We start from the raw sequence: 56,560 nt of genomic DNA, 5'->3' as shown, positions 1-56,560 counted from the left end.
TGCGGGCCCGCCGCGCTCCCGGCTGGTTCCTGCCGGTCGCGGGCGGGCTCCTCTTCACGCTCCTGCTCGTCGTCGTGCTGACCTCGGCGGTCTGGTACGTCGCCGCGCGCGGCTGGCCCAGCCACGGCGGCTACTGATCCCGGTCAGCGACCCCAGCGGGCCGGGACCACCAGGCGCGCCACCACTCCGGCGTGGTCGGAGGGCCACAGGCCCGAGGCCGTCATGTCGGACGGGTCGTCGCCGACGATGGTCGCCCGCGGTGCCTTCACCTCGTCGCTGTAGAGGACCAGGTCGATCCGTGAGGTGAGCGGGTTGTCCGGGTCGGTCAGCGTCGCGCCGAGGCAGCAGGTGAAGCCCGGGTCGCCCGGGTGGCTGCGCGTCCACGCGTCGTTGCCGACACCAGCCAGGAGGCGGACGTACGCCGGGGCGTCGGGGGCGTCGGAGTTGTAGTCGCCGACGTAGACCATCGGGAGCGCGCCGAGCTGCGTCGTGAGCGCGGCCTGCGCGGCGAGGAGCTCGCCGACCTGGGCCACCCGCACCTGTTCGCCGTCGATGCCGGGGACCCCGAAGGCCTCGAGGTGGGAGTTGACGAAGCGGAACGTCGACTTGCCCACGGACAGGTCCGCGGAGCCCCAGCCCCGCGCCACGGGCAGCTGGGCGCCGCCGATCGGGAAGCTGATGATGTTGGTGTAGGTGCCGGTGCGGGCGTTGGTCGTCGCGACGTCGTCGCGGACGATGATCACGTCACGGTCGGCGAGGCGCACCGCCCGCGTCGGGAACGTCGCAGTCGGGCTGGCGAGGTAGGGGATCGGCGGCGAGGAGAAGTTGTTCGACGTCGCGCCGATGACCTCGTGGTAGCCGGCGCCCCGCTCGGCGAGCGCGTCGAGGAGGAGGTCGAGGAAGTCGTACTCGACGGTCGGGTTGCTCGTCGTGCCGTTCAGCGGGTTGTACGCGAAGGTCGTCCAGGTCGTGACCTCCTGCAGGCCGACGGCGTCCGGGTCGGCCGCCACGATCTCGTCAGCGATGGCCCCCATCCGCTCCGCGGGCCGGGTCGCCTGGACGGCTGCCCACGTCTGCGTCGCCGCACCGACGATGGCGGTGTTGTTGCCGCTGGCCAGGGCCAGCAGCATCGGGGTGAGGTCCGCGCCCAGGTAGAGGTTGCGGGTCATCACGGTGGCCGTACGTGCCGGGGTGCCGTGCCCGCCGCCGTGTCCGTCGCCGTTGCCGCCGCCGTGGCCACCGCCGTGTCCACTCCCATGGCCGCTGCCGTGCCCGCCGCCCGGTGGACCGGCGTAGACGCTCGCGCTGGGCACCATGGCGGTGCCCAGCGCGAGTGCCGTGGCGAGGAGGCCGAGAAGGACGCGGTGGCGGGGGGCTCTGGTCATCTTCGGACCGTGGCACTCCCGGTCGCGGCGGGCAAGCCCCCATTTGGGGGCATTGCTGTCAGCCCTCGCGCGACCCCGAGAGAGCCGGCTGGGGATCCGCCGCGCCCGCGGGTGCCGGCTCCGCCGCATCCCTGTCGGAGAGGCTGGTCCGGTAGGTCTCCGGAGCGAGCAGCGCCGACACGAAGGTGATGGCGGCCAGCACGATGACGTAGATGCCGACCGGCCAGGAGGCGCCGTTGGCCGAGGCGGCGAGGCTGACGGCGATCAGAGGGGCGAAGCCACCGAAGATGATCGCGGCGAACTCTCGGCTCACGGCCGCACCGCTGTAACGGCTGGCCGTGCTGAACAGCTCGGACAGGATCACGCCCTGGACGCCGAACATGATGCCGACGCTGCCGCCCTGGGCGAGCGCGAGGGCGAGCATGGCGAGCACCGGCCGGCCGCTGTCGACCAGCATGAAGAACGGGAAGGCGAACGCGATCGCGTAGACAGCACCCACCATCAGCACGGGGCGGCGGCCGAACCGGTCGGAGGCGATGCCGGCCAGCGGCGCGGTGATCATCACGACCAGCCCGGCAACGAGGAGGCCGGTCGTTCCGGTCACCCGGTCGTAGCCGGCGTCGGCCATGTAGGAGAGCGCGAAGACCTGGTAGAGGTGGCTGAAGGAGAGGGGCGCCGCGACGAGGCCCATCACCAGCAGCATGCTGCGCCACTGGGTCCGCACCAGCGTGAGGAGCGGTGCCTTGGCCGGGGCGACGTCCTCGGTGGCCTCCTCGAAGGCCGGCGTCTCCTCCAGGCGCAGGCGGATCCAGAGGCCGAGCGCGATGAGCAGCAGGCTCGCCAGGAACGGCAGCCGCCAGCCCCACGCCGCGAACTGCGCGTCGGTGGTCAGCGACGTGGTGAGCAGCAGGGCGCCGGACGACAGCACCAGGCCGAGGTAGACGCCGGCCGCGCTGAACGATCCGAAGAACCCGCGACGGCCCGGCGGCGCGTACTCGACGGCGTACACCGAGGCGCCGCTGTACTCCGCGCCCGAGCCCATGCCCTGCAGCAGTCGCAGCACCACCAGCAGCAGGGGCGCGGCCATGCCGATCATCGCGTGGGAGGGGATGAACGCCATCGCCGTGGTGGAGAGGCCCATCAGCATGAGGGTCGCGATGAGGGCGGGGCGACGACCGTGCTTGTCGCCGATGTGTCCGAAGACCATCGCGCCGATCGGGCGGGCGACGAAGCCGACGCCGAAGGTCGCCAGCGACAGCAGCAGCGACGTCGACTCCGACGCGGTCGGGAAGAACACCTGGCCGAAGACCAGGGCCGCAGCCGCGCCGTAGAGGAAGTAGTCGTACCACTCCAGTGCCGAGCCGAGCAGCACGGCGGTGCAGACCCGCGTGAGCGTACGACGGTCGGTGGCCGGCTGGCCGGTGGACGACCCCGGCGGCGGCCCGGACGGGCCCGACGGGGTGGACGGGTTGAGGGTGTGGGACATCGAGGTCTCCGGTGGTGGATGGCTGCACGCGGGCGCGCAGCAGCGGCTCCCTGCACGTCGTCGTGCCGGGGGTGCGGACCGGGTCAGCGGCGGGAGGCGGTGACCCGTTCGAGGGTGCGTACGTCGGCCGCGGCGCGGGCGGGAGCCCAGCCGTAGCGACCGGGGGCCCAGTCCTCGTCACCGGGGACCCAGAAGAAGAACGTCACCTGACGCTCGGCGAAGCGCCACCGGCCGTCGTCACCGCGGACCATCTGGTCCTGGTAGCGCCCGGCGGCGACGTGGGCGCGACCGTCGACGACACACGGCTGGTCGAGCCACGTCGCGCCGGTCGCTGCGTGGGCAGGTGTGCCCACGAGGTCGATGGTCTCGTTGGAGGAGAAGTGCCACCAGGCCGACAGCGGGCCGTCCTGGAGGTCGGAGAAGAAGGTGCGCAGCTCGTCGTGGCCGCGGGCGGTGGAGAGCCCGACGAACGCGCCGTCGGGGGTGAAGAGGTCGACCAAGTCGTCCCAGCGGCCGTCGTCGAGGGCCTGGCAGTAGTGCGCGCGGAGCTGCCCGATCGCGTGCAGGTCCTCCAGGCGGCGCACGCGTGCGGCCAGGTCCTCTGCCGGGTCCTGCTCGGGCGTCGGCACGTCAGACCCCGACCGGCACCCGGACCGGGGCCCCGGTCCGCTCGGAGATCTCCTCGACGGTGACGCCCGGCGCGAGCTCGACGAGCTCGAAGCCGTCGCCGGCGACGTCGAGGACGCCGAGGTCGGTGACCACGCGGTCCACGACCCGACGACCCGTGAGCGGCAGGTCGCACTCCGCGACCAGCTTGTGGCTGCCGCTGCGCGACACGTGCTCCATCAGCACGATCACCCGGCGGGCGCCGCTGACGAGGTCCATCGCGCCGCCCATGCCCTTGACCATCGACCCGGGCACCATCCAGTTGGCGAGGTCTCCGGCCATGGAGACCTGCATCCCGCCGAGGACGGCGGTGTCGATGTGGCTGCCGCGGATCATCGCGAAGCTCAGCGACGAGTCGAAGAACGAGGCGCCCGGCAGCACGGTGACGGTCTGCTTGCCGGCGTTGATGAGGTCGGGGTCGACCTCGTCCTCGTAGGGGTAGGGGCCGACGCCGAGGATGCCGTTCTCGGCGTGCAGGGTCACCGTCGAGGTCGCCGGCAGGTGGGCCGGGATCATCGTCGGCAGGCCGATCCCGAGGTTGACGTACTCGCCCGGCTTCAGCTCCAGCGCCGCTCGGGCGGCCATCTCGTCGCGTGTCCAGCTCATGCCCGTACTCGCTTCGCTCCGTGGGGCCATGAGGCACGGGTCGCACTGTGTCGATTGATTCGCTCGCTGCGCTCGCTCATGCCGTGGCCGCCTCTCGGGGTCGGGTGGTCAGCTTCTCGATGTCCTTCTCGTGCGCCTGGGCCGGCGTCAGCTCGACCACGCGCTGGACGAAGACACCGGGCAGGTGGACGTCGTCCGGGTCGATGTCGCCGATCTCGACGACCTCCTCGGCCTCGACGATCGTCAGTCGCCCGGCCATCGCGGCCGGGATGTTGAAGTTGCGGGCCGAGGCGTGGAAGACGCAGTTGCCGGCACGGTCCACCTTGGCGGCCCGGACGAGGGCGACGTCGGTGACGATCGACTCCTCCAGCACCATGTCGATGCCGTGGAAGGTGCGTACCTCCTTGGGCTCCGAGGCCAGCGCCACGGTGCCGTCGGGGTGGTAGCGCCAGGGCAGGCCGCCCTCGGAGACCATCGTGCCGACGCCGGTCGGGGTGAAGAACGCCCCGATGCCGGCCCCGCCGGCCCGCATCCGCTCGGCGAGGGTGCCCTGCGGGGTGAGCTCGACGGTCAGCTCACCGGCGAGGTACTGCCGGCCGAACTCCTTGTTCTCGCCGACGTACGACGCGATGACCCGGGTGATCCGCCGTGCCTCGAGCAGCAGGCCGAGGCCCGCGCCGTCGACGCCGCAGTTGTTGGAGACGACCGTGAGGTCGTCGGCGCCCTGGTCGAGGAGGGCGCTGATCAGCGTCCAGGGGATGCCGACGAGGCCGAAGCCACCGACCGCCAGGCTGGAGCCGGGCGCGATGTCGGCGACGGCCTCATCGGCGCCGCGGACGACCTTGTCGATGCGGTCGATGGTGCTCATGCCGATCCGCCCTTCAGGTGCGCGATGATCGCGGGGGTGATGGTCTGCGGCTGCTCGGCGTTGGCGAGGTGGGCCGACTCCGGTACGACGAGCAGGCGCCCGTCCTGCACGCTGTCGGCGATCGCCTCGAGGTGCGGGGGAGGGGTGGCCGGGTCGTCGGCGCCCGCGATCGCGAGCGTCGGGGCACTGATGCCGGGGAGGTCGTCGCGCAGGTCCATCTCGGCGATGACCTCGCAGCACGAGGCGTAGCCCTCGGCCGGGGTCGCCGCCACGATGCCCTCGCACGCGGCCTTCACGTCGGGGTTCTTCTCCAGGAACTCCGGGGTGTACCACCGCGCGACGACGGCCTCGGCCACGGCGGTGCTCCCGTTCGCGCGCACGGTCGCGGCGCGGTCGTGCCACGCGCTCGACGGCTCGAGCCGGGCGCCGGTGCACAGCACCACGAGGCGGTCGACGCGATCGGGGTTCCGGGCGGCGAGGCGCATGCCGGTCATGCCGCCCAGCGAGAGGCCGACGACGTGCGCCTTCTCCACGCCGAGGGTGTCGAGCAGGGCGATGACGTCGTCGGCGAGGTCGTCGATGTCGTAGGGGCCGTGCGGGACGGGCGAGCCGCCGTGGCCGCGGGTGTCGTAGCGGACGACGCGGAAGTGCTCGGCCAGCTCGTCGGCCTGGGCGTCCCACATGGACGTCGTGGAGCCGAGGGAGTTGGACAGGACGACGACGGGCGCGTCCTCCGGCCCGGTCACGACGTGGTGGACCTCGACGGCGCTCATTTTCGGGGTCCCTGGTCGAAGCGGAGCGAAGCGAGCATTCGGCTGGGGTGAATCATGACGCGACCCGCTCGAAGATCGCGGCGAGGCCCTGGCCGCCGCCGATGCACATGGTCTCGAGGCCGTAGCGCGACTCGCGGCGCTGCATCTCGTGGGCCATGGTCGCGAGGATGCGGGCGCCGGTGGCACCGACGGGGTGGCCGAGGGAGATGCCCGACCCGTTGGGGTTGAGCCGCTCGTCGGTGGGGTCGACCTTCCACTCGCGCAGGCAGGCGAGCACCTGGGCGGCGAACGCCTCGTTGAGCTCGATCAGGTCGATCTCGTCGAGGGTGAGCCCCGCGCGGTCGAGGGCGGCGGCGGTCGCGGGGACCGGGCCGATGCCCATCACCTCGGGGCCGACACCGGCCACGGCCCACGACCTCAGCGCGAGCAGCGGGCGCAGGCCGCGACGCTCGGCCTCCTCGCGGGTGGTCACGACGCACATCGCGGCGCCGTCGTTCTGGCCGCTGGCGTTGCCGGCGGTGACGGTGGAGGCGTCGTCGATCTTCTGACGCACCGGCCGCAGAGCGGCCAGCTGCTCGAGGGTCGTCTCGGGGCGGGGGTGCTCGTCGCGGTCGACGACGACGTCCGGCTTCCCGCGGCGGCCCGGGACGGTGACCGGCACGAGCTCGTCGGCGAACCGGCCCGCCTCGTGGGCGGCACCGGCCCGCTGCTGGGAGCGGACCGAGAGCTCGTCCTGCTCCTCGCGCGAGATGTCGTACTCCTTGCGGAGGTTCTCGGCCGTCTCGAGCATGCCACCGGGGACGGGGTGGTCCTTGCCGCCGGCGGTCTCGCGGGCGCGGACCAGGCGGTCCATCAGCTCGACCGAACCGCCCTTGACCCCGTTGCGCAGGCCGAGGGCGTAGTGCTCGACGTTGGACATCGACTCGGCGCCGCCGGCGACGATCAGGGTGCCGCCGCCGCTGGCGATCTGCGAGGCGGCGTAGAGCACCGCCTGCAGGCCGGAGCCGCAGCGACGGTCGAGCTGGAGGCCGGGCACGCCGGTGCCGAGACCCGCGTCGAGGGCGGCGATGCGGCCGATGGCCGGGTTCTCGCCGCTGGGGTAGCAGTTGCCGAGGATCACGTCGTCGACGTCGCCCTCCTGCAGGCCCGTCCGACGCACGAGCTCGGTCAGGGTGGTCGACGCCAGGTCGACGGCGGACAGGGAGGCGAACGCGCCCCCGAAACGACCCACCGGGGTGCGCACGGGTTCACAGATGACGATGTCGGGCATGGATCGAACCTAATCGTGACGTTCGATACAGTGAAGTATCCGTTTGGCTGTCACTGAGACGTCCGACGTCCTAAAGCCTGATGGTCGGTCCCGGCGCGTCGACCCTTGCGGCCGGGGAGCGCCCGGCGCGACCATGGGAGCCGGCGAGGGGGGAATCGCGTGGACGCAACGAGATGGAGTGCTCGTGCACTGATCGCCTGCGCGGTCGGCGCGACATTGGTGGTGGCAGGGACGGCGCACGCGGGCACCGCCGCGTTCGAGGACCCGGTCGGCGACTCGACGTCCGTCGACATCAGCCAGGTACGAGTCATCCACAGGAACGCGGTGAAGGTGAGCGTCCGCTCGGCCGTCCCGTTGGCGGCGGGGCAGGTCTACTCCTTCTGGATCGACACCGGGCGCGGGCCGCGGCCGACGTTCCACGTGTCGTTCCGCGCCAACTCCGACTTCAGCGACTCGCTCGCGGTCGTGCGGTCCTTCGGTCAGCGACCGACGCGCGTGGTGCGGTGCCCGGGCATGCGCGCCCACGCCGACATGTTCGACGAGGCGCCGGTGTCGCTCCGCATCCCCCGGCGCTGCATCGGCGACCCGAAGAGGGTCCGCGTGGCGGTCAAGTTCGAGGACGAGACCACCGGCTCGGTCGACTGGGCGCCGGAGCGACGGACGTTCACGCCGTGGGTGGCGCGGTAGCGGTCAGCGCAGCTGGTAGTCCTTCAACAGCGAGCGGCCGATGATCATCTTCTGGATGTCGGAGGTGCCTTCGCCGATGAGCATGAACTTCACCTCGCGCATCAGGCGCTCGATCTCGTACTCCTTGGAGTAGCCGTAGCCGCCGTGGATCCGGAAGGAGTCCTCGACGACCTCGTTGGCATACTCACTGGCGACCATCTTCGCCATCCCGGCCTCGACGTCCATCCGCTKSCCGGTGTCCTTCAACCGSGCGGCCTTGACCATCATCGTGTGGGCGACCTCGACCTTGGTGGCCATCTCSGCGAGCCGGAACAGCACCGCCTGGTGCTCCGCGATCGCCTTGCCGAAGGTCTTGCGCTGCTGGGCGTAGGCGATCGCGAGCTCGAACCCACGCCACGCCAGMCCACACGCGCGGGCRGCGACGTTGACCCGGCCGACCTCGACGCCGTCCATCATCTGGAAGAACCCCTTGCCCGGCTCMCCACCCAGCACCTGCTCGGCGGCGATCTGGTGGCCCTCGAGGATCAGCTCGGTCGTCTCGACGCCCTTGTAGCCCATCTTGTCGATCTTGCCCGGCACCGTGATCCCCTGGGCGGTCTGACCGAACCCGGCCTCCTTCTCCACCAGGAACGTCGTCATGTTCTTGTACACCGACTCCGCACCCTCGTCGGTCTTCGTCAGCACCGCGACCAGCGTCGAGGTGGCGCCGTTGGTCAGCCACATCTTCTGACCCGTGATCGAGTACGACCCGTCCTCGGCGCGAGTGGCCTTCGTGGACACCGCGGAGACGTCACTGCCGAGGCCGGGCTCGGACATGGAGAACGCGCCACGGACCTCGCCGGTCGCCATCCGCGGCAGGTACTTCTGCTTCTGCTCCTCGGTGCCGTGCCGCAGCAGCATGTAGGCCACGATGAAGTGGGTGTTGATCACCCCCGACACGCTCATCCACCCACGGGCGATCTCCTCGACCACCAGCGCATAGGTCAACAGCGACTCGCCGAGCCCGCCGAACTCCTCCGGGATCGTCAGCCCGAACACGCCGAGCTCCTTCAACCCCTCGATGATCTCGGTCGGGTACTCGTCGGCGTGCTCGAGCTCCTGGGCCACCGGGATGATCTGCTCGTCCACGAACTGCCGGACAGCCTTCAAGATCTCGGACTGGTCCTCGGAGAGGCCATCGGTCTGGCAGAGGCGGGGCATGTGGTGGCTCCTGGGCGCTCGCGGCTGGATCGCTCGGAGTCTAGTTATCGATCATTCACCCTGGGCAGGTCCCCGCGCCGAGACAGTCGTCACACCGCAGGCGGGCATGGCCTGCGTGAGAGACTCGGTGCATGCGAGCAACCCGTGCGATCGGACCAGCCCTCGGAGCCTCCCTCGTCCTGCTCCTCGCAGCGTGCGGGGACGACGCACCCGACACCGGCGTCGACCCGTCGTCGGAGACCTCCCCCTCGGAGACGTCGTCAGAGACGTCGTCAGAGACGCCCAGCGAGACCCCCAGCGCCACACCGGTGGAGCCCGTCGACTTCGGATCCGAGCCCGCCGTGGCCCCCAAGTACAAGAACACGGCCCTGCGCGCGACGAGCGGCGGCCTCATCACCATGGTCCCCTCCACGCTGCCCGACGGGTGGACGACGGTGGGCGGCGGCTACCAGCGCGAGCCGCAGTGGTGGCGGATGGAGTTCACCGCACCGACCGGTGACGTGGTCCTCGACCAGCTGCCCGGCACCAGCGACGACGTGCTCGCCGACCAGACCGGCCTCACCGCCACCGACGACGTCGATCTCTCGGCATGGGGCACCGGCGCGTGGTCGGCGTGGGACCACGACGGTGCGATCGTGCTGGCCCACGACCTGAAGGGCAGCACGGTGGTGCTGCAGGGCCCCGACCTCGAGACCGTCCGCGGCCTCGCCGAGTCGCTCCTGCCCGCCGACCAGGCCGGCGAGCAGGAGGGCTGACCTCAGGTCAGTCGTTCTCCCAGGTCGGTCCGCCGGACTTGAGGCGGTCGGGCTCGACCGTCACCATCGGGCCGACGCCGACGCGGCGGCCGTTGACGGTCTTCCAGGACGAGTACGTCGTCGTGTAGGCGTCGCGGCTGAAGGGCTTCTGCCACATGAGGTTGAAGTTCTCCATGTAGTCGCGCACGTTGCCGCGCCCGTGCATGCTGAACAGGATCTCGTCCTGCGGGGTGCCGAGGCTGGACCAGTTGGTCGAGCCGGTCCACACCATGTTGCTGTCGACGACGCCCTTGTAGGACCCCTTCAGCACGAAGTACTTGTGGTGCGTGTAGCGCTCGATGTTCTCCGGCATGTTGTCGATCTCGGAGTCACCGGTGGGCACGTCCTCCTTGAGGTTGAACCCGGTGGACCGCAGCGGCACGCGCCCACGCGCGGTCGGGGCACCGATGTGCTGCTTGGTGTGGAAGCCCATCAGGCCGTAGTTGACCCGCAGGTTGCAGCCCGCGCCGTAGAGCTCGCGCAGCTTGTCGGCGATGTAGTTGCCGCGCTTGCCGCGCATCGAGTGCATCGACAGCGCGAGCTGGGTGCGGCGCTGCACGCCTGTCGCGTCGGTGTAGACGCACTGGATGTTGTTGAGGATGTCGAGCACGGCGTCGTTGGACGGCGTCGTGTAGCGGGGAAAGACGATGTTGTAGTACTTGTGCTGATCGCCGGCGGGGCAGTTGAGGCCCGCCTCGCAGAACGCGTAGGTCGCCCGACGCTTGTCCCAGTCGGGACGCATGTCGTTGAACAGGGCGATGTACTGGTCGTACAGCGTCGTCTTGCCGACCGTCGTCCACAGGTCGTTCCACTGCCAGCGCACGGCGTTGAGGGTCATGTTGTAGGACCCGAGCATGACGACGTCGCGGTTCTTGCCGGTGCGGCTGAACAGGTAGAACTTGCTGTGCAGGTTGTTGTACTCGTTCTCGTCGGCCCGACAGCCGGAGACGCAGCGCTTGAGGAAGTTCTTCTTCTTGGTGTTTGCGCCCAGCACCTTCTGGATGCGCACCTGCGCCCCGGGCACCAGGTGGTCGTTGAGCAGCACCTTGACCTTGACGCCGCGCTTCTTGGCGCGGATGAGCTCGTCGGCGAAGACCTGCCGGTCGAGGGAGTAGGCCGAGATGGTGATCTTCTCACCCTTGGGCGTGTTCCGGATCGCACGCAGCACGTGGCGCTCGATGACGAAGCGCTTGCTGGGGATCATCGGGTTGTTGAACTTGGCCCCGGTGGGGACCTTCCACTTCTTGTTCGGCTTGCCGGGCTTGCGCGCGGCCAGTGCAGCCGACGTCGCCGGGGCCGCGGCGGCCGGGCTCGACGTGGGAGCCGACGCAGCGGAGGCGGCACTCGAGATGGGCGCGACCAGCGAGGCCATCAGCCCGCAGGCAGCAAACAGGGCAACGAACTTCGAACGCACTAAGACTCCTACGTGGCACCAGAGGCGCCCGGATCAGAGATTCCCCCGACGTGGCGGCACATCACCTGTGCTCGCGCGGACGTCGGCCACGATATCAGCGACGAGTCGGGACGCCGATTCGAGAAGTTCGTCGGTGGTGACCGTGTCGGGCTCGCGGCCCGACGCCCCGCCGGCGTCCGCCGTGAGCGCCGCCAGGTCCCCCAGCACGTGGAAGCCCCGGTCGGCGATCAGCGCGGTGGCCGCCCGGTCGAGCTCGGCGAACCGAGCGCGGTGGTGCTCCGGCAGACCGCCACGCTCGCGCGGCTGCCGGGCGAGAAGGTCCTCGGCGAGGTAGCCGCGGATCCACACGCCGCGCTCCTGCGCGGAGTAGGGCGGGAGGTGCTTGTTGACCAGCCGGAGCGTCTCGATCTGGACGATCCCGAGGGCGGGGTTGACCGCGTCGGTGGGGGCCTCGTAGGCATCGGGGTCGATGCCGAGCACCTCGGCGAAGTGCCGCCAGTGCAGGTCGCGCGGCTGACCTGCGCCGGGCATCACCAGGACGTGCACCCGGTCGGCCGGCAGGTCGGGTGTCCAGCGCTCCAGGACACCGGCCAGGTCCCAGGTGCGCATGCTGAACTCGGGCCCGCCCGCGGCCTTGCCGGCCATGACGGCGTCGAGGCCTACGGTGCTGCCGTTCTTCACCGACTCCTGCCACCCGGCCGAGACGACGCTCGCGGCGTCGCGGGCCGTCACGACGAGGTGCACCTCGGCGTCCGGGAAGTCGGCGATCGCCCGCGACGCCTGCTCGGCGCTCGCGCCGCAGAGGAACTCGTGGGTGATCAGCACGTCACCGGTCTGCGCGGACGCCTCGTCCACGAGCCGCCGCCACGCCCCGGGGGCGTCGGCGTGGCGCCGCGCCAGCCTGGGCCGCTCCTGCAGGTCGAGGGCCGCCCAGAGGTGCTCGCGGTGGCCGAACCCGGGCAGGAACAGCCCCGCCGACCGCAGGCGGTCGCGGTTGGCCCACACGACCTGCTGGAGGTACGTCGTACCGGTCTTGGGCAGCCCCACGTGCAGGAAGACCCGGCGCTGACCGCCGCGGTCGCCTGAGCCAGGGCTCAAGAGAAGTCCCCGCGGTACTTCCCGAGCAGCTCCTCCAGCCTCTCCTCGTCGCGCGCGGCCACGGGCAGCAGCAGCTCGGTCACGACGTCGGTGAGCTCGGCCAGCCGCACGTTGAGGGCGCGGTTCTCCTGGACGGCCTCCTCGAGGGCGGCGACGCGCTTCTCGAGGTTGCCGTCGACCTCGAGGCCGGAGCCATGCCGCTTCCGATTGCCCAGTCCGAACATGTCTGCTCCCACCTCACGCGTTCCAGTCGATGATCATGCGGCACACCTGCGAGCTGCCGGGGGCGTCCGAGACGTGCTCGCGGACCTCCTCGAGGACCCGGCCTCCCGACTCCTCGACCTCGGCCGCGACGATCGCCGGGTCGAGGGGCTTGCGGGCTCCGGTGCGGCGAGCGTAGCCGTCGCGCCCCTTCTCGCTGAGGAACTGCAGGTGCAGGGTGCCGTTCGTCCCGGCCAGGACCATGCGGGCCGAGCGCAGCATGTTGAGCCGGCCACGGCGCCCGAGGCGCTCGACGACGTGGACGCAGCCGACGGCGCGCGGGCCGGGCATCCGGGCGATCCAGGCGGGGACCGCGAGGACGTGGCGCAGCTCGAGGAGGTTGAAGAGCTGGAACGTCACGCGCGGGTCGTCGGCGCGGCGCTCCGCCTCCGCGTCGTAGGCGTAGGGCTGGAAGTCGAGACCGATCGCGGTGACGCCGCGGTCGGCGAACCACGCGACGTCGGTGCCGCGCCCGCAGCCGATGTCGACGTACGTCGCGAGGTCCGGGTGGCGCTCGGCGACCGCCTCGGCGACGGCCGAGACCGACGTGGAGTGGTGCGCGGTGCGCTTGTGGTAGGCGTGCCACCCGGCGCGGCCGGTGCGCATCCCGCGGAACCAGCCGTTGAACAGCTCGATGGTGCTCGCGGGGGTGGTGAACTTGTAGGCCGGGTCGGGCACGCGCCAGCGGGGGCCGTAGGTGGCGGTGAGGAACTTGTCGGTGTCGGCCGGGACCGGGAGCTCCCGACCCTCCAGCGACGCCGTCCCGAGCGGGTAGATCCACTCGCGCCGGAAGGGGACGGCGATCTCGCCCATGAGGTAGAGGGTGCCGTCGCGCATGAACCCGCCGAAGACGTCGAGGCCGCGGTCGAGGCCGTCGCTCTCGAGCACGTGCACCTTCAGCGCGATGGCGCTGTAGCGCGTGACGCGGTAGCCCATGTCGGTGAGCGCGCGCTGGATCCGGAACGACTCCCGGATCACGTCGACCGGGTGGTCGTGGGTGCTGACGTAGCCCAGGTCGGCGTCGCTGTCGTGGCCGATGAGGCCGCCGTCGCGGATGGCGCCGAGGGCCGTGCCGTAGGCGAGGAAGGCGTCGAGCCCGACCTGCCGCAGCGCGCCGAGCACCTCCTCGATCGCGTCGAGCAGGGGCTCGACCTGCGCGGCGTCGCGTGTGTCGAAGGTCTCGACGAGCTTGAGGGACTTGTCGAGGCTCAGCGGGCGGCCGGCGGGGTTGACCACCTCGATCCGGTCCGGACGCTCCCCGAACTGCACGGTGCGCGAGAACAGCACGGCGTCGCTGCCGGGGTCGCTCAGCGTCACCTCGGTCACGCCGTCGAGGAACGGGCGCAGCGGCTTCGGCCAGGTGAGGGTGACGCCGTCGTCGCCCTGCTCACCGTCGCGCAGCAGCCAGAAGGACCAGATGCGGCGGCCGTCGAAGGCGACGTCGACGAGCTGGTCGCGGGTGCCGGCGACCAGCAGGCCCGCGGCGTCGATCCGGAGGACCTCCAGCGCGGCGGCACGCCTCAACTGGCTCAGGGACCTCACGCGGCGGACTATACCGAGCGGCAGGCGCCGGGCTTCAGCGCCTACTGGCCCTCGCCGTCGGTGTCGGCGTCGGGCTGGACCTCGGTCTCGCCGTCGTCCCCGGTGAGGGTCGCCGTGCTGTGCACCATGCTGTGGTCCGAGGCCTGGCCCGTTCCGGTGACGGAGTAGCCGGTGAAGGCGACGCCGGTGGAGCCGAAGACCCAGTCGACCTGCATGCTCGGCGGCGGGGAGCATCCGGCGGCCGAGCTGCCTCCCGCTGCTGCGGTGAAGATGCCGCCGGCGGTGAAGCGGCAGAAGATCTCGGCACGCTCGTTGTAGTCGCCGGTCGCGATCACCGGGGTGCCGTCGGCCTGGTGCAGCTCGGTGAGGTGGGCGACCTCGATGGCGGCCGCCTCGGCCCGCCAGCGAGCGTTGTTGCCGAGGTTGGGCGTGTCGGCGGGGTTGTGGAAGTTGGCGAACCACGCCCGGCGACCGGTGCTGATCGACTCCAGCAGGACGACCGGCATCGCGATGCGGCTGCCGCCGGCGTACGGGATGGAGAGCGTGTGGGCCTCCACCAGCTGGAACACGTCGGAGCGCCAGGCGATGTTGAAGCGCACGGACTTGTTGCCCAGCGACATCCCCGGGTAGAGCGAGTACTCACCCGCGCGCGAGGTGAACATGCCGTACTGGCTCTGCTCGAACTCCTGGAATCCCACGACGTCGATGCCGTTGCTGCGCAGCGCGGCGATGGACATGTCCATGCGCGGGCCGCCGTCGGGGAAGCCGGGCTTGTTGCCCCCCGGCCCCGTGTGCGAGTCGCCGAGGACGTTGTAGGACGCGACCTGGAACTCGAACGGCTGGGTGCGCCGCTCGACCACCTTGACCTGCCGGGAGACGCGGGCGGCGAGCCGGCGCTGGGCGGCACGGAAGCGGCGTACGGACTCCTCGAGCTGCTCGGGCTCCGCGTGCTCGGGCTCGGCTCCGGCCGATCCGGACCGCTCCCCCGCACCGTCGTCGTCGCCCGACCCGTCGGGGTCGCCCGATTCGCCCGTGTCGTCCGAGGCGGCCGTGGCCTGCGAGGCGTCCGACCGGTCGCTGGCGACGTCGTCGACCGCCGAGTCCGACCAGAACGACGCCCACACCACGGCCGCGACGACCGCGAGCACGAGGAAAGGAGCCCACAGCTCGACGCGCGAGCGGCGCGGGCTGCCCGCACTGCTCGTCGTCTCGGGGTCCTTGTGCTTCACGGCCACCTTCTGCGGAGGGCGAGCCGACGGCCCCGGCGGACGACTCCACGCCGGGCGTGGACGGCTCAGAGAGGCAAGCCTAACCGGGCGCCGTCACCCGGCACCAACCGTCGCGGTCAGGACCCGGGCACCAGCAACGGGTCGAAGACCTGGAACCGCTGCTCCGGGTCCATCGAGGACGCCGGTACCGGCGGGACACCCAGCGAGCGTGTCACCAGGTTGGTCAGGTCGCCGACCCGGATGGGCTGGGTGCCGGAGTAGCCCGGCTGCGCACTGCCGGGTGAGGTGAAGGACGGGTTGAGCGCGTAGAGGTCGCTGCCGGCCGGGACACCCGGACCGGTCACCCACATCGGCACCTTGTAGCTCTTCGCCCAGGTGCGCGACGACCCGCGCGACTTCTGCGCGCCGCCGGTGCCGGTGACGATGAGCAGCGTGGTGCCGTTCATCTCGGGCGACTTGGCGATGCTGCGACGGATGCCGGCCACCTTCTGGAACGCCTTGCGGACCGCCTTCTGGTACGCCTGGCCCTTGAAGCCACCGTCCAGCCCGGCCTTCATCACGCCCGAGAGCTCGATGACGCTCAGCTCGGCGGGCTTGCGCTCGATGGTGTCGCGCCACCAGCCGACGCTCTTCGAGTCGTCGCGCATGATCTTGAACCGGTCGATCTTGGCGGTGCCGTCGTCGACGCCGTAGGGGTCCTTGCCGCCGCTCTTGCGGTTCCAGCTGCGGAGGACGAGCTGGTTCTCCTTGCGGCTCGAGGCGAACATCGTCCGCCCCGAGTTGTTGTGCGCGAGGTCGAAGAGGCTCGAGACGTACTGGCCGGCCGAGTCGTGGACCGTGGACGGGAGCGTCTTCTTGGAGCCGACGCCGTGGCCGCCGGCCTTGGGGAACACCCGGCGTCCGGTGAGGAGCGACATCAGGTTGGCGTCGGCCTGGGTGTTCTCGGTGACGGTCCGGGCGTTCATCGTCGACGTGCCGTTGGTGGCCATGCGGGTGGCCTCGCCCGGGGCGCTCGAGCCGCCCGCGATGGCCGAGGTCAGGCCGGGGACGGCGACCACCACGACGTGGTCGACGCCGACCGGCGCGGAGGCCGGGACGACGACGTTGGCGGTGTAGAGCGGGTGGTCGCTCGTCTTGGAGACGTAGTCGTTCCACACGCGCGTGTAGCTGTTGAAGAACACGTCCTTGGTGCCCATGATCCAGTCGATCGCGCCGCCACCGGGCGGCGAGCACGTGCTGCCGTCGACGAAGCCGCCGCTCGCCGACCACATGTTGGCGCCGGGGGCGACCTTGCAGTAGTAGCTGCCGCGCTCGTTCTTGTCGCCCAGCGAGATGAACGGAGCGTCGGGGTAGGCCGCCCGCAGCTCGTTGGCGAGGGCGACCTCCATCGCGAAGCCGGCGTCGCGGTAGGCCTGCGCCGCACCGCGGACGTCGGCCGGGTTGTGGGTGTTGAAGAACCACACGCGGCGGCCGGTGGCGACGTTCTGCAGGAGCACGGCCGGCATCCGGCTCGGCGCGCCGTCGAAGTAGGGGATCGGGAGGGTGCGCGCCTCGAGGAGCGTCCAGACGTCGGTGCGCCACCCGATCGAGTTGACCGACGGACCGGCCGGGTTGTCGAGGCCCGGGTAGGTCTGCCACGACGTGCCCATCAGCTCCGCGAAGCGGGCCGCCTGCGGCGGCTGGAACTCCTGGAAGCCCACGACGTCGAGGGTGTTCTGCCCCAGCAGGGAGACGACGCGGTCCATGCGCACCGTTCCCGACTCCCAGCCCTTCCGGTTGCCGCCGGGAGCGGTGTGGTCGGCGCCGAGGACGTTGAAGTTGCCCACGCGGAACCCGGTGGCCGGGGTCGTCTGCGGGACCTCCATGGTCCGGGCCGCGACGGGCGTGGCGGCGGGCTCGGCCGCTGCGGCGGGCGTGAACCCGGCGTCGGGCGCGGCCGGGGCCACGAGCAGGGCCGTGGCGAGCGTCAGGCCGACGGCGCAGAGGCGTCGGAGGGAGGACGGGCGCGAGGAAGCAGTCGTGCCGGGCATGGAGGGGGCCTCACAGATGTCGGGGAAGTGGCGTCGTCGAGGTGACCCGACCGTGACCCCTCCCCACACGTCGTCGACGTGTCGGCCCGGGTCCGATCGATGTGACAGAAGTGACTCGTGCGACGTCAGGGTACACCACGCGCGCGGCGTGGAGGCGGTTCACGAAGGACGGGGCACGCTAACGTTGCGGGCGTGAGCACCACCCCGACCCGCGTCTTCGTGGCCCGGCTCGTCGGGCTGCCGATCTTCGACCCCCAGGGCGACCAGGTGGCCAAGGTGCGCGACCTGGTCGTCGCGCTCCGCACGGAGACGAGCCAGCCGCGCGTCCTCGGCATGGTCGCCGAGGTGTTCGGCCGACGCCGGATCTTCGTGCCGATGACCCGGATCACCGCGATCGACAGCGGTCAGGTCCACACGACCGGGCTGCTCAACATGCGCCGGTTCGAGCAGCGCTCGACCGAGACGCTCGTGATGGGTCAGATGCTCGACCGCACCGTGACCATCAAGGATCCGGCCAAGGACGGCGGCACCACCGGCGTGGTCTACGACGTGGCGATGGAGCAGGCCCGCAACCGTGACTGGGTGCTGTCGCGGGTCGCGGTGCAGGAGCCGAGCAAGGGCTTCCGGCGGCGCGGCCAGACCCACGTCGTGGAGTGGCGCGACGTCACGGGGCTGACGAAGCACGAGCCCACGCAGGGCGCCACCCACCTGATCGCCGCCCTCAACGAGATGCGCCCGGCCGACGCGGCCAACATGATCCACGACCTCCCGCCGGAGCGGCGTACGGCCGTGGTCGCGGCCCTCGACGACGAGCGCCTCGCCGACGTCCTGGAGGAGCTCCCCGACGAGGACCAGGTCGAGATCCTCGAGCACCTCGACTCCGAGCGCGCTGCCGACATCCTCGAGGAGATGTCGGCCGACGACGCTGCCGACCTGATCGCCGACCTCAACCCCGAGACCGCCGCCACCCTGCTCGGGCTGATGGAGCCCGAGGAGGCCGAGGACGTCCGGCGCCTGATGTCCTACGCCGACGACACGGCCGGGGCGATGATGACGCCGGAGCCGGTGATCCTCTCCCCCGACGCCACCATCGCCGACGCGCTCGCCCACGTGCGCAACCCCGAGCTCACGCCCGCCCTCGCCGCCCTGGTCTACGTCTGCCGCCAGCCCCTCGAGACCCCGACCGGCAAGCTCCTCGGCGCCGCGCACATCCAGCGGCTGCTGCGCGAGCCCCCCTCGACGCTGGTCGCCGCCGCGCTCGACGAGTCGATGGACCCGTTGCGCCCCGACGCATCCCTGGACCAGGTCGCCGCCCACCTGGCGACGTACAACCTGGTCGCGGCACCCGTGGTGGACGACGAGGGGCGCCTGATCGGCGCGGTCACCGTCGACGACCTGCTCGACCACATGCTGCCCGAGGGCTGGCGCGACCGCGCCCCGCGGCCCGGCCGGATCAACGGCGGACCGAGCGCGGGGAGGGCCGGGTGAGCGCCGACCGCCGGACCCGCCTCGACACCCCGCGCGAGACGCGCCGCCAGATCGTGCGGCGCCCGAGCGTGGACGCCGACACGTTCGGCGTGTTCGCCGAGTCGTTCGCCCGCTACATGGGCACCGCGAAGTTCCTGCTCTGGATGACGATGTTCGTCGCCGCCTGGATCTGCTGGAACGTGCTGGCCCCCGCGGACCTGCGCTTCGACGAGTTCCCTTTCATCTTCCTGACGCTCATGCTCAGCCTCCAGGCGTCCTACGCCGCCCCGCTGATCCTGCTCGCCCAGAACCGCCAGGAGCAGCGCGACAAGGTGGTCGCCGAGCAGGATCGCCAGGCCAACGCCCGCGCCCACGCCGACATGGAGTTCCTGGCCCGCGAGGTCGCCTCGCTGCGGATGTCGGTCGGCGAGGTCGCCACCCGCGACTTCCTCCGCTCGGAGCTCCGCGGCCTGCTGGGTGACATCGAGGACCTGTCGCGCCGCGAGCCGGAGGACGAGCCGGGACCGTGAGCCCACGGGGTGGCTCGTAGACTTCCCCATCATGAGCACCCCCACGCAGCAGCAGGTGATGGACGCCCTGGCGACCGTCAACGATCCCGAGATCAAGCGCCCGATCACCGAGCTGGGAATGGTCGACACCGTCGAGGTGGCCGACGACGGCTCGGTCGCGGTCCACGTGCTGCTGACCGTGGCTGGCTGCCCGCTCAAGGACACCATCAACCGCGACGTCACCGCGGCCGTCACGAAGGTCCCCGGCGTCGCGTCGGTCGACCTCACCCTCGGCGTGATGACCGCCGAGCAGCGCGCCGGCCTCAAGGAGATCCTCAGCGACGGCCGCGCCCAGCGCGAGATCCCGTTCGCCCAGCCCGGCTCGCTGACGAAGGTCTACGCCATCGCCAGCGGCAAGGGCGGCGTCGGCAAGTCGTCGGTCACGGTCAACCTCGCCCTCTCGCTCGCCGCGCAGGGGCTCAAGGTGGGTGTGGTCGACGCCGACATCTACGGCCATTCCGTGCCCGCCATGCTCGGCGTGGCCGACACCCGGCCGACCCAGGTCGACGACCTGATCATGCCCGTGCCCACCCCCAGCGGCGTCTCCGTGATCTCCATCGGCATGCTCAAGCCCCGCCGCGACCAGGTCGTCGCCTGGCGCGGCCCGATGCTCGACCGGGCGCTGGTGCAGATGCTGGCCGACGTCTACTGGGGCGACCTCGACGCCCTGCTGCTCGACCTGCCCCCGGGCACCGGCGACGTGGCGATCTCGCTCGGCCAGCACCTGCCGAGCGCTGAGGTCATCGTCGTCACGACCCCGCAGGAGGCGGCCGCCGAGGTCGCCGAGCGCGCCGGCACCATGGCCTCGATGATGCACCAGCGCGTCGTGGGCGTCGTCGAGAACATGAGCTACCTCCCCTGCCCGCACTGCCCGCCCGAGGACGACCACCGCCTGGAGATCTTCGGCTCCGGCGGTGGGGCTCGCGTCGCCGCGACGCTGTCCGGGCGGTTCGGCTACGACGTGCCGGTCCTGGCGCAGATCCCGATCGACATCTCGCTGCGCGAGGGCGGCGACGTGGGCAAGCCCATCGTCGAGGCCGACCCGACCGCCCCGGCCGCGCGCGAGCTCACCCGGGTCGCCGAGACGCTGTCCGGCCGCGGCCGTGGGCTCGCCGGCATGCAGCTCGGGCTCACCCCGTCCAGCAAGTTCTGACCACTCCGGACCACGGCTCCGGCCAGGCAGTAGGTTCTGAAGCATGTTCGACGTCGGGCTCCTCGAGCTGGCCGTGATCGCCCTCGTGGCGGTCATCGTGCTGGGTCCGGACAAGCTGCCCGACCTCGCGCGCCAGGCCGCCCAGCTGCTCCACCGCGCCCGCGGGCTCGCCACCAACGCCCGCGACGAGCTCCGCAACGAGCTCGGCCCGGACTACTCCGACCTCCAGCTGCGCGACCTCGACCCGCGCACGATCGTGCGCAAGCACATCACCGAGGCCATGGCCGAGGTCGACCGCGAGCAGGCGGAGTCCGCCAAGAAGTCCGCCCTCCCCGACGGCCAGGTCCCGCCCTACGACGTCGAGGCCACCTGACGATTGCGGACGCCGCGTCAGTCCTCGCGGCTCTGCACGGCGACGAGCCCGGCGTACGGCACGAGGAAGACCTCGCCCGAGGTCGCGCGCCCCTCGAGGAAGTCCGCGCCGACACGGTCGACGTACGCCTCGTGGCGGGTGCCGTCGGCCAGGTGCACGAGGCAGCGGGCTCGGGCGTCGGCGAGGCGGCGCAGGGCGGCGCGCAGGCCCAGGCGGTCCACCGGTGACCACGCCACCTCGGGCACCGAGCGCTCGCTCGCCCCGCGTACGCCGGTGACCGCGCGCAGCGGGACGATCCAGTCCTGTCCGGTCGCGTCGAGCAGGCACCACTCCTCCCCCACCCGGGCCAGCCTTCCCTCGAGCCGGCCGACGTGCGGGAGGTCGAGGGCCACGTCGCGGCCCCGTGAGGCCATCAGCCGACTGGCGAGCGTGACGGAGCCGTACTCGGTCCGCGCCCGGTCGGCGAGCTCGGCCTCGCGGTCGACCTCCCACGCTGCGGCCGCCTGCCCCTCGAGGTCGTCGAGCAGCGCGAACAGGTCGTGCTCCCAGGACATGGGGCGAGCCTAGCCAGCGACGTCGACGAGCTCGCAGGTCTTGGTGTCCGGCCGGCACCGGGCCAGCCCCTCGGTCTCACCGGTCGACGAGACAAGCACGGCGAGCAGCTGCCCCGGGGACTCCCAACGGAACCCCGGTACCAGGAACTGCCATCCCTCCGGCGCGGTGAGCGCCCCGGCGTCCGAGCCGTCGCGACGCTGCACCTGCAGCTCGACCGTCCCTGACGCCTCGCCGCCCACCGTCCCCGGCGGGACGTAGGCGACCCACTCCTCGTCGGCCACCAGCACGTCGTGCGTCGGCAGCGGGCCCAGCCGGGTCAGCGTGCCGTCGTCCGCGAGCACCGCGAGGTAGGGAGCCCCCTGGGTCGCGTCGGTCCGGCCGTAGGTCCCCTCGTTGACCACCAGGCCCGCGTCGGTGGCGCCGAGCACGACCTGCCCCGGCGCGGTCTCGGCGAGGTCGACGGTCGCACCGTCGACCAGTGGCCGCCAGAGCCACTGGAAGTCGGGTCCGCCGGCCACGACGAGTCCGTCTGCGGTCACCGCGATCGCGCGCGGCGGCGGACTCATCGCGCCCCGCGGCAGGTCCACGGCGCCGAGGCCCTCGCCGCCCTCCTCGGTGTCGGCACCGACGAGCATCCACCGATGGTCCGACTCGGTCCGGACGTAGGCGACGCGGCCGCCGTCGGCCGAGATCGCGGGCGGCTGGTCGATCTCGCCCTCGATCCTCTGCGGCTCGGCGTCGTAGCCCCACCACCAGGTGCCGTCGTCGCGGAGACCGACCCAGTGGGTGCCGCGGCCTGCCACGGTGTACCAGCGTCCGGCCACCTGCTCGCCACCGACGTGGAGGTCGAGCGCGACGGCCACGGGCAGGTGGGTGTCGGCACTGCTGCTGGGGTCGGGATCGCCGGCGGACGACTCGATCGGCTCCGGGGTCGGCTCCGCGGTGGGCTCGGCCGTCGCTCCGGTGACTGCGGGTGCGTCGCCGCTGTGGTTCGCCCCGCAGCCGGACGTCAGGGTCAGCAGCACGGCCGCAGCCGTAGACCGGGTCCGGGCTCGCGTCGTCATGGTCCTCACCGTCATCGTCCCCCTTCATCCGGGAGACGCCATGACCCCTGCATCGGTTGCCGCGAGCCGGCCGGCACCTTGGGGAGGAGCCGTTGACACACCTGGCGAACACTCGTTGAATGATGCAAACGCACGCAAACGAAAGGATCGCGTGGTGACTCGGGGGTCGATTTGCGCGGCGCGGCCGTACGCCGTCTGGCTCGGCGTCACGGCCGCCGCCGCAGCGGCGGCACACATCGTGCCCGGCACCTGGCGTGCAGCCGCCCACGCGAGTGCCGCCGAGACGCTCCCCCAGACGATGGTCGCCGCCTGCGCCACCGTGCTGGCCCTGTCCCTGGCGTGGCTCTGGGTCGTCACCTCGGTGACGGTCGTCGAGGTCGTGACGGGCGCGGTGCCGCGCAGCGGAGGAGCCACGCGTCGACTGGTGCTGCTCGCGTGCGGCGCGGCCGTGGTCGCCGGTACGGCGCTCCCCGCGCAGGCCTCGAGCGGCGACGGAGCCGAGGTGCTCGTCGGGCTCCCGCTGCCCGAGCGTGCCGCCGCGCCGGACACGTCGGAGCGCCCGGCTGCGCCGGTCGCCTCGATCGCCGCGACGACTGCAGACGCCTACGTGGTCCGGACCGGCGACTCGCTGTGGTCCATCGCCCGCGCGCACCCGGCACCGGCCGGCGACGTCGAGACCCGCTGGCGGGCGATCTGGCGCCACAACCGCGGCGTCGTGGGCGGAGACCCCGACCTGATCCACCCGGGCCAGGCACTCCGCCTGCCCGACACCGACACGAGCACAGAGCCGAGCACCGAGCTGAGCAACGAGAAGGACGGAGAACGACGATGAGCACACCCGACAGCGCCGAGGCCGAGGTCATCACGCTCCGACCGAGCGCCGGCATGGCCAGCGTGCAGGGCGCCCTGGCCCTGGACCTGACTCCGCGCACCGCTCCCCCGCGGCCGCGCCTGCGCAGCACCCGCGCGAGCGACGTGGCCGACCTGGAGCGCGCCTCCCGGGAGCAGGTGGACGCCTTCGTCGGCCGCTACCTGCAGGCCGCCGTCGAGATCGCCGCCGGCGACCGGCAGGTCGCCCAGCTCCTGCGCCACACGGTCCCGGAGGTCTTCGACGCGATGTCGGGCCGCGCCCGGACGGTCACCGCCGCCGGCGGCCTCGCCCCGGGCCGGGTCCGGGGACCCAACCCGGCGCGGCCGGTCGTGGTCGGCGTACGCACCGCCCTGATCCGCAGCGACGCGGTCGAGGCCAGCGCGCACGTGCGCTACGGCCGTCGCTCACGCGCGGTCGCCGCACGATTCGAGGTCGTGCGGGACCGGTGGCAGTGCGTGGCGATCACCTGGGGTTGAGCTCGGGGCTGACGCCCCGTGGGGTGTTCAGCCGCCCATGGTCGCGCGACCCATGGCGCCGCCGGGGGCGCCGTGGCAGCGCTTGAACTTCTGTCCCGAGCCGCAGGGGCACAGCGAGTTGCGACCGACACCGGCGAACGGGTCGTCCTCGGCGCCCGCGGACGCGTGGACCTCGGCCTCACCGTCCTCGGACGGCGCGCTGTAGGACAGGTTCTGCGGACGGTTGGGCTTGTCGAGGCCCTTGGCCCGGATGGTGGGCGTGTGCTGGTGCGGCTGCTGCGGCTGGGCACCGGGCGCATGGGCCGCCGCCTGCGCGAAGTCGATCTGCGGGGTGGACGCGGAGACCTGGGGAGCGACCGGCTGGGCCTGCACCTCGTCGTCCTCGTCGTCCTCGACCTCGACCTGGAGGTTGAAGAGGAAGCCGACCGACTCCTCCTTGATGCCGTCCATCATCGCGGCGAACATGTCGAAGCCCTCGCGCTGGTACTCCACGAGCGGGTCGCGCTGGGAGTAGGCCCGCAGGTAGATGCCCTCGCGGAGGTAGTCCATCTCGTAGAGGTGCTCGCGCCACTTGCGGTCGAGCACGGAGAGGACGACGCGGCGCTCGAGCTCGCGCTGCACCTCCTCGCCCATCTCGTCCTCGCGGCGGTCGTAGGCCTCCTGCACGTCCTTCTGCAGGTCCTCGACGAGCTTCTCGCGGCCGAGGCCCTCGACCCCTCCGGCCTCCTTGACGAGGCCCTCCTTGGTCAGGCCGACCGGGTAGAGCTGGTTGAGCGCGGTGAACAGGCCGTCGAGGTCCCAGTCCTCGGCGTAGCCCTCGGTCGCGCCGCGGACGTAGCCCGCGATCACGTCGTCGAGGAAGCCGCGGATCTGCTCGCCCAGGTCGGCGCCCTCGAGCACCCGGCGGCGCTCGGCGTAGATCACCTCGCGCTGGCGGCTCATCACGTCGTCGTACTTGAGCACGTTCTTGCGCGACTCGAAGTTCTGCGACTCGATGTTGGCCTGGGCGCCGGCGATGGCGTTGCTGACGCGCTTGGCGTCGATCGGCACGTCGTCAGGCACCTTGAGCACGGTGAGGATGCGGTCGACCCACTCCGACTTGAACAGGCGCATCATCTCGTCCTGCAGCGACAGGTAGAACCGGGACTCGCCCGGGTCGCCCTGACGGCCGGAACGACCGCGGAGCTGGTTGTCGATGCGACGCGACTCGTGACGCTCGGTGCCCACGACGTAGAGGCCGCCGAGGTCCCTGACCTCGTCGTGCTCGGCCGCGACCTGTGCCTTGATGCGCTCGACCATGGCGGGCCAGGCGGCGTCGTAGTCCTCCGGCGCCTCGACCGGGTCCAGGCCCTGCTTGCGCAGCTCCTGGTCGGCCAGGAAGTCGACGGACCCGCCGAGCATGATGTCGGTGCCTCGACCGGCCATGTTGGTGGCGACGGTGACCGAGCCCCGGTGGCCGGCGAGCGCGACGACCTTGGCCTCGTCGGCGTGCTGCTTGGCGTTGAGGACGGTGTGCGGGATGCCGCGCTTGCGCAGCAGGTTGGAGAGGTACTCCGACTTCTCGACCGAGACGGTGCCGATCAGGATCGGCTGGCCCTTCTCGTGGCGCTCACGGATGTCGTCGGCGACGGCCTCGTACTTGGCCTCCTCGGTGCGGTAGACCAGGTCGACGTTGTCGAGGCGCTGCATCGGGCGGTTCGTCGGGATCGGGACCACGCCGAGCTTGTAGATCTTGTCGAACTCCGAGGCCTCGGTCATGGCCGTACCGGTCATGCCGGAGAGCTTCTCGTAGAGGCGGAAGTAGTTCTGGAGCGTGATCGTGGCGAGGGTCTGGTACTCCTCGCGGACGGTCACGCCCTCCTTGGCCTCGATGGCCTGGTGCAGGCCGTCGTTATAGCGACGACCGGACAGGATGCGGCCGGTGTGCTCGTCGACGATGAGCACCTCGCCGTCCATGACGACGTACTCCTTGTCGTTGCGGAACAGCTCCTTGGCCTTGATGGAGTTGTTGAGGAACGAGATGAGCGGGGTGTTGACCGAGTCGTAGAGGTTGTCGATCCCGAGGTGGTCCTCGACCTTGGTGATGCCGGGCTCGAGCACCGAGATGGTGCGCTTCTTCTCGTCGACCTCGTAGTCGACGTCCTTGACGAGGGTGCGCGTGAGCTTGGAGAACTCGGCGTACCACTTGACCTCGTCCTGGGTCGGGCCGCTGATGATCAGCGGGGTCCGTGCCTCGTCGATGAGGATCGAGTCGACCTCGTCGACGATGGCGAAGTTGTGGCCGCGCTGCACGCACTCCTCGACCGAGTCGGCCATGTTGTCGCGCAGGTAGTCGAAGCCGAGCTCGTTGTTGGTGCCGTACGTGATGTCGCAGGCGTAGGCCTCGCGGCGCTCCGCCGGGCGCATCGACGGCAGGATCACGCCGGTGGTCAGGCCGAGGAAGTGGTGCACGCGGCCCATCTGCTCGGACTGGAACTTGGCGAGGTAGTCGTTGACCGTGACCACGTGCACGCCCTTGCCGGCGAGCGCGTTGAGGTAGGAGGGCAGCACGGCGACGAGCGTCTTGCCCTCACCGGTCTTCATCTCGGCGATGTTGCCGAGGTGGAGCGCCGCCGCGCCCATGACCTGCACGTCGAAGGGCCGCATGCCCAGCACGCGCTTGCTCGCTTCCCGGACGGTGGCGAAGGCCTCCGGCATCAGGTCGTCGAGGCTTTCCCCGTTGGCGAACCGCTCGCGGAACTCGTCGGTCATCCCGCGGAGCTCGTCGTCGGTCATCTTGACGAAGTCGTCCTCGATGGCGTTGACGGCCTTGGAGACGGACTCGAGCTCACGGAGGATCTTGCCCTCGCCGATGCGGAGGAGCTTGTCGATGATGGCAGGCACGAGTGGTAACTGTACCTACCTCGCCAACGGGTCTCCCAATGCGTGCGACAGGTCGCCCCGCTCGCCCACCACGACGTCGTCCAGACCGAGCCAGTCGGCCATCCTGCGCAGCTCGCCGGCCAGCTCGTGGGCGGTCTCCGGCGGGGCGCCCGGCTCGGCGAACGCGCCCTGGACGAGCAGGCGTCCGGTGGCCCGGTCGGCCTTGAGGTCGACCCGCCCGACCAGCCGGTCGCCGAGGAGGAACGGCAGCACGTAGTAGCCGTGCACGCGCTTCTCGGCGGGGACGTAGATCTCGATCCGGTAGAAGAAGTCGAAGAGGGCCTCGGCGCGCGCCCGCTCCCACACCAGCGGGTCGAACGGGCTGAGCAGCGTGCGGGCCGCCACCCGCCGCGGGAGCCGGGCGTCGCGGTGGAGGTAGGCCTGCCGCTTCCACCCCTGCACCGCCACGGGGGTCAGCTCGCCGGACTCGACGAGCTCGTCGATCGCCACCTTGACGCTCGCCTTCCCGGGCGTGGGCTGGAGCCGCAGGCGGTAGTAGTCGGCCAGGCAGGGGCCGCTCGCCACGCCGTGCGAGCGCGCGGCACGGCGTACGAGCTCGGTGACGGCCTCCTGCGGCGTCGGCGTCGGTGCGGCGAGCACGCTCGCGGGCAGGACCCGCTCGGGCACGTCGTAGACCACCTCGAACTGGCTGTTGCGCCCGGCGACGGCGACGTCGCCCACGAGGTAGAGGTAGTCGAGGACCTTGCGGGCCTCGGACCAGTTCCAGCCCCAGTGCTGCTTGGTGCGCGGACCGGTGCTGAAGTCGTCCTCGAGGTCGCGCGCGGTGACCGGGCCCCGGTCGCGCACGGCGTCGAGCACCTGCGGCTCGAGCGACGCATCCGCGGTGAAGCCCCACTTGCCCCGCTCGCCGCGGTACTTCTCCATCCGGTGGCGCATCAGCGGCCACAGCTCGACCGGCATCAGCGCCTGGACGTGCGCCCAGTACTCGACGAGCCGGCGCGGTCGGCGTGGGGTGCCGTGCTGGGCGCGGCACAGCAGGTCGACGTCGTAGGGCCCCATCCGCGAGTAGAGCGGCATGAAGTGGGCGCGCTGGAGGACGTTGACCGAGTCGACCTGCAGGACGCCGGTGCGCGCCAGCGTGCGGTCGAACGTCGCCATCGTGGGCGTGGCGTGGGGCCGGTCGGTGAAGCCCTGGGCTGCCAGGGCGATCCGGCGGGCCTGGAGCTGCGTGAGCTGGTCCACGCGTGAACTCAACCAGACGGGTACGACACCGCCTGCACGATCAGGGCAGGTCGAGGAGCTTCTCGCGCATGGCGTACATGACTGCCTCCATGCGGGAGTGGAGCTGCAGCTTCTCCAGGATGTTGCGGACGTGGTTCTTGACCGTGTTCTCGGAGATGAACAGCTCCTTGGCGACCTCACGGTTGTTGAGCCCCTTGGCGACGAGGCGCAGCACCTCGAGCTCGCGATCGGTGAGCCGCAGGGCCGGGCCCTGCTCGCGCTCGGGCTTCGACATCTGCTTGAACTCGTCGATGAGCTTGACGGCCATGGAGGGGCTGATCAGGGACTGGCCCTCGTTGACCACGCGGATCGCCTGGGCGACCTCCTCGATGGAGGAGTCCTTGAGCAGGTAGCCGGCGGCACCGTTCTTGACCGACTCGTAGAGGTCGGCCTCTTCGTCGGAGACGGTGAGCATGATGATCTTGGTGGCCGGCACGGCCTCCTTGATCGCGCGACAGGCCTCGACGCCGGTGCGGCGCGGCATCCGTACGTCGAGCAGGATCACGTCGGGCGCGGTGGTGATCGCCAGCTCGGTGGCTGTGATGCCGTCGGCGGCCTCGCCGACCACCTCGATGTCGATGTCTCCACCCAGCAGCATGATGAGGCCACGACGGAAGAGTTCCTGGTCGTCGACGACCAGGACGCGGACGGGTTCGGTCCCAGCTGATGTTGCCTCGGTCACGCGCGCATCATGTCATGCGCGCGCGACCGGGGGCAGTGGACGGTTCAGTCCACCTCGAGCGAGATGACTCCGTAGTCGTAGCCGCGGCGGCGGTAGACCACCGACGGCCGCTCGCTCTCCTTGTCCACGAAGAGGTAGAAGTCGTGCCCGACGAGCTCCATTTCGTAGAGGGCCTGGTCGAGGGTCATCGCGATCGCGGTGTGCGACTTCTCGCGGACCACGAGCGGTCCGTCACCCGTCACCGTGATCGGACCGACCTTGCGCTCGACGACTCCCTCGTCGCCGGCGGAGGCGTCCTCGACCTCCGGCAACGAGGCGAGGGCCTCGCCCACGCCGACGTGCGCGTTGCGTCCCTTGTGCACGCGGCGGCGGTCGGCCGCGCGACGCATCTGGGCCTGCATCTTGTCGAGGGCAAGGTCGAGGGCACCCATCTTGTCCTCGGCGGCAGCCTCGGCGCGGATCACCGGCCCCTTGGAGAAGGCCGTGAGCTCGACCTTCGTCGAGCGGTCGTGCTGGCGGGGGTTCTTCTCGAGCTCCACCTCCACCTGGACGCGCATGATGCGGTGATCGTGCTTCTCCAGACGGCTGAGCTTCTCGGACACGTGCTCGCGGAACCGGTCGGACACCTCGCAGTGCCGTCCCGTGACCACAACCTCCATGTGAACCTCCTCAACTAGCGAACGGTCCGCACCCCTCCATTTCGCCGCGGCGGAACGCCCGCCGGGGCAGGGTGGGATGGAGCCCGCCCGGCCGACCTGGTCTTCGACCCCACAACCGCCTGCTGAAGCGTTCGCAACTTCTCCGTCACTACTGGCCTTCTCCCGGCGTCCGGCACATCTGGTGCCGGCGACGAGGCAGGACTTACTTCTAAGCCGCACCGTGATCGTCCGACGGGCGTCGTGCTGCAGAGCAGCGCGGTGCCCGGGGACTTACGTGGACCGTTTCGCCTGCGACTGGCATCGGCTTGCCACGGGTCTGGCCTGTCGCTGCACCTCGCGGTGCCGCGCACAGCCCTCTCCGTGACGCAACCACGGACCCGGGCGGACTCCATGACAAGACGCTAGCCCCTCAACCGCATCGGGCCAACCGTGGGGTCACCTGTCGGTCTGGGACATCTGGCCCCCAGGCCCGGCGCGCCGCCGGGTGGCCGCCACCGCAGCGACCGCGACGGGCGGCAGGCCGACCGCCTCGAGGGCCCGCTGGGCCTCACGGGCGGTCGATCCGGTGGTCAGCACGTCGTCGCAGACGAGGACGTGGGCCCGGCTCCACCGGCGGCCGACCCGTGCGAGCGCGGCGGAGGGACAGTGCATCGAGCCGGCCATGTTGGTGGCCCGGTCCCCCGCGTCGAGACCGGCCTGGTCGGCGGCCCCGCGCGAGACCAGCAGCGGCGCGACCGCCGAGGGTCGCTCGCGACGTACGCGGGACGCGGCCCGGCGCACGAGCGCCTCGGTGGCCTCGTAGCCGCGACGACGGCCGGCACCCGGCCGCGACGGCACGGGGACCAGCAGCAGCGGCACCGCGGGGTCGAGGTCGGCGGCGGCGCCGTGGACCGCCTGCGCGAGCAGGTCGCCCAGCACCCGCCGGTGGCCCCACTGGCCGCGGTCCTTGTGCCCCACCACCAGCGCTCGCACGGCACCGTCGTACGCCTCCGCGACCCAGGGCGTCACGAGCCCGTCGGGCACGGGTGCCGGCCACGCCACCCGTGGCCGGCCGGACAGGCCGTCGCGGCAGCCCGGGCAGAGCATCCGGCCCGGCAGGTCGCACCCCACGCACCGGCTGCCGAGGAACAGGTCGAGGGCCTCGTCGAGCACCCGGCCATGCCAGCAGCAGGTGTCGTACGACGGCAACCGCAGGCGCGGCGCCTGTGGATCAGCCGACGTAGGTGAGCGATGTCAGTCCGGGCGGCAGGTCGGGCACCGAGCGCTCGGGCCGCGTGAGGGCGAACACCGAGCGTCCAGCCACGGCGTAGGCCTCGACGAGGTCCACCGGGGTGGACACGAGCGTGCGGATGCGACCGCGCAGGGTCGTCGTGCCGCCGGTCGAGATCTCGCCCGGGGCCCCGTCGACGGAGACCGTGCGCACCTGCGAGAGCCCCTCGGTGATGATGTCCCTCAGCACCGAGACCGTCGTGGGCGAGCGCCAGGCGATGTCCCGGATGCGCGCGGTGCCCTCCGCGGGCTCAGGCAGCACCTGCGGCCCGGTGAACCCGGTCACGGCTCCGCCGGAGTCGTGCCGGACCCGCACCGAGACGACACGGTCCGCCTTGCCGGTCCGCACGACGGCCACCAGCCGGCTGCCGTCGCGCGAGACGATCAGCTCGGTGAGCCGGCGCCCGGTGAACCCCGGCACGGCCACCTCCGCGGCCGCCCCGTCGACGACCTGGAACACCCGCGCGCGGCCGTTGTTGCGGTCGAGCACCCAGATGCGGTCGCGGTAGTCCCAGTGCGGTGCGGCCAGGTCGACGGCCTCGAAGATGACGGTCGCCACCTCCCCGGAGGGCGACTCGGTCGGCGCCACCACCAGGTCCGTGCCCGTGGAGGTGACCCCCGCCACCCGGACGCCGGAGAGGCTGGCGCCGATGGAGCGCAGGTCGTAGCCGGACTCCTCCTGCCCGAGCGGGCCGAGTGTGGGCAGGAGCTCGCCCATCGGACCGGTGACGACACGTCCCTGGTCCAGCGCGAACAGGTCGGTGGTGGCGGGCACACCATTGGGGTCGTAGCCGCTGCCGAACTGCAGGCTGACCTGCGGGGAGCCGCTGGGCCCGACGATCGTCCGGCCCCCGATGCTGAGCTGGACGGCGCCGATGCGCGGCTCCTGCCGGAGCGTCCAGACGAGCTGGGCCAGCATCCGCTGCGCGGTCAGCTCGTCCACCGCGTCGGGGTCGCCGGAGAGGGAGACCTGCGCGACGCCGGAGGTGATCGGCACCGAGAGACCGTGCGTGGTGCCCGGTGGGAAGTAGCTGCGCGTGACGTCCTGCAGGTCCGAGGACGACCGGGTCAGCAGCCCGCGCACCAGCGACGACGCGAACTGGTCACCGCGGGGCACGAACACCGGCTCGGGGACCATGATCTCGGTCGTGGGGTCGAAGTAGTAGAGCGAGGCCCGCTCGTACCAGTCGTCGAACCACGTCTCCGGCACGATGAGGGCGTCGGGCACCTCGTCGATGCGCCACTCGCCGTCCTCCTTGACCAGGCCGATGGACAGGGTGGTGCCGCCGCGGGTCCGCTGCCAGGCGCCGCGCGCGTCGTAGGTGTTGACGTCGTTCAGCGACACCCGGACCGCGGTGCCGGCCGTCGGGTCGCCGAGCTCGGCGTAGGTGATGATCTGCTGCTCGGGCACCCACGCCTCCGCCGCCTCCCGGGAGAGGAACTGGCGTGCCACGCTGACGCTGACCGGCGTGGCCTTCATCGCCTCGAAGAACCCCTCGACCACCTCACCTGTGGCCTGCCCGGCCTGCGGGGGCCGGGGGTCAAAGGAGATGCCGGGCGCGTCCTGGGACCCGCCGGTGCCCTCCGACTCGACCACCGGTCCGGAGGTCGGCATCCGCACGCAGCCCGCCAGCAGCGCGGCCACGGCGACCAGGCCGAGCACGCGCGCCACCCGGACGGCGCGACGGCTCGTCATGCCGTCTCTCATGCCGTCTCTCATACCGTCTCCCGGGCGTCGACGGGGACCAGCGGCAGCGGCGAGTGGCGCAGCTGGGTGCCGAGCCGGCGGGGCAGGGTCAGGCGGAACTGGGCACCCTCGCCGGGACGGCCCCACGCCTGGAGCCACCCTCCGTGCAGGTGGGTGTCCTCGAGCGAGATCGACAGGCCGAGCCCGGTGCCGCCGCTGGTGCGGGCCCGCGCCGGGTCGGCGCGCCAGAACCGGTTGAAGACCATCGCGGACTCCCCCGGCCCGAGGCCCACGCCGTGGTCGCGGACCGCGATGGCAGCGGACTGGAGGTCGGCGCCGACGAAGATCTCGACGTCGCGGCACTCCGCGTGGTCGATGGCGTTGGTGACGAGGTTGCGCACGATCCGCTCCACCCGGCGTACGTCGGCCTCCGCGACGCACGGGGTGCCGGGGTCGTGCAGCACCACGCGGGTGTCGCGCTGGGCGGCGAGCACCGAGGTCATGTCGACGACGCGCCGGACCACGTCGACCAGGTCGACGTCCTCGGTCTCGAGCACGGCGGCACCGGCGTCGAAGCGGCTGATCTCGAGGAGGTCGGCCAGGAGCGTCTCGAAGCGGTCGAGCTCCTTCTGGAGCAGCTCGGCGGCGCGACCGGTGACCGGGTCGAGGAACGGCCTGGCGTCGTGGATGACGTCGCTGGCCATCCGCACGGTGGTGATCGGCGTGCGCAGCTCGTGGGAGACGTCGGAGACGAAGCGCCGCTGGAGCCGGCTGAGCTCCTCGAGCTGGCGGATCTGCTTCTGGAGGTTGGAGGCCATCTGGTTGAACGACGTCGCGAGCCGCGCCAGGTCGTCCTCGCCGGTGACGCGCAGGCGCTCCTGGAGCTGCCCGGCGGCCAGGCGCTCGGCGACCCGGCGGGCCATCCGGATCGGGGTCACCACCTGCCGGGTCACCAGCCACGTCAGCAGCGCGACGAGCAGCAGCAGCGGGACACCGGCGACGAGCATCGCCCGCGAGACGAGCGCGAGCGTCTCCTCCTGCTCGGCCAGCGGGTAGAGGTAGTAGAGCGTGTAGGTGTTGTCGTCGGCCGGGAGCCGGACCTGGCTGCCGACCACGATGCCGGGGCCGTCGGGGAGGCCCTGGATCGGCCGCGTCGTGCGGATGTCGGTGAAGGTCCAGGCCGTCGGGGAGAGCGAGTCGAAGCGGGCCTCGAGGGTCTCCGGGACGCTGGCCAGGTCGAGGCCCTCGGTGAACTTCGCGCCGCCGTCGGCCAGCCGGACGCCCTCGTCGACCGGCGGGGACAGCACCACGGCGAAGCCACGCGTGCTCCCGCGCGCCTGGATCGGCTCGACGAGCGCCTGCTGCTGGGCCGACTCGTCGGCATCGATGCCGGGCGTGGCGGCCAGCGCCGCGCGGGCGGCCTCGGTCTCGCCCTCCGCCTCCTGCACCACGGCCTCGACCCGGTGGTCGAGCAGCCCGTCACGGGTCTGCTGCATGAGGAACCAGCCGACGATGCCGACGACCGCCGCCGAGAGCAGGAGCGTGCTCACCACGACGCGCGCCTGCACCGAGCGCCGCCAGAAGGCGGGCCCGTGCCGCAGCACCGGCGGGAGCCGGTCACGCATGCTCACCGGTGGCTCCTAGGACTTGCCGGCCTTGTAGCCCACGCCCCGGACGGTCACGACGACCTCCGGGTTCTCCGGGTCGTGCTCGACCTTGGAGCGCAGGCGCTGGACGTGCACGTTGACCAGCCGGGTGTCGGCGCTGTGGCGGTAGCCCCAGACCTGCTCGAGCAGCACCTCCCGCGTGAAGACCTGCCACGGCTTGCGCGCGAGGCACACCAGCAGGTCGAACTCGAGCGGGGTGAGGTTGATCGGCTCGCCCGCACGGGTCACCGAGTGGCCCGCCACGTCGATCGACACGTCACCGATCGTCAGCCCCTCGCCGGGGGTGACGTCGTTGCGGCGCACCCGCGCACGGACTCGCGCGATGAGCTCCTTGGGCTTGAACGGCTTGACGATGTAGTCGTCGGCACCGGACTCCAGGCCAACGACCACGTCGATGGTGTCGCCCTTCGCGGTGAGCATCACGATCGGCACGCCGGACTCGGCGCGGATCTCCTTGCAGACGTCGATGCCGTCCTTGCCGGGAAGCATCAGGTCGAGCAGCACCAGGTCCGGCCGGTAGTCGCGGAACGCGTCGAGGGCCACGTCACCGCGCCCCACGATGCGGCTGTCGAACCCCTCCTGGCGCAGGACGATGGACAACATCTCCGCCAGGGAGGGGTCGTCGTCGACCACGAGCACGCTGCCACGCGCTGGTTCGGCGAAGTCGGTCATGGCGCCATTCTATTGGGGCACCACGACCGACCTCAGCCGAACGCGTGCGCTTGCTCAGTAGCGGTAGTGCTCGGGCTTGTACGGACCCTCGACCGGGACGCCCAGGTAGGCGGCCTGCTCCTTGGAGAGCTCGGTCAGCTCGACGCCGAGGGCGTCGAGGTGCAGCCGGGCGACCTCCTCGTCGAGGTGCTTGGGCAGCACGTGCACGCCCAGCTCGTAGGAGTCGGCCTTGGTGAACAGGTCGACCTGGGCCAGCACCTGGTTGGTGAAGGAGTTCGACATGACGAACGACGGGTGGCCGGTGGCGTTGCCCAGGTTGAGCAGGCGGCCCTCCGACAGCACGATGATCTTCTTGCCGGGCTTGTCGTCCTCGCTGGGGAAGATCCACTGGTGGACCTGCGGCTTGATCTCGTCCTTGACGATGCCGGGGATCCTGGCGAGGCCCGCCATGTTGATCTCGTTGTCGAAGTGGCCGATGTTGCCGACGATCGCCTGGTGCTTCATCTTGTGGAAGTGCTCGACGGTGATGATGTCGAAGTTTCCGGTCGTGGTGATGAAGATGTCGGCGGTCTCGACGACCGAGTCGAGGCGCTTGACCTCGTAGCCGTCCATCGCGGCCTGCAGCGCGCAGATGGGGTCGATCTCGGTGACGATGACGCGGGCACCCTGGCCGCGCAGCGACTCCGCGGAACCCTTGCCGACGTCGCCGTAGCCGCAGACGACGGCGACCTTGCCGCCGATCATCACGTCGGTGGCGCGGTTGATGCCGTCGACGAGCGAGTGGCGGCAGCCGTACTTGTTGTCGAACTTGGACTTGGTGACCGAGTCGTTGACGTTGATCGCCGGGAACAGGAGGGTGCCCTCCTTGAAGCGCTCGTAGAGCCGCAGCACGCCGGTCGTGGTCTCCTCGGAGACTCCCTTGACCATGGGGGCGCGCTTGGTCCAGCGCTGCGGGTCGGCCTCGAGCGAGCGGGCCAGGACGCGCAGCACCTCCTTGAACTCCTCGTTGTCGGTGGAGTCCTGCGACGGGACGGCGCCCGCCTTCTCGTACTCGACACCGAGGTGCAGCAGCATGGTGATGTCGCCGCCGTCGTCGAGCAGCATGTTGGGGCCGCCCTCGGCGAAGTCGAAGACCTTCTCGGCCTCGTCCCAGTACTCGGCGAGGCTCTCACCCTTCCACGCGAAGACCGGCACGCCCTTCGGGTCCTCGGGGGTGCCCCCCGTGGACGGGTGGCCGACGACGACCGCGGCAGCGGCGTGGTCCTGGGTGGAGAAGATGTTGCAGGTGGCCCAGCGGATGTCCGCGCCGAGGGCCGCGAGGGTCTCGATCAGCACGGCGGTCTGGATCGTCATGTGAAGCGAGCCCGCGATGCGCGCGCCCGTGAGGGGCTGCTCCTTGCCGTAGCGCTCGCGCATGGCCATCAGGCCCGGCATCTCGTGCTCGGCGAGCTCGATCTCCTTGCGGCCGTAGGCGGCGAGGTTGAGGTCGGCGACCTTGAAGTCCATCGGTTGTCTCCTGGTGTGGTGGAGCCGTCTGCGCCGCACATCTGTGCGTCCTCGGGATCTCCCGCGCGGACCAGAAGAGAGTAGGACCGCCCTCAGCGATTCGGAGAATCCTCGGGGGGCGGGTCGGTGGAGGTCGATCCGGTCGCGCCGCCACGCCCCTCGGAGCCCGTCGGGACGTGGTCCGCAGCGTGCTCGCCGCCGTGCTCGTCCCCGTGCTCGCTGCCGTGCTCGTCGCCGTGACCACCGACGCCGACCGCGCGCAGGGCGTACAGCACCACGAACCCGACCACGAGGCCGACGAGGGCGGAGACGAGGGTGTTGAGCAGCCACCCGACGAGGGCGCCCAGCGCCCCGCCGATCGCGTGGTGCACGTCCTCCTCCCAGTGGTGGAGGAGGTCGTACGGCGCGTGCAGGGCGTCGCCGATGGCGGTGCCCTCGAGCAGGCCGTCGTGGCCGCCGATCTCGTAGAGGCTGACGAGGAAGATGTGGCCACCGACCCAGAGCATGGCCAGCGTGCCGATGAGGGAGATGCCGGCGAGCAGCTTCGGCATGAAGCCGACCATCCCGAGGCCGATCCGCTGGGAGGCCCGGGAGTCGCGCTTGGACAGGGCGAGGCCGACGTCGTCCATCTTCACGATCAGCGCGACGACGCCGTAGACGAGGACGGTGATCAGCACCGCGACGACCGCCAGCACGATCGCGCGCATCCAGATGCTCGCGTCGGGATCGGAGCTGACGACCTCCTTGAGCGCGATCACCATGATCTCGGCGCTGAGGATGAAGTCGGTGCGCACGGCGTTGGCGATGGTGCGCTTCTCGTGCTCGGGGGTGAACTCCCCCACCTCCGACACGTCCTCCTCGGCCTCGGTGGAGTGCCCGGTGAGACGCTCGTGCACCTTGTGGGCGCCCTCGTAGGCGAGGAAGCCACCACCGAAGATCAGGATCACCGGCAGCAGCCACGGGAGGAACTGCCCGAGCAGCACCGCGGCGGGGAGGATGAAGAGCAGCTTGTTGCGCAGGGAGCCGATGGCGATCTGCTTGATGATCGGCAGCTCGCGGTCCGCGGCCGACCCGTGGAGGTACTGCGGGGTCACGGCGGTGTCGTCGACCACGACGCCGGCGGCCTTGGCGCTGGCCCGACCCGCGGCAGCACCGACGTCGTCCACGCTGGCTGCTGCGATGCGCGCGAGCGCGGCGACGTCGTCGAGGAGGGCGAACAGTCCGCCGGCCATGGGCGATCCTTCGGGTCAAGTGCGTCGGTGGTGCATCCGGTGGGCTGCAGCCTATCGGCGCGGCGTACGCCGTCGTGCCCCGCCGACTGCCTGCACCGGAGGGCCGGGCTCAGGCCTCCACGGTGCGGCGCATCACCCAGCGCCACTTGGCGATCCTGCGGTCACGGACGAAGCCGAGCTCCTCGTAGAGCGACTCCGGGCCGGTGTGCAGGTAGGCGCCGCGCTGCGGCTTCCGGTCGACGACCTGCTCCGGGTAGGCCTCGACCACTCCCCCGCCGGCCGCGGCGATCTCCGTGAGGACGGCCGACACCGCGGCGCGCGCGACGCCCTTCCCGCGGTGCTTGCTGCCGGTGAAGATGCAGCCGATCCGCCACTGCGGCAGGGCCGCGAGCTCCGCCTCGTAGGCCTTGGCGTTCTTGATGTGCGGGAGCTCGTCAGGCGTCCCGAACTGGCACCACCCGACCACGTCGTCGCCTTCGTACACCAGCACCTGGTGCACGGTGCCCCTGTCGGTGTGCGCCCGTTTGGCGATCCTGTGGTCGTCGGCGGTCCCGGCCAGGCCCTCGGGGTGGAAGCCGATGCACCAGCACCCGCCCCACACGCCGTTGTTGGCCTCGACGAGGGCCGCGAAGTCGGCCCAGGTCTCCGGGGTGAGGAGCCTGGTGTCGTACGACGGCGCGTCGGTCATGTCGCCACTGTGGTGCGAGTTCCGGACGAACCTGGGTCGTAGGCGTAGGTCAGCAGCTCGGCGTGCGGCGGCTCGTCGGCGCGCATCCGGCGCAGCACGTCCTCGGAGGCCATGCAGGGACAGTAGCCTCGCCGGATGTCGACACCGTCGCCCTCGGACCTGCCTGACACGGCCGACCACGCCTGGCTCGTCGAGGAGCGGGAGTACGCCCGGCACGAGGCCCGACGCGGCCGACGGCACGCCTTCCAGCACCTCGACCCGCGACGCACCGCGCTCGTGGTGGTCGACCTGGTGCCGTTCTTCGTCCGCGAGTCGGCGTACGTCCGCGGGATCGTGCCGCGCGTCGAGCGGCTGGCCTCCGCCCTCCGCTCGGCGGGAGGTGTGGTCGCGTGGGTGGTCCCCGGCTACGCGCCACCGAGCGCCAAGGACCGCGAGTTCTTCGGCGACGAGGTGGCCGAGCGCTACGCCCGGTCCGGCGGCGACGGTCCGCCGAGGTCGCGCGTGGACCCCTCGCTCGACGTCGCCCCGGACGACCTGGTCGTCGAGAAGACCGCGCGGAGTGCGTACTCCCCCGGGTCCTCCGACCTCCCCGCCCTCCTCGCGGCGCGCGACGTCGACACGCTCGTGGTGACGGGCACCGTCACCAACGTCTGCGTCGAGGACACCGTGCGCGACGCCAGCACTGCCGGCCTGCGGGTCATCCTCGTCGCGGACGCGTGTGCGGCGATGCGCGACCGGGACCACAACGCCACCCTCCACGTCGTCCACCGCTCGTACGGCGACGTACGGCCCGCCGCCGAGGTGCTCGACCTGATCGCCGGGCGGTAGGTCGACGTTCACTCGCACCAGGTACGAGCGAAGGGGACGTCAGCGCGCTTCTCGGCGGTGGTGGAGGGAGGACGGGGTCCCGTGACGAAACCCGTCCAGAAGGGGTGGCCAGGAATTGTCCACAGCCACGGCGGACCCATGGCCAGTGTCGGTGCTGGCCGGTAGAATCGAACACATGATCGAGACGCTGGCAGGGCCCGGAGCAGGTGAGGTCGAGGACCTCACCGCTCGCGACCTGCTCGCTCTGGCCCGCGACCGCAAGGCGGCCGAGGACCGCGCAGCAGCTGACCTCTTGGTCGTGGCAGCCCGGTGGGCCGACCTGCACCCGCCGGAGTCGATCCACGACGCCGCTGCGTTCACGGTTCCCGGTTGCGAGCACGAGGAGCCGATCGCCGGCGAGGGTGCGCCACTCGTGGCGGAGTTCTGCCTCGCCGAGCTCGGCACGGTCCTCGGGATCTCGACGACCGCGGCGAAGAAGCTCGTCGGCCACGCCCTCGAGCTGCGCCACCGCCTCCCGCGGCTCTGGGCGCAGGTCCACACCGGACGAGTCCCCGCATGGCGGGCCCGCGCGGTCGCCGAGACCACCATCCACACCACCCCATCGCTGACGCGGGAGGCTGCGGCGTTCGTGGATGCCCAGGTCGCGACCGTGGCTGGTCGGGTCGGTCCCGCGCAGCTGGACCGGCTCGTCGCCGAGGCCATCAAGCGCTACGACCTCGCCGACGTCGATCCGGCTGCGGATCCGGAGGACGGCTACCTCCACGTCGACCCCCGCCACGCGACCATCCACGACGATGACGTGCACTTCGCCGGCACGATGCGGATAGAGGCCGAGCTCGACATCGCCGACATGCTCGACCTCGACCGTCGCCTCGCCCACGACGCCGCCACCCAGGCTGCCGTCGGCTCCACCGAGTCCCTGCAGGTGCGGCGCGCGAAGGCCCTCGGCAACCTCGCCCGCACCCAGACCGCCCTCGACCTCCACGCCCAGGGCGCAGCCCCGGCGTCGCCGAAGGACTCCGAGGGGCTCCCGGCCGCACGGGAGGTCGTCCTCCACGCCCACTTCGACGCCACGCTCGACGACCTGACCACGGTGTTCGGTCCAGCGGGGCGGATGGAGGAGGGCCAGCGCCTCGTCCTCCTCGACCAGGTCAAGAACTGGTGCCGCGACTCCCGCACCACGGTCACCATCAAGCCCGTCATCGACCTCAACGCTCAGATGCACACCGACGCGTACGAGGTGCCCGACCGGATCCGGGAGCAGGTGATCCTCCGGGACACGACGTGCGTGTTCCCCTGGTGCACCCGCCCGGCCCGCGGCTGCGACATCGACCACGTCATCCCTCATGACCCGGACGCCGAGGCGGTGGGGCGACCACAACCGGGTCCCACGCGGACCCTCAACCTCGCCGCCCTCTGCAGGTTCCACCACCGCCTCAAGACGCACACCGCCTGGCGCTACCGCATGGTCGAGCCCGGCGTGTTCGAGTGGACCTCACCGCACGGCCACCGTTACCGCCGCGACCCCACCGGCACCACTTCGATCAACCAGGCCGAGCCACCCGATCCGCCCGGCATTCCGCGACCACGCCGACCATGACCCCGCCCCACACCCCGCCACCCTCCGGTGGCGGGGCCACAGGCACGTCTCTCCCCTGCCGACTACTCGTTCGTGCAGCGGCTGCCAGCCGGGGCCCGAGCCGGCGAGCCCGCTGCGAGGATGTCCACGTGAGCGACGTGGGGACCTACGACGGCGACGACTTCTACTGCGACGTGGCGATCCCGCGAGCCGTCCCGCTGGAGGTCGTCCACGAGGACGACCTGGTGCTCGCCTACCACCACACCCGGCCGTTCTGGCAGGTCCACCTCGTGGCGGTGCCGAAGCGGCACCTCGCCTCGTTCACGACGATCGGGGCGTCCGACGAGGCGGACGTCCGGGCACTCCTCGCGGTCGTCCAGCAGCTCGCCCGGCGGGTCGAGGAGGAGCACGGGGCAGCCGCCGTCCTGACCAACCTCGGCACCTACCAGGACTCCAAGCACCTCCACGTCCACGTGCACTCGGGTGCGCAGCTGCGCGCCTGAGCCGATGTCGGTGCCGACGGGCACACTCAGCACATGGACGCGCGAGCACTGATCACCCGTCTCGCCGAGCTCGTCGATGCCCACGACTGGGAGGCGCTGCCCGGCGTGCTGCACCGCGACTTCACGTGTCGGCTGGTGCACACCGGCGAGGTCTTCGACCGCGACGGGTGGGTGCGGTTCAACGCCGATTACCCCGGCTTCGAGCGGATGCATGTCGAGGACCTGGTGGTCGACGGCGATCGTGGGGTGCTGCGGGCGCGGGTGACCGGGAGGGGCGGCGCGGGCGAGCGGCTCGAGTTCGCCGTGGCCAGCTTCGCGACCGTGCGCGACGGCCTCCTCGTCGAGCTCGTCGAGGTCTGGGCCGACGTCGACCAGCAGGCACCCGAGGGCACCCGGCCCTAGCCTGACCCAGTGCTCCCCGACCCCACCGAGCGTCTCCGCTTCCGCCGGATGCGGATGACCGACCTCGACGACGTCACCGCGCTGCTCGTCGCGTTCGACCCGATGCGCGGCGAGCGCCCGTCCAGCACCCGGGACGACGCCGTGCGCTGGATCCAGTGGCAGGAGCGCAACCATGCCGAGCACGGTTTCGGGCTCTGGGTCGTGGAGACCCACGACGGCGCGTTCGTCGGCGACTGCGGACTCACCGTGCAGGACGTCGAGGGCGCGCCCCACGTCGAGGTCGGCTACCACCTCCTGCCGGCGACGCGCGGCCAGGGCTACGCCACCGAGGCGGCCCGGTCCGTGCGCGACTGCGCGGCCGCCCACGGGGTCGACCACCTCGTCGCCCTCGTCCGGCCGGACAACGCGCCCTCGCAGCGGGTCGCGCGGCGCCTCGGCATGGAGGTCGAGCGGACGGCACACGTCCACGGCGGCGACGCACTGGTCTTCGGCATGCACCTGGGCCGGCCCTGAGCACACCAGAGCCCCGGGCCGATCCGCGTGGTGCGGTCGGCTCCGGGGCTCCGGGAGGTCACCTCGGGTGAGGCGTCACTTCATCTTCTTGGCGGCGACCTTCGCGAGCTTCGTGATGGCGGACGCGGGGATGGCCGCGTCGTCGATGGCCACGACGGCCGCGACGCGCTTGCCGTCGCCGATGAACACGGTGCTCGAGTAGGAGACGACGCCCGCGACGGCGGTCTCCTGCTGCAGCATCACCGTCGACTGGCCGAGCTTGGGCGCCTTGACCAGCGTGGTCGTGACCGTGCCGCCCGAGGTGGGCTCGGTGAAGGTGGCGCAGTCCTTGGCGTACTTTTTGTACGACGTGACGTACGCCTTGACCTTGGCCGCCGACGAGTGCTGGACGACCGTGGACTGCACGTAGGACGCCCCGGTGGACGAGACGCCGCGGATGCTGGTGAGCCGCTTGACCGGCACGATCTTCGACGTGTCGCAGGTGGCCCCCGGCGCCGAGTTCTTCTTCGTGGTGAAGGAGGTGAACTCGGCGTCCGCCATCTCCGGGAACGCCTTGACGATGTCGCCCTTCTTCGGGAGGTCCTTCGCGGACACGGCCGCCTGGGCCGGGGTGCCGGAGACGAGCAGGACCGCGGTGAGGCCGGCGGCGATGGACAGGGAGGTGCGACGCATGGATGCTCCTGTGTGACGTGGTTGCTGACTGCCCAGTCCTGCCCGGCACCGAGCGGCTCAAACCTCCAGCGACACGAGAGCCCGCGTCAGTCCTCGACGAGGCCGACGCGGAGGTACTCCGCGGCGTAGGTGCCGGTGAGCAGCAGCGACGCGTAGCGCGCGACCTCGGAGTCGGCGTCGGTCTCGATCACCTCGACCCGTACGCCGTGGCGCGCGGCGGCGGCCTCGAGCTCGCCCGTCTGCGCGCGTACGGCCGGGTCGTCGGACCGGTCGTCGAGGATCAGCAGCAGCGGACGCAGGTCGCCGGGCTCGTCGGCGAACGGGTCGGCGAACAGGTCGTGCGGCCTGGTGGCCACGATGACCGGGAGCAGGTGCTCGGCATCACCGGCGATCGCGGACCGGCCGCTGGTGCGGCGCAGCGACTCGGCCAGCCGCCGGGCAGCGCGGGCCGCGAGGACGGAGCCGCCCCAGACGAGCGGGTTCGTGTCGGCCATCGCGATCGCCAGCATCTTGGCGGGATTGACCGCGAGGTCGCGGTGCGGCGAGCAGTTCTCGGCGACCCGGTCGAGGGACGTGGCCACCGACTCGGCGTCGGCGCGCGGACCGAGGTGGACGTGGGCGAGGTAGTCGAGGACGACCACGGCGGTCGCGAGCTGGTCGCCCGTCACCGTCGGCAGCACCGTCACGTGCCGCCCGGCGGCGTGCTCCCCCACGAGCGAGCGCTCGGGGCACGCCACCACGACCTGCGCCCCACGACGTACGGCCTCGGCGACGGCCGACGCCGACCCGTGGTCGTTGCCCTCGGGCGCCAGCATGACGACGAGGTCGAGCGACCCCGCCCATCCGGGGAGCCCCGGGTGGGGCCACGCCACGAACGGCACCGGGCACCACGCCTCGAGCACCGCACGGAGCAGCCGCGAGTCGGGCCCAGCCGCGATCACCGCCCGCGGACGGGCCTCGTCGCGACCACGGGCGATGGCCTCCGTGGTCGCCGCTGCGGACTCCTGGGCCTCCCGCCGCACCCGGGCACCGCTCTCGGCGAGCGTGCGCAGCCGGAGGTCGACCGTCTCCAGCACCCCGGCGTCGTCCAGCCGGGCCTCGTCGAACCAGGTCGCCACGGCCAGCTCCTCAGTGCTCAGGCGGGCTTGCGGGCCTCGTCGACCAGCAGCACCGGGATGTCGTCGCGGACCGGGTAGGCGTTGCCGCAGCCCTGGCACACGAGCTCCTCGACGCCGTCGGACGCGGGTGACAGCTCGCCGTGGCAGGCCGGGCAGACGATGATGCTCAGCAGCTGCTGGTCGATGTTCACGCCGATGATCCTAGGGGGTGCCGTGGCCGGTCAGTCAGTGGGCGTGAGCACGCGCAGGTGGCCACGCTTGGCGCCGCGGGTCGGGTCGTCGGTGGAGTGCAGCGGGACCGGCGCCGGAGCGGGTCGGGCTGCCTCGCGGACCGCGTCGGCCAGCGCGAGCAGGTCGTCGCTGCTCGGGCCCTGGGCCTTCGGGTCGGCCGCCAGCCGGAGCACCTCCCAGCCGCGCGGGGCCGACAGCCGCTCGCTGTGCACCTCGCAGAGGTCGTAGGCGTGCGGCTCGGCGTACGTCGACAACGGACCCAGGACAGCGGTCTGGTCCGCGTAGACGTAGGTCAGCGTGTTGACCGCAGGACGGCCACACGCCGTCCGCGAACAACGACGGGCAAGGCTCACGGCGCCGACGCTACCCGGCGCGCACACGCGCGGCGCTTAGGCTCGCGGCGTGGACATCGGGGTGGGCAGCGACACGGGCAGCGAGCGGGCCGGCGGGGCGCGGCCCCGGACCCGGGACCGGAGGGGCCGCGGCATGCGCGGCCCCGGGGTGGTGCCGGCCCGTCCGGGCACCACGGCGCTGCGGACGGCGCGGCAGCGGTTCGACCAGCTCGTGCTCGACGTGGTGACCCCGCTGGACGAGCGGTGGCACCGCCACCTCGGCCTCGTGGAGTACGCCGTCGAGGACGCGCCGATGCTGCCGGACGACTGGGGCGACGAGACCGTCCCGCTGTCGTCGCTGGTGCGCGGCAAGGGCCAGGAGCCGACCCGGCTGGTGATCTTCCGCCGCCCCATCGAGCACCGTTCGACCTCGCGCGACGAGCTCGAGGCGCTCGTGCACACCGTCGTCGTCGAGCAGCTCGCCGAGCTGCTCAACCTCACCCCCGGCCAGGTCGACGAGAGGTACGCCGACTGAGCCGGGCCGGTCCGGACTAGCGCTGGGCGGGCCGCACGTCCGCAACCTCGCTGGTCGTGCCGAGCTGCGACAGGGGCAGGACGGACAGCCCGCGGTCGCTGACCTCGACCGACACGACCGCGCCCGTGCGCTCCACCAGCACCTGGGCGAGCACCGCGTCGTCGGGCACCCGGATGCGCGCCGCCGTCGCCGGGTCGATCTCGACCCGGCGCTCGCGGACCACCGCGTCGCCGTCCTCGTCCCACGCCTGCACCGTCACCAGGCCGGGAGCGGTGGCGCCCGTGACCACGATGCGCTTGGCCCCGGCCGGCAGGGCGACGGCGGCCTCGCCCTCGAGCGTCGAGCCCGCAGGCGTCAGCGCGAGGTCGGTCGGGGTACGGGTGCGGAGCGAGGCGGTGACCGGACCGGTCGCCTCCAGGCGCAGCGCCTGGACGCCCGCGAGGCCGCGGCCGCGCAGCACTCCGCTGAGGTCGACCTCGTCCACCGACGCCGGGTCGAGCGTGACCTCCTCGAGGCCGGAGGGCGCGAACTCGCTGTCCTCGCTGACCAGCTCGAGGGCGACCCGCACCTCGCTGTCGCCGGGGTTGGCCAGGGTGAGGACCCGGTCGGCGGCGGTCGTGCCGATGCCGGCGACGTACGACGTCGAGGCGGGCGCGGCCTGGGCGGGGAGCCACTCACGCACCGGTCGGTCGCGTCCGACCGGGTCGACCACGTCGACCACGTGGGAGGCGAGCCGGCCGCGCGAGACGCTGACGCGCAGCGCCAGGGCGTCACGGTTGGGCGCGACCTCGGAGAGGTCGAAGGAGGTCGAGCGGCCGCCCGGCACGCGCACCCCGCGGAGCGCGGGGACGTCGACGAGCCCGCTACCGTCCCAGACGGTGACGTCGGCGACGGCCGGTCCCCGGTCCGGGTTGATCAGGGTGAGTGTCGAGGTGTGCTCGGCGGACGCGCCGGCGCCGGTGAACCACCGCTCGGGCGCCGGTTGGTCGCAACCGGTCGCCGACCCGTCGCCGGATCGCGACGCGACGAGGCCGGGGGCGAGCTCGCCGCTGGCGTTGATGACGACGTACTGCCGCTCGGTGCGCGACGCGACGCCGCCGGTCAGGGTCTGGGTGTCGTCACGGCGTCCGACGCGGAGCGTCAGGTCGCCCGAGCCCAGCCCGGTGGTGCCCATCCGGATCTCGTCGGCGCCGGGCAGGCGGGCGGGGCAGACCGCGGTGACGCGGTCGAGCGGCGCCTCCGCGGGGGCGTGGGAGGACGACGCCTGCTCGGCCGGTCGCACGAGGGCGAGGGCGGCCACGGTGAGGAGGGGGATGAGCACGGCGAGGATCGTCACCGGTGAGGGCCGGGTGCGCGTGGTCTCGGCAGCGCGACGCCGGCCACCTCCCGGAGCGGGGGTGCTGGGCTCAGTCATCGCGACCCTCCTCACGGCGGCGCTGCCGGACGGTCGGCAGGGCGAGCACCAGCACGACCACGATCGCCAGTCCCTGCACGACGAGCAGCGCGGTGCGCCACCACGGGCTGGGGCCCTCGAGCGACGCCGGGTCGAGCGGCCGGTCGACGCGCCAGGCGCGGGTCGTGCGGTCCTCCGCGCTGGCCTGCTCCAGACCGGCGGTCGCGTCGAGCAGCGACGAGATCCGGCCGTCGGCGGGCGAGCTGAGGACGACGTACTCCACGCCCCGGGCACCCAGGTCCGCCACGACCGACGGCGTGGGGGCGGACACCAGGTCGCGTACGTCACTGGTCAGTCCGGCGTCCTCGTCGGCCAGGGTGAGGATCTCGTCCTCCCCCACCGTGGTGCCGTCGTCGCGACGGATGCGGTAGGTGACGCCCTCGTCGACGGACCCGCCGATGACGAGCACGCCGTGCTCCTGGCCGAGCAGCGAGCTCTGCTTCATGTAGACCGGGACCGACTGCTCGGCGTCGCGCGCGAGCACGTCGTCGCCGCCGTCGGCGCTCAGCCACCAGACGAGGCCCCCGAGCGGCACGGCCGCGGCGACCAGGGCCAGGCCCGTGGCCACCACGCGCTGCCACCACGGGTGGTGGTCGGCGAGCCGCCGCAGGTAGGCGTCGGCGCCCAGCACGACCGCCACGACCGACGTGCCCTGCAGGATGACGACGAACAGGCCGAGGCTGGGGCGGGTGGTCACGGACGGCAGGTCGAGCGTCACGTGCGAGAGGAGGCCGGACACGACGGCCGCCGCCAGCGCCACCAGCCAGCAGATGAGCACCGGCACGCGCGTACGACGCGGGATGAGCGCGACGAGCGCGAGCAGGCCGAGCACCACGCCGAACCACATCGGTGCCCCGAGGTCGTTGAGCCGGCCGGTCACCAGGCCGCCGAAGGTCACCTGGTCGACGGTGAGGCGCCCGGCCTCGAGCAGCAGGCCGGACGCGGAGCCGGTGGTGAGCAGCGGCAGCAGCCACGGCGCGAGGAGCACGGGCGTCGCGGCCACGGCGACCACCGGCGGACCCCAGCTGTCGCGCTCGCGCAGCAGCCGCGGGGCGATCACCGCAGCGGAGCCGAGGACGACGGCGGTGGCCAGCAGCGCGAAGAGCCACAGCCCGGGCACGAACGCCGCACCGAGGGCCAGGAGCAGGGCCGTGCGCCAGGCCGCCCGCCACCGACGGTCACGGTCCGGGTCGACGAAGCCGAGGGCGGCGTGCGCGGTCCACGGCAGCAGGGCGGCGACCGCCACCGTGCCGAAGCGTCCCTCCGCCCAGGCGCCGGAGGTCACCGGGACGAGGGCGTAGGTCAGGGCACCCCACACCACGAGCCAGCGCGGCAGCCCCAGCGGGTCGACGAGACGTCCGACGACCTTGAGCAGCCGCCACGCGCCCCACGCCGCCACCGGGACGGCGAGCAGCATGAGGCCGGACACGACGGCTCCGGTGTGGCCGAGCAGGAGGGTCGCGGCGAACGCGAACGGCAGCACGTAGGCGGGGGCCGGCACGTCGGTGCCGGTGCCGAGCGGGTGCCAGCTCGAGACGTGCAGGCGCCACCAGTCGGTCGCGGCGGCCGGCACCGGGGACAGCGCGCCGCCGGTGATCGAGCCGAACGCCTCGCGGGCGGCGAGCAGCGACAGGACGCCGAAGAGCGCCAGCACCACGGCGACCGGGTTGGTGACGAAGCGGGCCACGATGCCGGAGTCGGTGAGGTAGGCGTCCTCGTCGTCGTCCTCCGACGTCCCGGACCCGCGTCGCGACTCGCGCACGCCCGGCCCGGTGCCGGGCGCGTCCTCGGCCTTGGCGAGGCGGCGCCGCTCGGCGACGTCGGCGGCCTGGCTGGTGGCGGCCGATGCGAGGTCGGTGACGAAGTCGAGACCGTGGCGGTAGGGCAACCACCTCGGGGCCAGCAGGCGGCGTACGTCGGCGGGGTCGCCCTGTCGCAGGTCGGCCCGCTCGCGGCGCGCGGCCAGGAGCTGGCGTGGTCGTCCGTGCACCGACAGCGCGGCCGCGAGCTCGTCGAGCGCCTCGCCCACCGACCGCACGACGAGGAAGCCGACGACGCGCAGCAGCGAGCCGAGGAAGAGCCGGACGTACTGCCAGGCGAACCCGCGCGAGGAGACGTTGGCCAGCGAGGTGAGGAGGGCGGCGCGCCGCTCCTGGTAGTGCGTGTGCCGCCCGGTGAGCGGCGTGCGCCGGATGCCGCGGTGCGCGGCCTCTGCGTGGAAGACCACGGCCTGCGGGACGACGAGCGTCCGGTGCCCGGCCAGCGCCGCGCGCCAGCCGAAGTCGATGTCGTTGCCGAAGATCGGCAGGTCCTCGTCGAGCCCGCCGAGCGACTCCAGCACGGAGCGGCGCACGAGCATCCCGGCGGTGTTGACCGCGAGCACCTCGCGCACCGCGTCGTGCTGGCCCTGGTCGTACTCGCCCCGCTCGAGACCGGTCTCGCGGTGCCCGGTGCCGGTGATGGTCAGGCCGACCTCGAGGAGGCGGCGCAGCGAGGGCCACTCGCGCAGCTTGGGGCCGAGGATCGCGACCGAGGGGTGCTCCCGAGCGGCGTCGAGCAGCTCGGCGAGGGCCGTCGGGGCGGGGTTGCTGTCGTCGTGGAGCAGCCAGATCCACTCGTCGTCGCCGGTCGCGGGGGCCAGCTCGAGGCCGTGGCGTACCGCGGCGGGATAGCTCGTCGAGCCGGGCACGACGTCGAGCACGACGTGCTCGCCGAGCGCGTCGCGCACGAGCGTGACGGTGTCGTCGCGGCTCGTGGTGTCGACGGCCACGACGCGGTCCACCGGGAGGGTCTGCCCGCTCAGACCGGTAAGGACTGCTGGGAGCCATCGCGCCCCGTCATGACTGACGAGAAGCGCTGTGACGGTCACCGGAGCACCCTAGCGAGGGGCTCCGCGCTCCATGAAACCGCCGGAGTGCTGCTGGCGACGGACCGGACGCGCCGGCCCGGACCTCAGCCCGCGGCGCTCTTCTTCAGCTTGCGGCGCTCGCGCTCGGACAGACCGCCCCAGATGCCGAAGCGCTCGTCGTTCATCAACGCGGACTCCAGGCAGTCGTCGCGGACCTCGCACGTCAGGCAGACCTTCTTGGCCTCCCTGGTGGAGCCGCCCTTCTCGGGGAAGAACGCCTCGGGGTCCGTCTGCGCGCACAACGCGCGGTCCTGCCAACCGAACTCCTCGCCCTCGGGCTCGAGAAGAAACAGTTCTGCTCTCATGGCTGACGCCCTTTCGACCCTGTTTTCAGAACTGAACGAGACACTTGATCAACATAACGACACTGTGGGAATTACATGCCTGTCGTACCCCGCAAGTCAAGCCCGGATCTGATATGGCCATTCCTCTTCCGGCAGGCTGTTCCTATGCCATCATCTGCGCCCACGCTCCGCCGTATCACCGTCCTCTCAGGCGGCGTCGGCGGGGCCCGCTTCATCCAGGGACTCCTCCACGGCCTCCGCACGGGTGTCGTGCCGGGCGGGTCCGCCGACACCGTGGTGACGGTCGTGGCCAACACCGCCGACGACTGGTGGATCCACGGCCTCAAGGTCTGCCCCGACCTCGACACCGTGATGTACACCCTCGGTGACGGGATCGACGTCGAGCGCGGGTGGGGTCGTCGCGACGAGACGTGGAGCGCCCGCACGGAGCTCGAGGCGTACGGCGTCGAGCCGACGTGGTTCGGTCTCGGGGACCGCGACATCGCGACCCACCTGGTCCGCACCCAGATGCTCGAGGCCGGCTACACGCTCTCGCAGGTCACCGAGGCGCTCTGCCGTCGCTGGCTCACGCCCGTGCACGGCGAGGCCGTCCGGCTCCTGCCGATGACCGACGACCGGGTGGAGACCCACGTCGCCGTGGCCGACCCCGACAGCGCGAGCGGGCGCCGGGTGGTCCACTTCCAGGAGTACTGGGTGCGGCTGCGCGCCGCGGTGCCGGCCGAGACGGTGCTCGCGGTCGGCCAGGACGCCGCGACGCCCGCGCCCGGCGTGCTCGAGGCCATCGGCGAGGCCGACCTCGTCGTGCTGCCGCCGTCCAACCCGGTGGTGTCGGTGGGCACCATCCTCGGGGTGCCCGGCGTCCGCGACGCCGTCCGCTCGACCCCCGCACCCGTCGTCGGCCTCTCCCCCATCGTCGGGTCCTCGCACGTGCACGGCATGGCGGCGCAGATGCTCACGAGCATCGGGGTGGAGGTCAGCGCCGGCGCGGTCGGCGCCCACTACGGCGCCCGCAGCGAGGGCGGCGTGCTCGACGGCTGGCTGGTCGACGAGCGCGACGCCGGGCAGCTGACCGGTCTGGAGCAGGCCGGGATCCGCGCCGCGGCCGTCCCCCTGATGATGTCCGGCCACGACGCCACCGCGGCGATGGCCGCGGCCGCCGTCTCGCTCGTCACCGACGGACCGGCGTGAGCAGCCGGCTCGAGGTGTGGGCCCCCGAAGGGGTGCCCGAGGTCGCCGAGGGTGACGACCTCGCCGCACTGGTGCTCGACTCCCTCCGGGGGAACGACGCCCTCGCCGACGGCGACGTGCTGTGCGTGACCAGCAAGGTGGTGAGCAAGGCCGAGGGCCGCGTGCGGGCGGGCGACCGCGACGCGGCCGTCGAGGAGGAGACGGTCCGCGTCGTCGCGCGCCGCGGGCCGGTGACCATCGTGCGCAACCGTCTCGGCCTCACCATGGCCGCTGCAGGGGTCGACGCCTCCAACGTGGCCGCCGGGTCGGTCGTGCTCCTCCCGGAGGACCCCGACGCCTCGGCGCGCGCGCTGCGCCACGAGGTGCACCGACGCACCGGCACCAACGTCGGGGTCGTGGTCACCGACACCTCGGGCCGTGCGTGGCGCGAGGGTCAGACCGACATCGCGATCGGGGCGGCCGGGCTGCTCGTCGCCGAGGACTTCGCCGGCCGCACCGACCCCCACGGCAACGCCCTGGCCGTCACCCTCCCTGCCGTGGCCGACGAGATCGCCGGGGCGGCGGAGCTCGCACAGGGCAAGCTGGCCGGGCGGCCGGTGGCGGTCGTCCGCGGGCGGGCCGACCTGGTGCTGCCGCCCGGCGAGGACGGCACCGGGGCTGCGTCGCTGGTGCGGCCCGACGGTGGTGACCTGTTCGGCTGGGGCGCCCGCGAGGCCGTCGTACGCGCCCTGGCCGGGGACGACGCGGACCGGGCCCCGTTCGGGACGCCCGCCGCGGCGCACGAGCTGCGCTCCGCGGTCGGCCGGGTGGTCGGTGCCGGGCGGGCGCTCTCGTCCACGCTCCTGCTGACCTTCGACGACGACGACGACCCGGACCGCGTCGTCCTGCACCTGCCGGGCGACGCCTACCAGGCCGCGGTGGCCGCCGTGTGCTTCGCGCACGGGTGGCGGATCCGCGGCTGGGAGCGGGCCGGAAACGACGTCGTGTGCGACGTGTCACCCGCGACTACGTAGACTCTGCCAGCGCAGACGCATCCGTCGCGCCCAGCAGCACCCTCCAGCAGTCGACCGAGAGACACCGAGCACCGTGGCCAAGCAGGCAAAGACCGACCGTCAGGCGGTCATCGACTCCATCCGCTCCCAGCAGTCCAAGCGCGAGAACCGGCGCGGGGTGGCGATCGTGGGCGTGTGCGTCCTCGTCGCCGCGCTGATCGTGGGCGCCGCGGCGTTCAAGCCGATCAAGGACTGGTGGGACCTGCGGGCCTACGCCTCCGACTCGCTCGGCGAGATCGGCGCGAAGGCCTCGGTCTGCCAGGACGTCACCACCAAGACGGCCGAGGGCAGCCAGGACCACGTCGACGTCGGCACGCCGATGACCTACCCCGACGCCCCGCCGGCCTTCGGCCAGCACTGGAACATGTGGGACAGCATGGAGCGCAAGCTCTACACCGCCTCGGACCGCCCGGAGCTCGGCGAGCTCGTGCACAACCTCGAGCACGGCTTCACGATCCTCTGGTACGACGAGACCATCGCCGACGACTCCGACCAGATGGACGTCCTGCGCGGCATCGCCTCCAAGCTGCAGGGCACCGACAACCTGCGCGACAAGTTCAAGGCCGTGCCGTGGACCTCCGAGGACGGCAAGTCGTTCCCCAAGGGCCAGCACGTCGCACTGACGCACTGGTCGCTCGGCGGGGTCGGCGAGACCGACCCGTCCAAGCAGGTCGGCGTCTGGCAGTACTGCTCCGAGGTCAGCGGCTCCGCGCTGGAGACGTTCATGGAGGACTACCCCTACATGGACTCCCCGGAGCCCAACGCCGTCTGAGGGTCCTGATCCCGATGGCCACGCCGGGCACGTCCGGCTCCCCCGCCACCTTCGCCGAGGTGCTCGCGGCGCAGCTGCGCCGCGAGCCCGGACGTCCGCTCGTGACGTTCTACGACCACGCGACCGACGAGCGGGTCGAGCTCTCGGTGACGACGTACGCCAACTGGGTGGCGAAGGCGTCCGGCCTGCTGACCGACGTCGCCGACCTCGAGCGCGGCATGTCGCTGCGCATCGACCTTCCGCCGCACTGGCTCTCACCGGTCTTCCTGGGCGCCGCGTGGACGGTCGGCCTCCGCGTCACCACCTCCGACGACCCGGACGCCGTCGTGTGCGGACCCGACGGGCTGGACACGTGGGCACCGCGCGCGGGATCGATCCCGGTGCTCGCGTGCAGCCTGCGCCCGATGGGCGTGCGGTTCGCCGAGGCGCTCCCGGCCGGCGTGCTCGACGTGGGCGTGGAGATCTGGTCGCAGCCCGACGGCTTCACCGCGTGGGACCCGCCGACCGGTGACGACCTCGCCACCGACGACCTCACCCAGGCCCGGCTCTGGACGCACGACAGGACGGCCGCCGTCGGGAGTGTTCTCACCGACGGCGGCCGTCTTCTCTCGGTGGCCGACCCGGCTTCCCCACCAGGAATGGCCACCTTCACCGAGCCCCTCGGACGAGGCGGCTCGCTGGTCCTTGTCCGCAATCCCGACCCGGCTCGCCTGGACGACGTCCACGACGCCGAACGGGCGACTGCCCGGGCCTGATCGCTCTTCGCTGGGAGCCGGTCACCCGGCCAGGTCGAAGGCCCCCAGTCCCTCGCCCAGCACACGCGGGTGGGAGACGCCGGACTTGCGGCCGGAGTAGACGTACGCCACCCCGCTCGCGCGGTCGCGGACGATGTAGTCGCCCGACCCCTTGAGCGTCATGGCCTGGACCCCGAGCACCCAGTCGAAGCCGGAGAGGTCCGACGGCAGCCCGGCCCGAGAGGGCACCACGCCGCCCTTGACGGCGACGGCCGCGTTGAAGCCGGAGCCGTTGCCGGGCCAGACCATCAACGCGCCGCCGGCCGGGGTCCCGATGAGGTCGGGCAGGCCGTCGCCGGTCACGTCGCCGACCGCCCTGAGCCCCTGGACCGGTGCCCAGCCCTGGCTGATGACGGTGCCGGCGGCGAGCGCGCCGGTGCCGTTGCCGGCGAAGAGCCACAGCTGGCCCGAGCCGTCGCGGGTGAGCACGTCGCCGAAGCCGTCGCGGTTGACGTCGCCGGCGTTGAGGATGGTGTCCATCCCGGCGAAGGAGGCGCCGGTGTCGATCGGCGCGCCGAGCTCGAAGGTGTCGCGATTGGCGACGACCACGAGCTGCTTGCCCGAGACGCCGATCAGGTCCGCACCGGCACCGCCGACCATGTTGGCTCCGGTGATCCAGCGCATCGTCTTGAGGTTCGTGGCGGGGCCCAGCGCGGCGCCGAACGTGCCGTCGCCGCGTCCGGGCATCAGCATGATGTTGCCCTTGGACGTGCGGGCGACCAGGTCGGAGCGCCCGTCCCCGTTGAAGTCGCCGGCGACGACGCGGTTGTAGCCGCTCCAGGACCCGGCGACGCGCTTGGGCGCGGCGAACCGGCCGGTGCCGTAGCCCGTCTGCAGGAACAGCCGGTTCTTGGTGCGCAGCAGGAGGTCGGCCCGCCCGTCGCCGTTGGCGTCGCCGGCGCCGATGATCTGCCGGTAGTTGCCGTAGCCCTTGCGGGTGACCTTGCGGGCGAAGCCGCCCTTCTCGGTTGCGAGCAGCGTGGTCAGGCGCCCCTTGAAGCGGGCCACGAGGTCGTTGCGGCCGTCACCGTTGATGTCACCGACGGCGGTGATCAGCGAGTAGCCGCGGAGCTTGAGCGTGCGGGTGGTCTTGCCGAACTTGCCGTTGCCCCTGCCGGCCCGCACCCGGACCACGCCGGACTTGTCGGACGTCACCAGGTCGGGCAGGCCGTCGCCGGTGAGGTCGGGCGAGACCAGCACCTCGGCGCGCTTGTCCCAGCCCTTCTTGCCCACGACCGTGCGCTTCTGGAAGGACGTCAGGCCACCGGTCGGCAGCACCAGGCCGCGGCCGTCGGCGGCGCGCCGCACGACGAGGTCAGGGTACGGCGAGGCGTCCAGGTTGTTCTGCGGAGCGGGCTCGGCGATGGGCACCTCGGTCGGCGGGGGCGGCGGCGTGACCACCGGCGCGGCCTGGGAGGCGTACGTCCGGATCAGCGGCAGCTGAGCGTAGAGGTACTTGCCCGGGCAGGCCGTCGAGCCGGCGTCGCGGTGCCCGTTGATCGCCTGGAACGTGCCGCGGCCGATCTTCTGCGACGTCGACGCCGGGTTGACGCCGTGCAGCGAGAGCTTCCACGCGAAGAGCTGGCCGTAGGCGCGCAGCATCACGTCGGGCGGCTGGACGGTGTCGAAGTTGCCGATGGCCGACATCGCGAAGGAGTAGTCGTTGTAGTTGAGCGTGTGGGCGCCGACGACGGGCTTGTCGATGCCGCCGTAGCGACCCTCCCAGATGCGACCGAAGCGGTCGACGAGGAAGTTGTAGCCGATGTCGCTCCAGCCCCTCGACTTCACGTGGTACGCGTAGATGCTGCGCAGGATCGCGGGCACCTGGGCCTCGGTGTAGTTGTTCGCGTTGACCGTGTGGTGGACGAAGCCGCCGCTGATCGTGCCGTAGCGCAGCGCGCTCTTGTTGCGGATGCTCTCGTCGGCGCCCCACTGGGCGCGGGAGTAGATCGTGGGCTGCGCGACGGTCTGCTTGCGCGCGGCCTGCAGGGTGATGCCCTCCGTCGCGGCGTCGGTGCCGTCCTCCTGCGCGTAGTCGTCGTCGTACGACGCGCTGGGGTCCTCGTCGGCGGTGTCGGCCGGCGCCTCGGTCTCGGTCTTCGCGGCGGACCCGGGGTCGACCAGGGCGAGGGAGAGGTCGTCCGGCAGGGCGACACCGTCGGTGCGGGCCTCGACCTGGACGTCGTCGACGTCGCCGACGAAGGTCGGCTCGGTGCCGGGGCGGGCGGTCGCGGCCTCGGCGCTGCCCGGGTCGGGTCCGTGCTCGTCGTGGTACTCCAGGTCCTCCCAGGCGCTCCACTCGTCGCCGCTGCGGGTGCGGACGCGGAGGGTGATCTGGTCCTCCTCGAGCTCCTCGCCGCTCTGCCACGTCACGCCGACCGCGCCGAAGGCGTCCATCGGCTGCGGGGTGCTGACCACGCGTGCCTCGGTGGCACCGCCTGCGACGGTGCGCCCGCGGAGACCGGCGAAGCCGCCGGCGGCACCGGTGAGCGGCACCTCGGTGACGTCCGGCGACACCGCCTTCGTGGGGACGGTCGCCGACATGAGCGCGGCGGGCGCGGCCGGAGCGGCAGCGGGGGCACCGGGCGCCTCCCCCACGATGTCGAGGGACACGACACCGGAGGCGGGGGTGAGCACGACGAGCACGACACCGAGTGCCAGCACCTGCTGGCAGAAGGTGACGAGGCGGGCCTGAAGAGGACGCATGACAAGACTCCTGCTGTGTGGGGGAAGGTCACACAAGGCAGGAGTTTCACACCAGTCACATCAGTCACGGAAGGGTTTCTGAGTAACTACAACGTTGTAATTTCCAGTCGACACGCCGTTACATCGGTGTAATTCTGACCGATCATGCCACGAAATGCGACGAGCGGTGCGTGAGCCACGTTCCTCAGGGGCGGATTCAAGCGGTGGATGCAACACCGGTTGGTTTTGGTGGGTTCGACAGTAGTTCGTCGAGTGCCTGTGCCGGTGTCTTCCAGCCGAGGGTCTTGCGGGGCCTGCGGTTGAGCTTGGCGGCGACGTGGTCGAGGTAGTCGAGCTGGTAGAGCGACAGGTCGGTGCTTTTGGGGAAGTACTGGCGCAGCAGGCCGTTGGTGTTTTCGTTGCTGCCGCGCTGCCAGGGCGAGTGGGGGTCGCAGAAGTAGATGTCCAGGCCGGTCGCGGCAGCGATCGCGGGGTGTGAGGTCATCTCGTGGCCCTGGTCCCAGGTCAGGGTGCGTCGCAGGGTCACGGGGAGCCGGCTCATCGTTTCGACCATGGCCTCGGCGACCGCGTCGGCGCCGTGCCCGTCGGGGAGGTGGAGCAGCATCA

At 71.9% G+C, this 56,560-nt stretch carries 55 protein-coding genes (1 of these 55 cut by a window edge); 19 read left to right on the top strand and 36 right to left on the bottom strand.

Going from position 1 to position 56,560, the window contains the following annotated elements; all coding sequences use genetic code 11:
- Window positions 1-137, top strand: the end of a protein-coding gene (locus ACXJKB_RS08995; RefSeq protein ID WP_457187504.1) for a DUF6529 family protein. 457 nt of this gene lie to the left of the window's left edge; only the last 137 of its 594 coding nucleotides appear in the window; its start codon lies off the left edge, out of view; the stop codon is at window positions 135-137.
- A gap of 6 nt (window positions 138-143) precedes the next feature.
- Here the strand turns inward: ACXJKB_RS08995 and ACXJKB_RS08990 are convergent, their stop codons facing one another.
- From ACXJKB_RS08990 to ACXJKB_RS08960, 7 genes are all read right to left on the bottom strand, one after another.
- The gene (locus ACXJKB_RS08990) at window positions 144-1,385 is read right to left on the bottom strand and encodes an endonuclease/exonuclease/phosphatase family protein (RefSeq protein WP_457187502.1); all 1,242 of its coding nucleotides are present in this window, start codon (window positions 1,383-1,385) and stop codon (window positions 144-146) included.
- Window positions 1,386-1,443: 58 nt separating this feature from the next.
- Window positions 1,444-2,871, bottom strand: coding sequence for an MFS transporter (locus ACXJKB_RS08985; protein WP_457187500.1), 1,428 nt, complete (start codon window positions 2,869-2,871; stop codon window positions 1,444-1,446).
- An 83-nt stretch (window positions 2,872-2,954) separates the two neighbouring features.
- Complete coding sequence (locus ACXJKB_RS08980) at window positions 2,955-3,500, bottom strand: nuclear transport factor 2 family protein (protein ID WP_457187498.1); 546 nt, start codon at window positions 3,498-3,500, stop codon at window positions 2,955-2,957.
- A 1-nt stretch (window position 3,501) separates the two neighbouring features.
- Window positions 3,502-4,143, bottom strand: a complete 642-nt coding sequence (locus ACXJKB_RS08975) for a CoA transferase subunit B (RefSeq protein WP_457187496.1) — start codon at window positions 4,141-4,143, stop codon at window positions 3,502-3,504.
- 76 nt (window positions 4,144-4,219) lie between these two features.
- Complete coding sequence (locus tag ACXJKB_RS08970) at window positions 4,220-5,011, bottom strand: CoA transferase subunit A (RefSeq protein ID WP_457187494.1); 792 nt, start codon at window positions 5,009-5,011, stop codon at window positions 4,220-4,222.
- Window positions 5,008-5,784 carry a 3-oxoadipate enol-lactonase gene (gene pcaD, locus ACXJKB_RS08965; RefSeq protein WP_457187492.1) on the bottom strand — a complete coding sequence of 259 codons (777 nt, stop codon included), beginning with the start codon at window positions 5,782-5,784 and terminating at the stop codon, window positions 5,008-5,010. Before pcaD ends, ACXJKB_RS08970 begins: the two co-directional genes overlap by 4 nt.
- A gap of 52 nt (window positions 5,785-5,836) precedes the next feature.
- Window positions 5,837-7,054: an acetyl-CoA C-acetyltransferase gene (locus tag ACXJKB_RS08960; RefSeq protein ID WP_457187490.1), complete on the bottom strand. Its 1,218-nt coding sequence runs from the start codon at window positions 7,052-7,054 to the stop codon at window positions 5,837-5,839.
- 222 nt (window positions 7,055-7,276) lie between these two features.
- On the opposite strand from ACXJKB_RS08960, the gene ACXJKB_RS08955 reads away from it, so the two are divergent.
- A complete protein-coding gene (locus tag ACXJKB_RS08955; protein ID WP_457187488.1) occupies window positions 7,277-7,741 on the top strand; it encodes a hypothetical protein in 465 nt (154 codons plus the stop codon).
- A gap of 3 nt (window positions 7,742-7,744) precedes the next feature.
- Here the strand turns inward: ACXJKB_RS08955 and ACXJKB_RS08950 are convergent, their stop codons facing one another.
- The gene (locus tag ACXJKB_RS08950) at window positions 7,745-8,941 is read right to left on the bottom strand and encodes an acyl-CoA dehydrogenase family protein (protein ID WP_457187486.1); all 1,197 of its coding nucleotides are present in this window, start codon (window positions 8,939-8,941) and stop codon (window positions 7,745-7,747) included.
- Between the two features lie 131 nt (window positions 8,942-9,072).
- Here ACXJKB_RS08950 and ACXJKB_RS08945 point away from each other — a divergent pair, with 131 nt between their 5' ends.
- Window positions 9,073-9,696, top strand: a complete 624-nt coding sequence (locus ACXJKB_RS08945; protein WP_457187484.1) for a hypothetical protein — start codon at window positions 9,073-9,075, stop codon at window positions 9,694-9,696.
- Between the two features lie 7 nt (window positions 9,697-9,703).
- On the opposite strand, the gene ACXJKB_RS08940 is transcribed toward ACXJKB_RS08945, so the two are convergent.
- The 6 genes from ACXJKB_RS08940 to ACXJKB_RS08915 form a co-directional block, all read right to left on the bottom strand.
- The gene (locus ACXJKB_RS08940; RefSeq protein ID WP_457187482.1) at window positions 9,704-11,149 is read right to left on the bottom strand and encodes a phospholipase D-like domain-containing protein; all 1,446 of its coding nucleotides are present in this window, start codon (window positions 11,147-11,149) and stop codon (window positions 9,704-9,706) included.
- Window positions 11,150-11,182: 33 nt separating this feature from the next.
- Window positions 11,183-12,247 (bottom strand): hypothetical protein, encoded by a 1,065-nt coding sequence (locus tag ACXJKB_RS08935; RefSeq protein WP_457187481.1) that lies wholly within the window; start codon window positions 12,245-12,247, stop codon window positions 11,183-11,185.
- Complete coding sequence (locus ACXJKB_RS08930) at window positions 12,244-12,471, bottom strand: DUF6752 domain-containing protein (RefSeq protein ID WP_457187479.1); 228 nt, start codon at window positions 12,469-12,471, stop codon at window positions 12,244-12,246. The genes ACXJKB_RS08935 and ACXJKB_RS08930 overlap by 4 nt, the downstream gene beginning before the upstream one ends.
- 13 nt (window positions 12,472-12,484) lie before the next feature.
- Window positions 12,485-14,050, bottom strand: coding sequence for a hypothetical protein (locus ACXJKB_RS08925; RefSeq protein WP_457187477.1), 1,566 nt, complete (start codon window positions 14,048-14,050; stop codon window positions 12,485-12,487).
- Window positions 14,051-14,091: 41 nt separating this feature from the next.
- Entirely contained in the window at window positions 14,092-15,279 is a 1,188-nt protein-coding gene (locus tag ACXJKB_RS08920; protein ID WP_457187475.1) for an endonuclease/exonuclease/phosphatase family protein, read from the bottom strand.
- Between the two features lie 116 nt (window positions 15,280-15,395).
- Window positions 15,396-17,309: an endonuclease/exonuclease/phosphatase family protein gene (locus ACXJKB_RS08915; RefSeq protein ID WP_457187473.1), complete on the bottom strand. Its 1,914-nt coding sequence runs from the start codon at window positions 17,307-17,309 to the stop codon at window positions 15,396-15,398.
- Between the two features lie 192 nt (window positions 17,310-17,501).
- Between ACXJKB_RS08915 and ACXJKB_RS08910 the strand changes: the two genes are divergently transcribed.
- Genes ACXJKB_RS08910 through ACXJKB_RS08895 form a run of 4 tightly spaced genes read left to right on the top strand, consistent with a single transcriptional unit; the run spans window position 17,502 to window position 20,871 of the window.
- Window positions 17,502-18,797, top strand: a complete 1,296-nt coding sequence (locus ACXJKB_RS08910; RefSeq protein ID WP_457187471.1) for a magnesium transporter MgtE N-terminal domain-containing protein — start codon at window positions 17,502-17,504, stop codon at window positions 18,795-18,797.
- Window positions 18,794-19,306, top strand: coding sequence for a DUF1003 domain-containing protein (locus ACXJKB_RS08905; RefSeq protein WP_457187469.1), 513 nt, complete (start codon window positions 18,794-18,796; stop codon window positions 19,304-19,306). Before ACXJKB_RS08910 ends, ACXJKB_RS08905 begins: the two co-directional genes overlap by 4 nt.
- 31 nt (window positions 19,307-19,337) lie before the next feature.
- Window positions 19,338-20,498: an Mrp/NBP35 family ATP-binding protein gene (locus ACXJKB_RS08900; protein WP_457187467.1), complete on the top strand. Its 1,161-nt coding sequence runs from the start codon at window positions 19,338-19,340 to the stop codon at window positions 20,496-20,498.
- 43 nt (window positions 20,499-20,541) lie between these two features.
- Window positions 20,542-20,871: a sec-independent translocase gene (locus ACXJKB_RS08895; RefSeq protein WP_457187465.1), complete on the top strand. Its 330-nt coding sequence runs from the start codon at window positions 20,542-20,544 to the stop codon at window positions 20,869-20,871.
- Window positions 20,872-20,888: 17 nt separating this feature from the next.
- Here ACXJKB_RS08895 and ACXJKB_RS08890 read toward each other — a convergent pair whose 3' ends face one another.
- Together ACXJKB_RS08890 and ACXJKB_RS08885 are read right to left on the bottom strand one after the other, a co-directional pair.
- A complete protein-coding gene (locus ACXJKB_RS08890) occupies window positions 20,889-21,425 on the bottom strand; it encodes a hypothetical protein (protein ID WP_457187463.1) in 537 nt (178 codons plus the stop codon).
- Between the two features lie 9 nt (window positions 21,426-21,434).
- Window positions 21,435-22,490: a hypothetical protein gene (locus tag ACXJKB_RS08885; protein WP_457187461.1), complete on the bottom strand. Its 1,056-nt coding sequence runs from the start codon at window positions 22,488-22,490 to the stop codon at window positions 21,435-21,437.
- Between the two features lie 154 nt (window positions 22,491-22,644).
- On the opposite strand from ACXJKB_RS08885, the gene ACXJKB_RS08880 reads away from it, so the two are divergent.
- Together ACXJKB_RS08880 and ACXJKB_RS08875 are read left to right on the top strand one after the other, a co-directional pair.
- Window positions 22,645-23,322, top strand: a complete 678-nt coding sequence (locus ACXJKB_RS08880; RefSeq protein WP_457187459.1) for a LysM peptidoglycan-binding domain-containing protein — start codon at window positions 22,645-22,647, stop codon at window positions 23,320-23,322.
- Entirely contained in the window at window positions 23,319-23,837 is a 519-nt protein-coding gene (locus ACXJKB_RS08875) for an Rv3235 family protein (RefSeq protein WP_457187457.1), read from the top strand. The genes ACXJKB_RS08880 and ACXJKB_RS08875 overlap by 4 nt, the downstream gene beginning before the upstream one ends.
- A gap of 27 nt (window positions 23,838-23,864) precedes the next feature.
- On the opposite strand, the gene secA is transcribed toward ACXJKB_RS08875, so the two are convergent.
- The 11 genes from secA to ACXJKB_RS08820 all read right to left on the bottom strand — a co-directional run bounded on the left by secA (window position 23,865) and on the right by ACXJKB_RS08820 (window position 38,063).
- On the bottom strand, window positions 23,865-26,720 hold the full coding sequence (gene secA, locus ACXJKB_RS08870) for a preprotein translocase subunit SecA (RefSeq protein ID WP_457187455.1): 2,856 nt from the start codon (window positions 26,718-26,720) through the stop codon (window positions 23,865-23,867).
- 15 nt (window positions 26,721-26,735) lie between these two features.
- Window positions 26,736-27,962, bottom strand: coding sequence for a winged helix-turn-helix domain-containing protein (locus ACXJKB_RS08865; protein WP_457187454.1), 1,227 nt, complete (start codon window positions 27,960-27,962; stop codon window positions 26,736-26,738).
- Window positions 27,963-28,002: 40 nt separating this feature from the next.
- Window positions 28,003-28,683: a response regulator gene (locus ACXJKB_RS08860; protein ID WP_457187452.1), complete on the bottom strand. Its 681-nt coding sequence runs from the start codon at window positions 28,681-28,683 to the stop codon at window positions 28,003-28,005.
- 44 nt (window positions 28,684-28,727) lie between these two features.
- The gene (hpf, locus tag ACXJKB_RS08855; protein WP_457187450.1) at window positions 28,728-29,342 is read right to left on the bottom strand and encodes a ribosome hibernation-promoting factor, HPF/YfiA family; all 615 of its coding nucleotides are present in this window, start codon (window positions 29,340-29,342) and stop codon (window positions 28,728-28,730) included.
- A 435-nt stretch (window positions 29,343-29,777) separates the two neighbouring features.
- Window positions 29,778-30,494, bottom strand: coding sequence for a ComF family protein (locus ACXJKB_RS08850; protein ID WP_457187447.1), 717 nt, complete (start codon window positions 30,492-30,494; stop codon window positions 29,778-29,780).
- Between the two features lie 58 nt (window positions 30,495-30,552).
- On the bottom strand, window positions 30,553-32,307 hold the full coding sequence (locus ACXJKB_RS08845; protein ID WP_457187445.1) for a GerMN domain-containing protein: 1,755 nt from the start codon (window positions 32,305-32,307) through the stop codon (window positions 30,553-30,555).
- Between the two features lie 20 nt (window positions 32,308-32,327).
- The gene (mtrB, locus tag ACXJKB_RS08840) at window positions 32,328-33,923 is read right to left on the bottom strand and encodes an MtrAB system histidine kinase MtrB (RefSeq protein ID WP_457187633.1); all 1,596 of its coding nucleotides are present in this window, start codon (window positions 33,921-33,923) and stop codon (window positions 32,328-32,330) included.
- 15 nt (window positions 33,924-33,938) lie between these two features.
- Window positions 33,939-34,637, bottom strand: a complete 699-nt coding sequence (mtrA, locus tag ACXJKB_RS08835) for an MtrAB system response regulator MtrA (protein WP_457187443.1) — start codon at window positions 34,635-34,637, stop codon at window positions 33,939-33,941.
- Window positions 34,638-34,691: 54 nt separating this feature from the next.
- A complete protein-coding gene (gene ahcY, locus ACXJKB_RS08830) occupies window positions 34,692-36,143 on the bottom strand; it encodes an adenosylhomocysteinase (RefSeq protein ID WP_457187441.1) in 1,452 nt (483 codons plus the stop codon).
- Window positions 36,144-36,235: 92 nt separating this feature from the next.
- Window positions 36,236-37,375 (bottom strand): DUF808 domain-containing protein, encoded by a 1,140-nt coding sequence (locus ACXJKB_RS08825; protein ID WP_457187439.1) that lies wholly within the window; start codon window positions 37,373-37,375, stop codon window positions 36,236-36,238.
- Window positions 37,376-37,484: 109 nt separating this feature from the next.
- A complete protein-coding gene (locus tag ACXJKB_RS08820; protein WP_457187437.1) occupies window positions 37,485-38,063 on the bottom strand; it encodes a GNAT family N-acetyltransferase in 579 nt (192 codons plus the stop codon).
- Between the two features lie 135 nt (window positions 38,064-38,198).
- On the opposite strand from ACXJKB_RS08820, the gene ACXJKB_RS08815 reads away from it, so the two are divergent.
- The 5 genes from ACXJKB_RS08815 to ACXJKB_RS08795 all read left to right on the top strand — a co-directional run bounded on the left by ACXJKB_RS08815 (window position 38,199) and on the right by ACXJKB_RS08795 (window position 41,888).
- Window positions 38,199-38,891 (top strand): isochorismatase family protein, encoded by a 693-nt coding sequence (locus ACXJKB_RS08815; RefSeq protein ID WP_457187435.1) that lies wholly within the window; start codon window positions 38,199-38,201, stop codon window positions 38,889-38,891.
- 175 nt (window positions 38,892-39,066) lie between these two features.
- The gene (locus ACXJKB_RS08810) at window positions 39,067-40,491 is read left to right on the top strand and encodes a DUF222 domain-containing protein (RefSeq protein WP_457187433.1); all 1,425 of its coding nucleotides are present in this window, start codon (window positions 39,067-39,069) and stop codon (window positions 40,489-40,491) included.
- A 128-nt stretch (window positions 40,492-40,619) separates the two neighbouring features.
- A complete protein-coding gene (locus ACXJKB_RS08805; RefSeq protein WP_457187431.1) occupies window positions 40,620-40,973 on the top strand; it encodes an HIT domain-containing protein in 354 nt (117 codons plus the stop codon).
- Between the two features lie 33 nt (window positions 40,974-41,006).
- On the top strand, window positions 41,007-41,375 hold the full coding sequence (locus ACXJKB_RS08800; protein WP_457187429.1) for a nuclear transport factor 2 family protein: 369 nt from the start codon (window positions 41,007-41,009) through the stop codon (window positions 41,373-41,375).
- Window positions 41,376-41,384: 9 nt separating this feature from the next.
- Window positions 41,385-41,888: a GNAT family N-acetyltransferase gene (locus ACXJKB_RS08795; protein WP_457187427.1), complete on the top strand. Its 504-nt coding sequence runs from the start codon at window positions 41,385-41,387 to the stop codon at window positions 41,886-41,888.
- Between the two features lie 75 nt (window positions 41,889-41,963).
- Here the strand turns inward: ACXJKB_RS08795 and ACXJKB_RS08790 are convergent, their stop codons facing one another.
- From ACXJKB_RS08790 to ACXJKB_RS08775, 4 genes are all read right to left on the bottom strand, one after another.
- Entirely contained in the window at window positions 41,964-42,560 is a 597-nt protein-coding gene (locus ACXJKB_RS08790) for a hypothetical protein (RefSeq protein ID WP_457187425.1), read from the bottom strand.
- 86 nt (window positions 42,561-42,646) lie between these two features.
- Window positions 42,647-43,678, bottom strand: coding sequence for an SIS domain-containing protein (locus tag ACXJKB_RS08785; protein ID WP_457187423.1), 1,032 nt, complete (start codon window positions 43,676-43,678; stop codon window positions 42,647-42,649).
- A 17-nt stretch (window positions 43,679-43,695) separates the two neighbouring features.
- Complete coding sequence (locus tag ACXJKB_RS08780; RefSeq protein WP_378548799.1) at window positions 43,696-43,869, bottom strand: Trm112 family protein; 174 nt, start codon at window positions 43,867-43,869, stop codon at window positions 43,696-43,698.
- A 30-nt stretch (window positions 43,870-43,899) separates the two neighbouring features.
- A complete protein-coding gene (locus ACXJKB_RS08775) occupies window positions 43,900-44,262 on the bottom strand; it encodes a DUF3499 domain-containing protein (RefSeq protein WP_457187420.1) in 363 nt (120 codons plus the stop codon).
- Window positions 44,263-44,311: 49 nt separating this feature from the next.
- On the opposite strand from ACXJKB_RS08775, the gene ACXJKB_RS08770 reads away from it, so the two are divergent.
- Entirely contained in the window at window positions 44,312-44,776 is a 465-nt protein-coding gene (locus ACXJKB_RS08770) for a metallopeptidase family protein (protein ID WP_457187418.1), read from the top strand.
- A gap of 16 nt (window positions 44,777-44,792) precedes the next feature.
- On the opposite strand, the gene ACXJKB_RS08765 is transcribed toward ACXJKB_RS08770, so the two are convergent.
- The 3 genes from ACXJKB_RS08765 to ACXJKB_RS08755 form a co-directional block, all read right to left on the bottom strand.
- On the bottom strand, window positions 44,793-46,190 hold the full coding sequence (locus ACXJKB_RS08765; protein WP_457187416.1) for a DUF5719 family protein: 1,398 nt from the start codon (window positions 46,188-46,190) through the stop codon (window positions 44,793-44,795).
- The gene (locus tag ACXJKB_RS08760; protein ID WP_457187414.1) at window positions 46,183-49,098 is read right to left on the bottom strand and encodes a glycosyltransferase; all 2,916 of its coding nucleotides are present in this window, start codon (window positions 49,096-49,098) and stop codon (window positions 46,183-46,185) included. The genes ACXJKB_RS08765 and ACXJKB_RS08760 overlap by 8 nt, the downstream gene beginning before the upstream one ends.
- Window positions 49,099-49,181: 83 nt before the next feature.
- Window positions 49,182-49,442 carry a WhiB family transcriptional regulator gene (locus ACXJKB_RS08755; RefSeq protein WP_191194914.1) on the bottom strand — a complete coding sequence of 87 codons (261 nt, stop codon included), beginning with the start codon at window positions 49,440-49,442 and terminating at the stop codon, window positions 49,182-49,184.
- A 144-nt stretch (window positions 49,443-49,586) separates the two neighbouring features.
- Here ACXJKB_RS08755 and cofD point away from each other — a divergent pair, with 144 nt between their 5' ends.
- From cofD to ACXJKB_RS08735, 4 genes are all read left to right on the top strand, one after another.
- The gene (gene cofD, locus ACXJKB_RS08750) at window positions 49,587-50,630 is read left to right on the top strand and encodes a 2-phospho-L-lactate transferase (protein ID WP_457187412.1); all 1,044 of its coding nucleotides are present in this window, start codon (window positions 49,587-49,589) and stop codon (window positions 50,628-50,630) included.
- Window positions 50,627-51,643: a coenzyme F420-0:L-glutamate ligase gene (gene cofE, locus ACXJKB_RS08745; RefSeq protein ID WP_457187410.1), complete on the top strand. Its 1,017-nt coding sequence runs from the start codon at window positions 50,627-50,629 to the stop codon at window positions 51,641-51,643. The genes cofD and cofE overlap by 4 nt, the downstream gene beginning before the upstream one ends.
- A 73-nt stretch (window positions 51,644-51,716) precedes the next feature.
- Window positions 51,717-52,454 (top strand): DUF3105 domain-containing protein, encoded by a 738-nt coding sequence (locus tag ACXJKB_RS08740; protein ID WP_457187408.1) that lies wholly within the window; start codon window positions 51,717-51,719, stop codon window positions 52,452-52,454.
- Window positions 52,455-52,468: 14 nt separating this feature from the next.
- Window positions 52,469-53,209: a TIGR03089 family protein gene (locus tag ACXJKB_RS08735; protein WP_457187406.1), complete on the top strand. Its 741-nt coding sequence runs from the start codon at window positions 52,469-52,471 to the stop codon at window positions 53,207-53,209.
- Window positions 53,210-53,230: 21 nt separating this feature from the next.
- Here ACXJKB_RS08735 and ACXJKB_RS08730 read toward each other — a convergent pair whose 3' ends face one another.
- Both ACXJKB_RS08730 and ACXJKB_RS08725 read right to left on the bottom strand, forming a co-directional pair.
- Window positions 53,231-55,954, bottom strand: a complete 2,724-nt coding sequence (locus ACXJKB_RS08730; RefSeq protein WP_457187404.1) for an FG-GAP-like repeat-containing protein — start codon at window positions 55,952-55,954, stop codon at window positions 53,231-53,233.
- A 196-nt stretch (window positions 55,955-56,150) separates the two neighbouring features.
- Window positions 56,151-56,560 (bottom strand): IS30 family transposase (locus tag ACXJKB_RS08725; RefSeq protein ID WP_457187402.1); only part of this gene is annotated, 410 nt, incomplete at its 5' end.

Source organism: Nocardioides sp. P5_E3 (assembly GCF_054049275.1).
This window is presented reverse-complemented; position numbering and strand designations above follow the sequence as displayed.

Coding starts and splice junctions, on each gene's coding strand:
- mtrA (WP_457187443.1), bottom strand. CDS start 34,637: ATGACCGACTTCGCCGAACCAGCGCGTGGCAGCGTGCTCGTGGTCGAC.
- ACXJKB_RS08990 (WP_457187502.1), bottom strand. CDS start 1,385: ATGACCAGAGCCCCCCGCCACCGCGTCCTTCTCGGCCTCCTCGCCACG.
- ACXJKB_RS08735 (WP_457187406.1), top strand. CDS start 52,469: ATGGCCACGCCGGGCACGTCCGGCTCCCCCGCCACCTTCGCCGAGGTG.
- ACXJKB_RS08970 (WP_457187494.1), bottom strand. CDS start 5,011: ATGAGCACCATCGACCGCATCGACAAGGTCGTCCGCGGCGCCGATGAG.
- ACXJKB_RS08930 (WP_457187479.1), bottom strand. CDS start 12,471: ATGTTCGGACTGGGCAATCGGAAGCGGCATGGCTCCGGCCTCGAGGTC.
- ACXJKB_RS08765 (WP_457187416.1), bottom strand. CDS start 46,190: ATGACTGAGCCCAGCACCCCCGCTCCGGGAGGTGGCCGGCGTCGCGCT.
- ACXJKB_RS08820 (WP_457187437.1), bottom strand. CDS start 38,063: ATGACCGACGCGCCGTCGTACGACACCAGGCTCCTCACCCCGGAGACC.
- ACXJKB_RS08825 (WP_457187439.1), bottom strand. CDS start 37,375: ATGGCCGGCGGACTGTTCGCCCTCCTCGACGACGTCGCCGCGCTCGCG.
- ACXJKB_RS08890 (WP_457187463.1), bottom strand. CDS start 21,425: ATGTCCTGGGAGCACGACCTGTTCGCGCTGCTCGACGACCTCGAGGGG.
- ACXJKB_RS08730 (WP_457187404.1), bottom strand. CDS start 55,954: ATGCGTCCTCTTCAGGCCCGCCTCGTCACCTTCTGCCAGCAGGTGCTG.
- ACXJKB_RS08800 (WP_457187429.1), top strand. CDS start 41,007: ATGGACGCGCGAGCACTGATCACCCGTCTCGCCGAGCTCGTCGATGCC.
- ACXJKB_RS08810 (WP_457187433.1), top strand. CDS start 39,067: ATGATCGAGACGCTGGCAGGGCCCGGAGCAGGTGAGGTCGAGGACCTC.
- ACXJKB_RS08875 (WP_457187457.1), top strand. CDS start 23,319: ATGAGCACACCCGACAGCGCCGAGGCCGAGGTCATCACGCTCCGACCG.
- pcaD (WP_457187492.1), bottom strand. CDS start 5,784: ATGAGCGCCGTCGAGGTCCACCACGTCGTGACCGGGCCGGAGGACGCG.
- ACXJKB_RS08975 (WP_457187496.1), bottom strand. CDS start 4,143: ATGAGCTGGACACGCGACGAGATGGCCGCCCGAGCGGCGCTGGAGCTG.
- cofD (WP_457187412.1), top strand. CDS start 49,587: ATGCCATCATCTGCGCCCACGCTCCGCCGTATCACCGTCCTCTCAGGC.
- ACXJKB_RS08900 (WP_457187467.1), top strand. CDS start 19,338: ATGAGCACCCCCACGCAGCAGCAGGTGATGGACGCCCTGGCGACCGTC.
- ACXJKB_RS08815 (WP_457187435.1), top strand. CDS start 38,199: ATGTCGACACCGTCGCCCTCGGACCTGCCTGACACGGCCGACCACGCC.
- mtrB (WP_457187633.1), bottom strand. CDS start 33,923: ATGCGTGACCGGCTCCCGCCGGTGCTGCGGCACGGGCCCGCCTTCTGG.
- ACXJKB_RS08755 (WP_191194914.1), bottom strand. CDS start 49,442: ATGAGAGCAGAACTGTTTCTTCTCGAGCCCGAGGGCGAGGAGTTCGGT.
- ACXJKB_RS08845 (WP_457187445.1), bottom strand. CDS start 32,307: ATGACGAGCCGTCGCGCCGTCCGGGTGGCGCGCGTGCTCGGCCTGGTC.
- ACXJKB_RS08945 (WP_457187484.1), top strand. CDS start 9,073: ATGCGAGCAACCCGTGCGATCGGACCAGCCCTCGGAGCCTCCCTCGTC.
- ACXJKB_RS08985 (WP_457187500.1), bottom strand. CDS start 2,871: ATGTCCCACACCCTCAACCCGTCCACCCCGTCGGGCCCGTCCGGGCCG.
- ACXJKB_RS08960 (WP_457187490.1), bottom strand. CDS start 7,054: ATGCCCGACATCGTCATCTGTGAACCCGTGCGCACCCCGGTGGGTCGT.
- ACXJKB_RS08885 (WP_457187461.1), bottom strand. CDS start 22,490: ATGACGACGCGAGCCCGGACCCGGTCTACGGCTGCGGCCGTGCTGCTG.
- ACXJKB_RS08895 (WP_457187465.1), top strand. CDS start 20,542: ATGTTCGACGTCGGGCTCCTCGAGCTGGCCGTGATCGCCCTCGTGGCG.
- hpf (WP_457187450.1), bottom strand. CDS start 29,342: ATGGAGGTTGTGGTCACGGGACGGCACTGCGAGGTGTCCGACCGGTTC.
- ACXJKB_RS08790 (WP_457187425.1), bottom strand. CDS start 42,560: ATGCGTCGCACCTCCCTGTCCATCGCCGCCGGCCTCACCGCGGTCCTG.
- ahcY (WP_457187441.1), bottom strand. CDS start 36,143: ATGGACTTCAAGGTCGCCGACCTCAACCTCGCCGCCTACGGCCGCAAG.
- ACXJKB_RS08915 (WP_457187473.1), bottom strand. CDS start 17,309: ATGCCCGGCACGACTGCTTCCTCGCGCCCGTCCTCCCTCCGACGCCTC.